The sequence below is a fragment of the Streptomyces sp. PTY087I2 genome, from assembly GCF_001687325.1.
Lineage (GTDB): Bacteria > Actinomycetota > Actinomycetes > Streptomycetales > Streptomycetaceae > Streptomyces.
The window spans coordinates 111,830-164,260 of the sequence record NZ_LZRD01000005.1; the positions used below are offsets into that span (position 1 = coordinate 111,830).

32 protein-coding genes (1 of these 32 running past the window's edge) are annotated in these 52,431 nt (G+C 71.7%); 18 read left to right on the plus strand and 14 right to left on the minus strand.

Annotated elements, in window-relative coordinates; all coding sequences use genetic code 11:
* The 3 genes from A3Q37_RS06820 to A3Q37_RS06830 all read right to left on the minus strand — a co-directional run.
* On the minus strand, positions 1-1,440 hold the 5' portion of the coding sequence (locus A3Q37_RS06820) for a Gfo/Idh/MocA family protein (RefSeq protein ID WP_065479062.1). It extends 45 nt beyond the left edge of the window; 1,440 of the gene's 1,485 nt are visible here — the first part of the coding sequence; the start codon lies at positions 1,438-1,440; its stop codon lies off the left edge, out of view.
* Between the two features lie 265 nt (positions 1,441-1,705).
* Positions 1,706-4,660 (minus strand): FAD-binding and (Fe-S)-binding domain-containing protein, encoded by a 2,955-nt coding sequence (locus A3Q37_RS06825; RefSeq protein WP_065479065.1) that lies wholly within the window; start codon positions 4,658-4,660, stop codon positions 1,706-1,708.
* 51 nt (positions 4,661-4,711) lie between these two features.
* A complete protein-coding gene (locus A3Q37_RS06830) occupies positions 4,712-5,212 on the minus strand; it encodes a MarR family winged helix-turn-helix transcriptional regulator (protein WP_065479068.1) in 501 nt (166 codons plus the stop codon).
* 113 nt (positions 5,213-5,325) lie between these two features.
* Between A3Q37_RS06830 and A3Q37_RS06835 the strand changes: the two genes are divergently transcribed.
* The 3 genes from A3Q37_RS06835 (at position 5,326) to mltG (ending at position 9,076) form a co-directional block, all read left to right on the plus strand.
* Positions 5,326-7,143, plus strand: a complete 1,818-nt coding sequence (locus A3Q37_RS06835) for an ABC transporter ATP-binding protein (RefSeq protein ID WP_065479071.1) — start codon at positions 5,326-5,328, stop codon at positions 7,141-7,143.
* 39 nt (positions 7,144-7,182) lie between these two features.
* Positions 7,183-7,794, plus strand: a complete 612-nt coding sequence (locus A3Q37_RS06840) for a hypothetical protein (RefSeq protein WP_065479074.1) — start codon at positions 7,183-7,185, stop codon at positions 7,792-7,794.
* 421 nt (positions 7,795-8,215) lie between these two features.
* On the plus strand, positions 8,216-9,076 hold the full coding sequence (gene mltG / locus A3Q37_RS06845) for an endolytic transglycosylase MltG (RefSeq protein ID WP_065479077.1): 861 nt from the start codon (positions 8,216-8,218) through the stop codon (positions 9,074-9,076).
* Between the two features lie 67 nt (positions 9,077-9,143).
* On the opposite strand, the gene A3Q37_RS06850 is transcribed toward mltG, so the two are convergent.
* From A3Q37_RS06850 to A3Q37_RS38295, 6 genes are all read right to left on the minus strand, one after another.
* Positions 9,144-10,274, minus strand: a complete 1,131-nt coding sequence (locus A3Q37_RS06850) for an NAD(P)/FAD-dependent oxidoreductase (RefSeq protein ID WP_255311754.1) — start codon at positions 10,272-10,274, stop codon at positions 9,144-9,146.
* Positions 10,275-10,406: 132 nt separating this feature from the next.
* Positions 10,407-11,615 (minus strand): LLM class flavin-dependent oxidoreductase, encoded by a 1,209-nt coding sequence (locus A3Q37_RS06855; protein ID WP_065479087.1) that lies wholly within the window; start codon positions 11,613-11,615, stop codon positions 10,407-10,409.
* Positions 11,612-12,640, minus strand: coding sequence for an ABC transporter substrate-binding protein (locus A3Q37_RS06860; protein WP_065479090.1), 1,029 nt, complete (start codon positions 12,638-12,640; stop codon positions 11,612-11,614). Before A3Q37_RS06860 ends, A3Q37_RS06855 begins: the two co-directional genes overlap by 4 nt.
* Complete coding sequence (locus A3Q37_RS06865; protein ID WP_065479093.1) at positions 12,637-13,506, minus strand: ABC transporter ATP-binding protein; 870 nt, start codon at positions 13,504-13,506, stop codon at positions 12,637-12,639. Before A3Q37_RS06865 ends, A3Q37_RS06860 begins: the two co-directional genes overlap by 4 nt.
* Positions 13,479-14,366, minus strand: a complete 888-nt coding sequence (locus A3Q37_RS06870) for an ABC transporter permease (protein WP_079137682.1) — start codon at positions 14,364-14,366, stop codon at positions 13,479-13,481. Before A3Q37_RS06870 ends, A3Q37_RS06865 begins: the two co-directional genes overlap by 28 nt.
* Before the next feature lie 272 nt (positions 14,367-14,638).
* A complete protein-coding gene (locus A3Q37_RS38295; protein ID WP_350772794.1) occupies positions 14,639-14,740 on the minus strand; it encodes a putative leader peptide in 102 nt (33 codons plus the stop codon).
* Between the two features lie 74 nt (positions 14,741-14,814).
* On the opposite strand from A3Q37_RS38295, the gene A3Q37_RS06875 reads away from it, so the two are divergent.
* Positions 14,815-15,237: a YjbQ family protein gene (locus A3Q37_RS06875; RefSeq protein WP_065479102.1), complete on the plus strand. Its 423-nt coding sequence runs from the start codon at positions 14,815-14,817 to the stop codon at positions 15,235-15,237.
* 83 nt (positions 15,238-15,320) lie between these two features.
* Here A3Q37_RS06875 and A3Q37_RS06880 read toward each other — a convergent pair whose 3' ends face one another.
* The 3 genes from A3Q37_RS06880 to A3Q37_RS38300 all read right to left on the minus strand — a co-directional run bounded on the left by A3Q37_RS06880 (position 15,321) and on the right by A3Q37_RS38300 (position 18,218).
* On the minus strand, positions 15,321-17,138 hold the full coding sequence (locus A3Q37_RS06880) for a tetratricopeptide repeat protein (RefSeq protein WP_065479105.1): 1,818 nt from the start codon (positions 17,136-17,138) through the stop codon (positions 15,321-15,323).
* A gap of 304 nt (positions 17,139-17,442) precedes the next feature.
* Positions 17,443-17,904, minus strand: a complete 462-nt coding sequence (locus tag A3Q37_RS06885; RefSeq protein ID WP_079137683.1) for a hypothetical protein — start codon at positions 17,902-17,904, stop codon at positions 17,443-17,445.
* Complete coding sequence (locus A3Q37_RS38300) at positions 17,832-18,218, minus strand: transposase (protein ID WP_369691443.1); 387 nt, start codon at positions 18,216-18,218, stop codon at positions 17,832-17,834. The genes A3Q37_RS06885 and A3Q37_RS38300 overlap by 73 nt, the downstream gene beginning before the upstream one ends.
* 210 nt (positions 18,219-18,428) lie before the next feature.
* Between A3Q37_RS38300 and A3Q37_RS06890 the strand changes: the two genes are divergently transcribed.
* Positions 18,429-18,728 carry a hypothetical protein gene (locus A3Q37_RS06890; RefSeq protein ID WP_255311755.1) on the plus strand — a complete coding sequence of 100 codons (300 nt, stop codon included), beginning with the start codon at positions 18,429-18,431 and terminating at the stop codon, positions 18,726-18,728.
* Between the two features lie 494 nt (positions 18,729-19,222).
* Here the strand turns inward: A3Q37_RS06890 and A3Q37_RS06895 are convergent, their stop codons facing one another.
* Positions 19,223-20,344: a mannose-binding protein gene (locus A3Q37_RS06895; protein WP_065479111.1), complete on the minus strand. Its 1,122-nt coding sequence runs from the start codon at positions 20,342-20,344 to the stop codon at positions 19,223-19,225.
* A gap of 251 nt (positions 20,345-20,595) precedes the next feature.
* Between A3Q37_RS06895 and A3Q37_RS06900 the strand changes: the two genes are divergently transcribed.
* From A3Q37_RS06900 to A3Q37_RS06915, 4 genes are all read left to right on the plus strand, one after another.
* On the plus strand, positions 20,596-21,222 hold the full coding sequence (locus A3Q37_RS06900; RefSeq protein ID WP_065479116.1) for a type VII secretion system-associated protein: 627 nt from the start codon (positions 20,596-20,598) through the stop codon (positions 21,220-21,222).
* Positions 21,219-22,517, plus strand: a complete 1,299-nt coding sequence (locus A3Q37_RS06905) for a ricin-type beta-trefoil lectin domain protein (RefSeq protein WP_065479119.1) — start codon at positions 21,219-21,221, stop codon at positions 22,515-22,517. Before A3Q37_RS06900 ends, A3Q37_RS06905 begins: the two co-directional genes overlap by 4 nt.
* Positions 22,518-22,623: 106 nt before the next feature.
* Complete coding sequence (locus tag A3Q37_RS06910; protein ID WP_065479122.1) at positions 22,624-25,935, plus strand: right-handed parallel beta-helix repeat-containing protein; 3,312 nt, start codon at positions 22,624-22,626, stop codon at positions 25,933-25,935.
* Complete coding sequence (locus tag A3Q37_RS06915) at positions 25,932-27,221, plus strand: S8 family serine peptidase (protein WP_065479125.1); 1,290 nt, start codon at positions 25,932-25,934, stop codon at positions 27,219-27,221. The genes A3Q37_RS06910 and A3Q37_RS06915 overlap by 4 nt, the downstream gene beginning before the upstream one ends.
* Before the next feature lie 34 nt (positions 27,222-27,255).
* Here A3Q37_RS06915 and eccCa read toward each other — a convergent pair whose 3' ends face one another.
* Positions 27,256-31,269, minus strand: coding sequence for a type VII secretion protein EccCa (gene eccCa, locus A3Q37_RS06920; RefSeq protein WP_218064544.1), 4,014 nt, complete (start codon positions 31,267-31,269; stop codon positions 27,256-27,258).
* Between the two features lie 404 nt (positions 31,270-31,673).
* Between eccCa and eccD the strand changes: the two genes are divergently transcribed.
* The 9 genes from eccD to A3Q37_RS06965 all read left to right on the plus strand — a co-directional run.
* Entirely contained in the window at positions 31,674-33,095 is a 1,422-nt protein-coding gene (gene eccD, locus A3Q37_RS06925) for a type VII secretion integral membrane protein EccD (protein WP_065479135.1), read from the plus strand.
* A gap of 45 nt (positions 33,096-33,140) precedes the next feature.
* Complete coding sequence (gene eccB, locus A3Q37_RS06930; protein WP_065479138.1) at positions 33,141-34,682, plus strand: type VII secretion protein EccB; 1,542 nt, start codon at positions 33,141-33,143, stop codon at positions 34,680-34,682.
* Between the two features lie 400 nt (positions 34,683-35,082).
* Entirely contained in the window at positions 35,083-35,418 is a 336-nt protein-coding gene (locus tag A3Q37_RS06935) for a hypothetical protein (RefSeq protein WP_010069962.1), read from the plus strand.
* An 89-nt stretch (positions 35,419-35,507) separates the two neighbouring features.
* Complete coding sequence (locus tag A3Q37_RS06940; protein WP_030081478.1) at positions 35,508-35,816, plus strand: WXG100 family type VII secretion target; 309 nt, start codon at positions 35,508-35,510, stop codon at positions 35,814-35,816.
* 108 nt (positions 35,817-35,924) lie between these two features.
* Positions 35,925-36,398 carry a type VII secretion system-associated protein gene (locus A3Q37_RS06945; RefSeq protein ID WP_065479142.1) on the plus strand — a complete coding sequence of 158 codons (474 nt, stop codon included), beginning with the start codon at positions 35,925-35,927 and terminating at the stop codon, positions 36,396-36,398.
* Positions 36,399-36,448: 50 nt separating this feature from the next.
* On the plus strand, positions 36,449-39,949 hold the full coding sequence (locus A3Q37_RS06950; protein WP_065479145.1) for an AAWKG family protein: 3,501 nt from the start codon (positions 36,449-36,451) through the stop codon (positions 39,947-39,949).
* Positions 39,950-40,061: 112 nt separating this feature from the next.
* Positions 40,062-40,517, plus strand: a complete 456-nt coding sequence (locus tag A3Q37_RS06955) for a YbaB/EbfC family nucleoid-associated protein (RefSeq protein ID WP_065479148.1) — start codon at positions 40,062-40,064, stop codon at positions 40,515-40,517.
* Positions 40,518-40,521: 4 nt separating this feature from the next.
* Positions 40,522-40,890: a hypothetical protein gene (locus A3Q37_RS06960; protein WP_065479151.1), complete on the plus strand. Its 369-nt coding sequence runs from the start codon at positions 40,522-40,524 to the stop codon at positions 40,888-40,890.
* Between the two features lie 114 nt (positions 40,891-41,004).
* On the plus strand, positions 41,005-52,431 hold an 11,427-nt coding region (locus A3Q37_RS06965), incomplete at its 3' end, for a hypothetical protein (RefSeq protein WP_255311765.1).

The window sequence follows — 52,431 nt, forward strand, 5'->3', positions numbered from 1 at the left end:
CCACTCACCGCGAGTGAAGTCAGGTATCGGCAGGGGCGCGCCTTTGGCCTTGATGGACAGATGGCTCAGCGGCACGGGGGCCGTCCAGACCGCCGCGTCGTACACGTCGAAGTCGGGCACCAGACCGAGCCGCATGCACTGCATCAGGCGGAACACCATGATGTAGTCCATCCCGCCGTGGCCGCCCGGCGGGTTGGCGTGCTCCTTCCACAGCCAGTGGTCCCACTCGGCGTACTTCTTGAAGTCGTCCCACTGGTGGTTCGTGTTCGTGGGCTCCAGATAGATCCGCTCCGGGTAGTCCTCGAACACGCCCCGGGTCCCGCCGAGGCTGTTGATCCGCGAGTACGGGTGCGGCGACGACACATCGTGCTCCAGCCGGATCACCCGGCCCTTGGCGGTCTGCACGAGGCTGATCGTCCGGTCGGCCCCGATGTACGACTCCTTCCAGCTCGGGTCGCCCGGCTCCATGTGCTCCTCGCGGTACGCGGCGAGCCCCAGGGCGGTGGTGCCGACACTGCTGATGCTGACGACCCGGTCGCCCCGGTTGACGTCCATGTAGTTGGCGACCGGACCGAACCCGTGGTTGGGGTAGAGGTCACCGCGCAGCCGGGTGTGCCACAGCCGTCGCCACGGACCCTCGTAGTAGTCGGGGTCGAACATCAGCTCGCGCAGATCGTGGTTGTAGGCCCCCGCGCCGTGCTGGAGCTCGCCGAAGAGACCCGCATGCGCCATCCGCAGCACCCGCATCTCGTTCTTGCCGTAACAGCAGTTCTCCAGCTGCATGCAGTGCCGCCGGGTGCGCTCGGAGAGATCCACGAGCTGCCACAGCTCTTCCAGGCGCATCGCGATCGGGCACTCCACCCCGACGTGCTTGCCGTTCAGCATCGCCGTCTTCGCCATCGGGAAGTGCAACTCCCACGGCGTCGCCACGTACACGAAGTCGATGTCCCCGCGCTTGCAGAGGTTCTCGTAGTCGTGCTCGTCCTTGGCGTAGACCGCGGGGGCGGGCTGACCGGCGGCCGTCACCTTCTTGGCGGCCTTCTCCGCCTTGTCCCGGACCGGGTCGCACACCGCCTTGACCTGGACGCCCGGGACGGCGAGGAAGAGGTCGATCATGCTGTCGCCGCGGTTGCCGAGGCCGATGATGCCGACCCGGACCGCGGAGCGCCGCTCGAAGGGCACGCCCGCCATGGTGCGGCCCTGCCGGGGAGGGGCGGCGGCCACCGCTTCCGCGGCGGCGACGGCTTCGGGAGCACTCGCCCCGGCCGCCGACGCGGTCCCGCCGCCCAGTGCGCCGAGGCCGAGTCCGGCCCCGGCCACGCCCGCCGTGGTCCACAGCACCGAACGGCGGCTGGGATCCCGCCGGTTCGCCTCGTCGGCCGCGCCGCTGTGCGGGGGGATGTCGTGCGGTTCCGGTGCGGGCCGGGCGTCGTCGTTCATCGAGCCTCCAGGTGGGGTGTGGGGGTTCAGACGGTGCGCGAGCGCGCCCGGTCCCGCCGTACGGATACGGGCGGGCGGGACCGGGGCTCGGTAAGGACCCTGGAGGGTGAGGCTGATGGTGCGCAAGGGAAGTATTTGGACTCTTGTCCTCAAACCTTGGACTTTTCTCACGGCACGCCGAAGCCCCGACTGGTGCAACCAATCGGGGCCTTCACACGCTCATCTGTGCAGGCCGGCGGGGGTGTTGACGCCCGCCGTCAGCGACTCACGGGAGAGTCGGGCGGGTGGCGTGTTCCAGTTCGATCAGCGCCGAGCGGTACGGATGTCCGGTGGCGCGTTCCATGCCGATCTCGCACATCCGGTTCGCCGACAGGTAGGCGTCGTAAGGGCGGCGGTCGACCTCGGCCGCCTCCTTGGCCGTCGCCGAGTCGGTCAACTCCTTGTGCAGCATGCCCCGGTCGCCGGCGAACGCACAGCACCCCGCGTCGTCCGGGACCACGACCTCCCGGGCGCAGGCCTCGGCCAGCGCCCGCAACTGCCCCACATCACCCAGATGTTGCATCGAGCAGGTCGGATGCAGGACCGCCGAGCCGGCCGTCCGGAACACCGTCAGACGCGGCAGCAGCTCCTCGGACGCCCACACCAGCGAGTCCACGACGGTCAGTTCGCGGTGGAGCGCCCGGTTGTCCTCGGTGAGATAGGGCTCCACCTCCTCGGCGATGCCGAGCGTGCACGAGGAGGCGTCCACGACCAGCGGCAGCGTCCCGCCCGCCGTCCAGCCCCAGGCGGCCTCCACGATGCGGTTCGCCATGATCCGGTTGCCCGCGTCGTACCCCTTGGAGTGCCAGATCGTCGCGCAGCACGTCCCCGTGACGTCCTCGGGGATCCACACCGGCTTTCCGGCCCGCCCGGACACGGCGACCACCGCCTCGGCCAGGGAGAGCACCGGCCCCGCGTCGCCGTCGTCCGGCCCGGCGAAGATGCGGTTGACGCAGGCCGGGTAGTACACCGCGCTCGCCCCGACGCGTGCGGTGTCCGGCAGCCGCCGGGCCGCCGCACCGGGGATCTGCGGCAGCCACTCCGGTACGAGATCGGGGCGCACGGCCCTGCGCGCGAGCCGCGTCACGGCCTGGAGCGGGGCGTCTCCGACCCGGTCCCCGACGGTGTCGGCCGCTGCCACGGCCAGCCGCGCCGAGGCCTCCACCGCCCGGAAGTTCTTCGCGGTGAGCGCCGCGATCCGCTCCTCGCGCGGGGTGTGCCGGCGGTGCCGGAAGCCCTTCATCATCGCCCCGGTGTCGATGCCGACCGGGCAGGCGAGTTTGCAGGTGGAATCCCCGGCACAGGTGTCCACGGCGTCATAGCCGTACGCGTCCAGAAGGCCGGACTCCACCGGTGAGCCGTCACTCTGGCGCATCATCTCCCGGCGCAGCACGATCCGCTGGCGCGGAGTGGTCGTCAGATCCTCACTGGGACAGGTCGGTTCGCAGAAGCCGCACTCGATGCACGGGTCGGCGACCGCCTCCACCTTCGGAATGGTCTTCAGACCCCGCAGATGGGCTTGCGGATCCCGGTCCAGCACGATCCGCGGGGCGAGCACCCCGGCGGGGTCGATGACCTGCTTCGTCCGCCACATCAGCTCCGTGGCGCGCGGCCCCCACTCGCGCTCCAGGAACGGCGCGATATTGCGGCCGGTGGCGTGCTCCGCCTTGAGCGACCCGTCGAACCGGTCCACCACCAGCGCGCAGAACTCCTGCATGAACGCGTCGTACCGGGCCACGTCGGCCGGCTTCGACGCGTCGAACGCGAGCAGGAAGTGCAGATTGCCGTGCGCCGCGTGACCCGCCACGGCGGCGTCGAAGCCGTGGCGCGACTGGAGCTCCAGCAGCGCCGCGCAGGCGTCCGCCAGCCGGGCGGGCGGCACCGCGAAGTCCTCCGTGATCAGGGTCGTGCCGGAGGGCCGGGACCCGCCGACGGCGGTGACGAACGCCTTGCGGGCCTTCCAGTACCCGGCGATCGTCCCGGCGTCCCGGGTGAACGCGTTGGTCACGGACGCCGCCGGACGGACGAGATCCAGCCCGGCCACGACCGCGTCCGCCGCCCGCTCGAACGCCGCCTGGCCCGCCTCGTCGGCCGCCCGGAACTCCACCAGGAGCGCGGTCGTCTCCCGGGGCAGCGCCGCCCAGTCCGCCGGAACACCCGGCACGCTGACGGAGGCGCGCAGGGTGTTGCCGTCCATCAGCTCCACGGCGATCGCCCCCGCCTCGTTGAACCGGGGCACGGCGGCCGCGGCGGCGGTGAGGGAGGGAAAGAACAGCAGGGCGCTGGAGACCCGCCGGTCGAGCGGGAGGGTGTCGAAGACGACCTCGGAGATGAAGCCGAACGTGCCCTCGGAGCCGACCATCAGCCCCCGCAGGATCTGCACCGGCGTCGCCCCGTCGAGGAAGGCGTCCAGGCGATAACCGTTGGTGTTCTTGATCGTGTACTTGGCGCGGATCCGGGCGCTCAGCTCCGCGTCCGCCTCGATCTCCGCCTTCAGCTCCAGCAGCCCCGCGCACAGCTCCGGTTCCGCGTGGGCCAGCTCCTCGTCGGCTGCGGGGTCCGCGGTGTCGACGACGGTGCCGCTCGGCAGGACGAAGGTGAGCGAGGCGAGCGTCCGGTAGGAGTTGCGGGTGGTGCCGGCCGTCATGCCCGAGGCGTTGTTGGCGACGACCCCGCCGAGGGTGCAGGCGATGGCGCTGGCCGGATCGGGGCCCAGCAGCCTGCCGTACCGGGCGAGGGCGGCGTTGGCCCGCATGACGGTGGTGCCCGGCAGGATCCGGGCGCGCGCCCCGTCGTCCAGCACCTCCACGCCGGTCCAGTGGCGGCGTACGTCGACGAGGAGTTCCTCGCCCTGCGCCTGGCCGTTGAGGCTGGTGCCCGCGGCCCGGAAGACCACGGAACGGCCCTTGCCGTGGGCGTACGACAGGATCGCGGACACGTCGTCGAGATCCTCGGGGACCAGCACGACCCGGGGGAGGAAGCGGTAGGGGCTGGCGTCGGAGGCGTACCGCACGAGGTCGGAGATCTTCCAGAGCACCTTGTCCGCGCCGAGCAGGGCGGTCAGCTCGCTCCGCAGTGGCTCGGGCGTGCCGCCGGCGCTGCGGTCGGTGACCCGGTCGGGGGCGGGCTCCCGTGGCGTTCCGGGACGCAGGGCTTCCGGGTCGGGCTCCAGCAGCGGCATGTCGGCCTTCCCCTCGGCTCGGTGCTCGGCGGTGGCACGCGGCGACGGTGCTCAGCAGTGGCGCTCCGGCATTCCGTCGACCAGAGCGGACAGCAGCTCGCCGAACACCTCGCGCTGATCGGCGGTCAATGGAGCCAGGATCTCCTCTGCGGCGGCCCGGCGCGCGCTGCGCAGGGAGCGCAGCGTGGCGCGCCCCTCGTCGGTGATCTCGATGCGGACCACCCGGCGGCTGTCGGGATCCGGGGCGCGGCGCACCCGGCCGCTCGCCTCCAGGGCGTCGACCAGCGTGGTCACGGCGCGCGGGACGACGTCGAGCCGTCGGGCGAGATCCGCCATCCGGGGGGCCGCGTCGTAGCTCGCGACCGTCCGCAACAGCCGGAACTGGGCCGGAGTGATGTCGATCGGCTCCAGCTGGCGGCGCTGGATGCGGTGCAGCCGCCGGGTGAGCCGCAGCAGCTGCTCGGCGAGCAAGCCGTCACGGGCATCCCGGGAGTCACGCGAATCGCGGGAATCAGGGGAGTCGGAGGTGTCGGGGGAATCCGGTGCGTCCATACGGGAACAATATCAGGACCTTGTTCATTGTGAGTATAGGTAACAATGAGCTAGGCTCTCACTGCGCGAGGCCGGGACTGCCCGGCCGCGCCTCACGCCCGACGAAGGAGCCCATGAAACCCGACGAACCCACGTGGACGCCCCCGCCCGATGCCCGCACCGCCGCCGACCGGCCGCCCGCCGAGGTGCGCCGCATCCTCCGCCTCTTCCGCCCCTACCGCGGCCGCCTGGCCGTCGTCGGCCTGCTGGTCGGCGCATCCTCCCTGGTGGCGGTCGCCTCCCCGTTCCTGCTGCGCGAGATCCTCGACACCGCCATCCCGCAGGGACGCACGGGGCTGCTGACCCTGCTGGCGCTCGGCATGATCCTCACCGCCGTGATGACCAGCGTCTTCGGCGTGCTCCAGACCCTCATCTCGACCACCGTCGGCCAGCGCGTCATGCACGACCTGCGCACCGCCGTCTACACCCAGCTCCAGCGGATGCCGCTCGCCTTCTTCACCCGGACCCGCACGGGCGAGGTCCAGTCCCGCATCGCCAACGACATCGGCGGCATGCAGGCGACGGTCACCTCCACCGCGACCTCGCTGGTCTCCAACCTCACGGCCGTCATCGCGACCGTCGTCGCCATGCTCGCCCTCGACTGGCGGCTCACCGTCGTCTCGCTGCTCCTGCTGCCGGTCTTCGTCGCGATCAGCCGCCGCGTCGGCCGGGAACGCAAGAAGATCACCACCCAGCGCCAGAAACAGATGGCCGCGATGGCCGCCACCGTCACCGAGTCCCTCTCGGTCAGCGGCATCCTCCTCGGCCGCACGATGGGCCGCTCCGACTCCCTCACCCAGAGCTTCGCCGAGGAGTCCGAGCGCCTGGTCGACCTCGAAGTGCGCTCCAACATGGCCGGCCGCTGGCGGATGTCCGTGATCGGCATCGTGATGGCCGCCATGCCCGCCGTCATCTACTGGGCGGCCGGACTCACCTTCGCGTCCGGAGCCGCCACCGTCTCCATCGGCACGCTCGTCGCCTTCGTGACGCTTCAGCAGGGGCTGTTCCGCCCGGCGGTCAGCCTGCTCTCCACCGGCGTCCAGATGCAGACCTCCCTCGCCCTCTTCCAGCGCATCTTCGAATACCTCGACCTCACGGTGGACATCACCGAACCGGAGAATCCGGTCCGGCTGGAGAAGATCCGCGGCGAGATCGCCTTCGAGAACGTCGACTTCAGCTACGATGAGAAGAACGGCCCGACGCTCACCGGCATCGACGTGACCGTCCCCGCGGGCGACAGCCTCGCGGTCGTCGGATCCACCGGCTCCGGCAAGTCCACGCTCAGCTATCTGGTGCCCCGGCTGTACGACGTCACCGGCGGCCGGGTCACGCTCGACGGGACCGACGTCCGCGACCTGGACTTCGACACCCTCGCCCGGGCCGTCGGCGTCGTCTCCCAGGAGACGTATCTCTTCCACGCCTCGGTCGCCGAGAATCTGCGCTTCGCCAAGCCGGAGGCCACCGACGAGGAGATCGAGGCAGCGGCCCGCGCCGCGCAGATCCACGACCACATCGCCTCCCTGCCCGACGGCTACGACACGATGGTCGGCGAGCGCGGCTACCGCTTCTCGGGCGGTGAGAAACAGCGTCTCGCCATCGCCCGCACCATCCTGCGCGACCCTCCGGTGCTGATCCTCGACGAGGCGACCAGCGCGCTCGACACCCGTACGGAACAGGCCGTGCAGGAGGCGATCGACGCCCTGTCCGCCGGACGGACCACGCTCACCATCGCGCACCGGCTCTCCACCGTCCGCGACGCGGACCAGATCGTCGTCCTGGAGGACGGCCGGGTCGCCGAGCGCGGTACGCACGAGGAACTGCTCGACCGCGACGGCCGCTACGCCGCCCTGATCCGCCGCGACTCCCACCCGGTCCCGGTCCCCGCCCTCTGACGTCACCGCCATGGCCCGCATACGGCATGATCGCCGCGCATGAGAGCTCTCCTCGGGGTGGAACTCCCCGGCTACCGCACCGTCGACACCGACACCTGGCTGAACGACCACGGCGATGTGCTGTCGCTGCACTTCTTCGACCTGCCGCCGGACCTCCCGGCCGCGCTGGACGACGGCCCGACCCTGCGGCACGGCCTGACCCACTTCACCGCACAGGCGGGCGGCGGACTCATCGAGGCATCGGTGAAGCCACTGGGCGAACTGCCCGCCCTGCGGCAGATACTCAAACTGCCGCTGCCGAACCAGCCCAGCGGCCAGGCGTTCATCGGCAGCTTCACGGTGCCGCGCGCCGCGTGCAGCACCGTGGTGAAGATCCAGGCGGCGGAGCGCGGCATGACGGGCATGCGGGAAGCCGTGGTGATGGCCAAGCTCGGCCCCAACCAGTACTTCCGACCGCACCCCTACGCACCCGAGGTCCAGGGCGGGCTGCCCTTCCACGCGGCGGACCACGCCCAGTGGGACGCGGAGTTCCCGGACCACCCGCTTACCCGGGTCCGCCGGACGCTCGACACTCTCGCGGCGGCGGTGACGGTGGCACCCGAGTTCGCCGCACTGCCGCCCTTCGCGGGACCGGCCGCGCCGACCGGCTGAGCCGACCTGCTCCGTACACATGGCAGCACGGCACACACGACGGCGCCGCCGCTCCCGTGGGACGGGGAGCGACGGCGCCGGGCGGAGCAATGGTCAGACGAGCCAACCCACGAAGTGGACGACGCCGGCCAGCAGGTTGGTCAGGAAGTTCATCTGGTCTTTCTCCTTGTACGTGGTGCATCTGTGGGACTGCGCAGTAGCGGTCCGAAGCCCGTTGACTGCGCTCTGCAATCATCACGCCCCGGACGAGTGAAGAGCAACGAATCCCCTGACGATCACGCGTTCCAGCGAACACCCGATCCCTTGTTCGTGTGTTCCGGCCACGGGTGTTCTGTCCGCGCCGTACGGCGTTCGTGTCGCCGGAGCCGACGCCGAGGTCGGGCTACCGGCCGTGGCTCGCACCCCGGGTTAACGTGCCCGCATGGTGAACGAGTCCCCGGACGCCCGCCCCCGTCGCAGACTCCGCCCGACCCGCCGCGGGAAGATCGTCCTGGTCGTCGGCGCACTGCTCGTCGTGTCGGCCGCCGTGCTGATCCCCCTGTCCCTGACCGGATCGGACGAGCCGCCGAAGAAGCGGGAGAGCCCGCAGAACACTCTGATGATCCCCGAAGGCCGTCGCGTCTCGCAGGTGTACGAGGCGGTCGACAAGGCGCTCGACCTGAAGCCCGGCAGCACGCTGAAGGCCGCGTCGACGGTGGACCTGAAGCTGCCCGCCCAGGCCGAGGGCAACCCCGAGGGGTACCTCTTCCCGGCCACGTATCCGATCGACGACACGACCGAGCCCGCGGGCCTGCTGCGCTACATGGCCGACACCGCCCGCAAGCACTTCGCCGCGGACCATGTCACGGCGGGGGCCCAGCGCAACAACGTCTCCGTCTACGACACGGTCACCATCGCCAGCATCGTCCAGGCCGAGGCCGACACCCCGGCCGACATGGGCAAGGTGGCCCGGGTCGTCTACAACCGGCTGCTCAAGGACATGCCGCTCCAGATGGACTCCACCATCAACTACGCCCTGAAGCGCTCGACCCTGGACACGACGACCGCCGACACCCAGCTGGACAGCCCGTACAACAGCTACCGGATCAAGGGCCTCCCGCCGACGCCCATCGGCAACCCGGGCGAGGAGGCGCTGCGCGCCGCCGTCAGCCCGACGCCGGGCCCCTGGCTCTACTTCGTCACGGTGGGCCCCGGCGACACCCGGTTCACCGACAGCTACGACGAGCAGCAGAAGAACGTGGAGGAGTTCAACCGCGGCAGGGGCTCAGCGGCCGGGAGCTGACCGGCTCGGCTGCGACGGGCTGACCGAATCGGCCGACGGAGGGAAGGCGGCGGGAGGGCGGAGGGGATCAGACCCCGGGCACCGGCACGGCAACGGCCGCCCCGGCTTCCTGGTCCGCCCGCCTGTCGCCCGTCCCCTTCAGCAGCCGCATGACCGACCGGACCGCCGCGCGGCCCGCGCGGTTCGCGCCGATGGTGCTGGCGGAGGGCCCGTACCCGACGAGGTGGACGCGCCCGTCCCGTACGGCACGGGTGTTCTCGGCCCGGATGCCGCCACCCGGCTCACGCAGCTTCAGCGGGGCCAAGTGGTCCACGGCGGGCCGGAACCCGGTCGCCCAGAGGATCACATCGGTCTCGACGACACGGCCGTCGTCCCAGGCCACACCGGTCGGCGTGATCCGGTCGAACATCGGCAGCCGGTCCAGCACCCCCTGCTCCCGGGCGCGCCGCACGGCATCGTTCAGCGGCAGCCCCGTCACGCTGACCACGCTCTTCGGCGGCAGCCCGTTACGTACCCGCTCCTCCACCATCGCCACGGCCGCCCGCCCCCACTCCTCGGTGAACGGTCCCTCGCGGAAGACCGGTTCACTGCGGGTCACCCAGAAGGTGTCGGCGGCGAATTCGGCGATCTCCATCAGATGCTGCGTACCGGAAGCGCCACCTCCGACCACGAGGACGCGCTGCCCCGCGAACTCCTCGGGCCCCGGGTAGTTCGCCGTGTGCAACTGCCGCCCGCGGAAGGTCTCCTGGCCCGGATAGCGCGGCCAGAACGGCCGGTCCCAGGTGCCGGTCGCGTTGATCAGGGCCCGTGCGGCGTACGTCCCCTCGGACGTCTCCACCAGCAGCCGCCCGCCGCTTCCTTCCCGTACGGCGCTCACCTCCACGGGCCGGTGGACCCGCAGGCCGAAGCGGTCCTCGTACGCGGCGAAGTACGCGCCGATCACCTCCGAGGAGGGTCGGTCGGGGTCGGCCCCGGTCAGCTCCATGCCCGGCAGCGCGTGCATCCCGTGGACCTTGCCGTACGTCAGCGAGGGCCAGCGGAACTGCCACGCGCCGCCCGGCCGGGGCGCGTGGTCCAGCACGACGAAGTCGTCGTCCGGCTCCAGCCCGACGCGGCGCAGATGGTAGGCGGCGGACAGCCCCGCCTGACCCGCGCCGATGACGACCACGTCCAGCTCGCGCACCCCAGAAATGTTCACGCTTCTACTAACTCGTCGGGCGCCCGGGATCTTCCCGAGCGCCCGACGAGCATCGCCGCGAGGCCCGCAGGCCGTCACCGTGAGGCCCCCAAGGCAGCCACTGTGAGGCCCCCAAGGCCGTCACCGCACGGCTCAGCGGCCTCCGGCGAGCAGCAGGGGAGCCCCGCCCGGCGCCGGGACTGTCCGGCTCTCGGCACCGTTCACACCCAGCAGCGGCGAGGCGGGCCCGGTCGGCAGCAGCCCGCGGCGGGACAGCTCGGGGGTGACGCCCTCGCCGAACCAGTACGCCTCCTCCAGATGCGGATACCCGGAGAGCACGAAGTGCTCCACGCCCAGCGCGTGGTACTCCTCGATCCGGTCCGCGACCTCCGCATGGCTGCCCACCAGCGCGGTCCCGGCCCCGCCGCGTACGAGACCGACGCCCGCCCAGAGGTTCGGCGCGATCTCCAGCTTGTCCCGCGAACCGCCGTGCAGCGCCAGCATCCGCTGCTGCCCGACCGACTCGCTCTTCCCCAGCGCCTGCTGCGCCGCCGCGATCGTCTCCGGATCGAGGTCGCCCAGCAGCCGGTCGGCGGTCGCCCATGCCTCCCGCGATGAATCCCGCGAAATGGTGTGCAGCCGGATGCCGAACCGGACCTTGCGCCCCTGCTCCTCCGCCAAGCCGCGAATCCAGTCGATCTTCTCCTTCACGGCGGCCGGCGGCTCGCCCCAGGTGAGATAGACATCGGCGTGCGCGGCGGCGACCGGCCCGGCCGCCGCCGACGACCCGCCGAAGAAGATCTCCGGCAGCGGGTCCGGCGGCAGCGCGGTGAGCCCGCCCTCCACCTGGTAGTGCTCTCCGTCGAAGTCGTACGGCTGCCCGCTCCAGGCGCCCCGCACCACCGACAGGAACTCGGCGGTGCGCGCGTACCTCCGGTCATGGTCCAAGTGGTCCCCGAAACGCCGCTGTTCGGTCGAGTCGCCGCCGGTGACGACGTTGAGCAGCAGCCGCCCGCGGGTGATCCGCTGATAGGTGGCGGCCATCTGCGCGGCCAGCACGGGCGAGATGACCCCCGGCCGGAACGCCACCAGGAACTTCAGCCGCTCGGTGTGCTGGGCGAGGGCCACCGTGGTCAGCCAGGCGTCCTCGCACCAGGTACCGGTCGGCGTCAGTACGGCTTCAAAGCCCAACTGCTCCGCCGCTTTGGCGATCTGGGCCAGGTACTCGATGTCCGGGGCGCGCACGCCGCTCACGGGGGTGATCCGGTCGCGCTTGATGCCGCCGTCGGTGTACGCGTGCCGGTCCACGAGCGTCCGGCCGTCGCCGCCGGTGGGCAGGAACCAGTGCAGATGGACGTTCATGAGGAGGCCTTTCCGTAGGAGCGCGGCGCGGTGGAGGAAGGGGGAAGGTCGCGGTTGAAGCGGGTGTCGACGTAGTCCTCGAAGTCGAACCGCCGTGGAATCAGCTTGAGTTCGGCAAAGGTGTCGGCGATCTCCTGCTCGGAGGCGATGGCGGCGGCGTCGATCGCCACCGGGACGCGGGTGCCGTAGGAGCGCTTCACGGCGTCCAGCGCCACTTCGTACGGAAGCCCGGTCTCCTTCGCCCAGACCTTCGCCCACTCCTCCGGGTGCTCGAAGACCCACTTCTGGGCCCGCTCCAGCCGTACGAGCAGATCGCCGATGGCCTGGGACTTCTTCGTGTCCTTGAGCGAGGCGGGCGAAGCCACTTGGAATCCGAGGCCGTTGACGACACCTTCGCCGGTCGTGAGGACCCGGGCGTCCGAGGTGCGCAGGACCTGCGAGGTGTACGGGTCCCAGATCGCCCAGGCGTCGACCTTGCCCCGGCTGAACGCGGCGAGCGCGTCGGCGGGCTGGAGGTAATTCAGCTCTACGTCCCCGATCCCGAGCCCGGCCTTCTTGAGCGAGGCGACCAGCTGGAAGTGGGCCGAACTGCCCTGGGCGACGGCGATGGACCTGCCCTTGAGCTGGGCGGGCTTCTTCAGCGGGGAGTCCTCGGGCACGACGATGACCTCACCGGCCGGCGAGCCGTGCGTGGCGCCGACGACAGCGATGTTCGAGTCGGCCCCGGCCGCGAAGACGGGCGGCGTGTTGCCGACGCCGCCGATGTCGACGGCCCCGGCGCTCACGGCCTCCAGCAGGGGTGGCCCCGAGGTGAAGGTGGACCACTTGATGCGGTAGTCGAGGTTGTCGAGCTCTCCGGAGGCCCGCAGGATGGCCTCGTAACCTCCCTTCTGGTCACCGACGTTGAGCGTGAGGCTGCCCTTGCCGTCGGTGTTGTCACCCGAGTTCGCGGACGAGGCGCCGCCGCACGCGGAGAGAAGGAGGGCGAGGGGGAGGAGCAGGGCGGGCAGGGTGCGACGTTTCATGACAGCTCTCCGTGATGAGGGTGGGGGTGTACGGGCGATACGTCGGGGCTCTCCGCGCTCTCCGTACGGGCCTGGGGGCGGCCGACGCCTTCGACACCCGGCTCGTTGGCGCGGCCCGCGTCCTCGACGCCCAGTTCGGTGAGCAGCCGGGAGCGCAGGTCGGTGAAGCCGGGGGAGCCGACCGTGCGCGGCCGGTCCAGCGCGACGGCCGTGTCGTACGCGATCCGGCCGTCCCGCATCACCAGCACCCGGTCGGCCAGCAGCAGGGCCTCGTCCACGTCATGGGTGACCAGGAGCACCGCGCAGCCGCGCCGCTGCCAGAGCTCGGCCACGAGCTGCTGGGCCTTGATCCGGGTCAGGGCGTCCAGCGCGCCGAACGGCTCGTCGAGCAGCAGCAGATCGGGCTCGCGCACCAGGGCCCGGGCCAGCGAAGCGCGCTGGGCCTCTCCGCCGGACAGCGTCTTGGGCCACGCCCCGGCCCGCTCCGCGAGACCGACCTCCGCCAACGCCTGCTCGGCGACGGCGCGTTCGGGCTTGCCCGGCAGCCCGAGCAGCACGTTGCGCCAGACCCGCTTCCAGGGCATCAGGCGCGGGGCCTGGAACGCGACCGCGCGGCGGCGGGGCACCAGGACGGTGCCGGAGATCTCCCGGTCGAGCCCGGCGAGCACTCGCAGCAGGGTCGACTTGCCGCACCCGCTGCGTCCGAGCAGCACGGTGAACTCGCCCGCGTTCAGGGTGAGATCGAGGTCGTCGATGACGGAACGCCCGTCGAAGGAGCGGGTGAGCCCTTCGACGCGTACGGCGGCTTCGGAGGCGGGAGGGGGTTCGAGGTGGGTCTTCACTGGCCGGTGAAGGTCGGTCGCCATTGCAGCAGCAGCCTTTCGAGGATCCGGACGATGACGTCGGCGGTGAGGCCGAGGAAGGCGTACACGACGAGACAGACGACGATCACGTCGGTCCGGAAGAACTCGCGGGCCTGGTTCATCAGGAACCCGATCCCGGCGTCGGCGTTGATCGACTCACCGAAGACGAGCGCGAGCCAGGCGGTCGCCAGCGAGTAGCGCAGACCGGTCATGGCCCCGGGCAGCGCCCCCGGCAGCACGACATGCCGAACCAGCCCCCATCGCCCGAGCCCCAACGACGTACCGGCTTCAATGAGTTGGGCATCGACTCCCCGAATGCCCGCGTACACGTTCAGATACAGATGAAAGGCCACCCCGAGGGCGATGAGGGCCACCTTGGGCGCCTCGCCGATCCCGAGCCAGATGATGAAGAGGGGGATGAGCCCGACCCAGGGCACGGTGCGCAGCATCTGTACGGTCGCGTCGACGAGATCCTCCCCGAGCCGCGAGAGCCCCGACACGAGCGCGAGCGCCGTCCCGACGACCCCGCCGAGCAGGAGCCCCACGACCACCCGCTGGAGTGAGACCCCCATCGCGGCGGGAAGCGTCCCGTCGGCCATCAGATCGGCGCCGGCGCGGGCGATGGTCCCGGGCGAGGCGAGCACATCGGGATCGAGTACCCCGGTGGCACTGAACACCTGCCACAACCCGAGCAACAGCAGGGGCCCCACCGCACGCCGCACCCACCGAGGCGCGGCCCGCAACCGCGACCGCCGGACGGAGGCCGGGACGACGGCCTCCAACTCGGGCGCCGTACGCGTCGGCGCGGAGGGTTTCTCGAGGGGTACGGGTTTCACGGACGGTGGTGCATGGCTGACGGTCATGACAGCTCCAGGGAGGGACGCACGGATGCGCAGGCAGGCGGGCAGAGGGGCAGGGGGCACGGACATGCCGGAGCAACCCCGTAACCACGCACGCACGAGGACCGACCGACGGCCGGCAAAGGCGAATGCGGGAGAGGGGGCAGGAAGCTCAGCGGATGCTGGTGCGGCTGGTGCGGATGTGCGGCGGCACGGAGCCGGACGCGACTACACCAGAACGAGCGACGGAATACCGCAGACAGCGCAGGGGCGGCCCGGAAGTCGCTGAGAGAACGTCAGCAGCCGCGACAACACGCGGCGGAAGCCACTCGCAGCAGGTCGATGTGACCGCGCGAAGTGAGCAGAGCTGATCGGAACATGGCGCTGAACGTAGTCATCCGGTCGGGACACGGTCAATGGCGTCTCGGAGCGTGGACGCGTCATCTCACCTCGGTGAGGTGATGATGGAGGCATGTCCGATTCCTTCACCACCACGGTCCTGAACATCACCACGGGTACGGCCGAGACCGTCACGGACCTGACGCGCGCCTGCGAGGAGTTCCTCACCCGCACCGCCCCCGGCCGCGACGGCCTGCTCAACGTCTTCGTCCCGCACGCCACGGCCGGCATCGCCGTACTGGAGACCGGCGCAGGCAGCGACGACGACCTCCTGGCCGCCCTCCACCACCTGCTCCCCGCCGACGACCGCTGGCAACACCGCCACGGCAGCCCGGGCCACGGCCGCGACCACGTACTCCCGGCCCTGGTCCCGCCCCACGCCACCCTGCCGGTGATCGGCGGCCGACTGGAGCTGGGGACCTGGCAGTCGGTCTGCCTGGTGGATACGAACCGGGATAATCCGGAGCGGCAGGTGCGGTTGAGCTTCCTCGGCTGACCAAGGTCGTTGAGCTGGGGGCGTGCCGCTGATTCTCCCGGTCCTCGCGCAGGACAGTTCTTGATCCTTCACGGCCTCGTTTCTCACTCGTTCTTTTCAGCGGCTTTTCGAGCTTGGGTGAGCCTTTCGAGTGAAGCCGTCTCGGCGTAGGTGTTTTCGAATTCGCGGAAGATTTCTACGGCTCGTGTGTACGCGATGACGGCCTCTCCGTGAAGGCCTGCGCTCTCAAGTGTTCTGCCAAGGCTGTCGAGTGCTTCGGCCTCGCGGTGGAAGTCGCCGTACTTCCTATAGGAATTGGCGGCTTGCGATAGTTTTTCGATGGCCTCACGGTATTGATGCAAGTGGTGGAGTGAATTGCCGATATTGTTGAGGGCCTGGGCTTCGTCGTGGCCGCTTCCGTTAGTGCGGTGAATTTTGATGGCCTGGCGGAATGCTGTGACGGCTTCTCCGTGACGGCCTGCAAGTTGGAGCGCAGTGCCGATATTGTTGAGTGTCTGGCCTTCGCCGTAGCTGTGATCAAATTTTCGATATATGGCGATCGCTTTCTTGGATATTTCGATCGATTCGGCGTAGCACCCCAGAAGAGTGAGTGTGGCACCGATGTTCATAAGTGCCTGGGCTTCGGGAATTGATTTTCCGAGATCGTGGTAGATCTCTATTGATTGGAGGTGAGTGTCAAGAGATTCCTTGTGGCGGCCCAATTTATGGAACGCGTTGCCGAGATTATTAAGTGCGTGGGCCTCGCTGAGGCGATCCTTGAGTTCCCGGGATATGGCCAAGGCGAAAGCGTTGATTTCGCGCATCTCTCGAAAGCGATTTCGATAATCCAGGTAGAGGCTTAACGAGTTCGCGATGGTCAGAATTGGGTGGGGGTACAGGGGGGCGGCGCAGAAGATGAGGGAGATAAGGTTCTGCGATTCGGAGTCCAGCCACTTCATTGCGGCAGTGTGGTGAGGGAAAGCAGTGAGTTCGGGCTGTAGGGGTTGGGCGATCAGGCATGTGTTGGCTTGTGAGCAATTGATGGTGTAGTAGGTCACGAACCGCCCCTGTGCTTCCTCCTCACCCTCGCCGGGCGGCAGCTCGTAGGCGAACAGATGGATCAGGTCGTGCATCCGCCAGCGATCCGAGCCGATGGGTTGCTCACTCAGCAGGCCGGCACGGGTAAGGGAGGCCAAGCTCTTGCGGGTTTCGCGCGGTGTCCGGTCGCTCAGAGCGGCAGCGGCCTCGGTGGAGAGATCCGGACCCGGATTGTGGGCAAGCAAGCGAAACATCTTCGCATCCTGCTTTTTCAAGCGTTGGTGAGACAACTTGAATGCGGCGCGTAGCCCGAGGGTGTGACCGTCGGCGTCTTCGTGTTCCAGCGTCGTTAACCGGGTGCGGGCGTCGGCGAGTTCATTCACCAGGACAGCGGCGGGAAGTCCGGGGTCATCGACAAGCAGGGCGGCGGCGATGGTCAAGGCCAGTGGCAGCCGACCGCAGTAATTCGCCACTTGCCTCAGCGCCGATGAAGATGCTTCGGCGCGAGGATCGTCGGGGCGCACTTCGGCAAGAGCGGTAGAGATCAGAGCGGTGGCCGATTCGGTGCTGAGCTCGTCGAGGGAAATGAGGCGGGATGGGAGATCGGGGGCGGCCAGGGCTTCGCGGGAGGTCGAGAGAAGACGGTGGCAGGTATGTGCCGGGATGAGGGAGCGGAGCTGACCAGGGCCAGAGGCGTCATCTGCGACGATCAGGACCGCTCCGTGGTCTTTGGCCCGGCGAGTCAACTCCGACTGGTAGAGAGCGGCCTGCTCCTCGCCCGTCGGCGGCAGGTCCGTGTCTCGTACTCCCAGCGCCCGTAACAGAATCTCCAGTACCTGTTCAGGTTTGAGCGCGCCTGTCGGAGCGTAGCCGCGCAAGTGCACGAATAAAACTCCTCCTGGGAAGAGGCCCAGGGATACCGCCTGGTGGGCAGCATGTAGTACCAGAGCAGTCTTTCCAACGCCCGGGAGGCCTGTCACGACCGTGGTGGTCGGTCCTTCCGGTCCCAAGGCATCCAATACTGCGGCGGTCGGTTTCTCCCGGCCGATCAGCCGTCGCGCGGCCGGGAGAGAGGCCAAGGACTGAGGGGCGGCAGAGTTCGATTGCGTGAAGTATTGGTTCCCGGCAGCCAGGTAGTTCTGACCGTTGCCGGAGGCTCGAGCGTACTGTTTGTTGCTCCGCAACAAGTCAAGCCCCTTCGGCGGTCCGCTCGCAGCCGCTCTGCTCGATGCGGCTATACCCGGACGCCTCCGCGCGCTGCTCGATCCGCTCAGGCCCGGTGCGCAGGCCTCGCAGGCCCCGGCCGCCGGACTGGAAAACGCGTGCCTCGTCCGATGCCTCCGCGTGCTGCTCGACCTGTGCCGCGCCGCCGCCGGTCTGCTTGACCGTGCTGCTGCCGGCGGCGGTGGCCGTCTGGACCAGGGTGCGCGTCCGAGGCGGGGGTGTGAGTGTCGGCGCCTGCTGTTCGCGTGTGGCCCACCAACTGAGGCCCGCGAGAACCGCCGTGGCTGCGATGGCGGCGAAAGCGAGGGCCGTGTCGAGCCGTGCCCCGTCCTCCGTCGGTAGCCAGCTCCACGTCAGCGCCCGTACGACCGCGACGCATACCCCGAACGTGACGATCGTCGCGCCCCCGGCAATAGTCCATCGCACCGCGCGAACCATGCCCGCCCCCTTGTGAAGTTCCGGCCTGAACAGCCCCACATACCAAGCACCCCATGGTGCCGAACGGTGACGTCCCTGTCGCACCGGATCACCGAATCGGCTGAGGACTGTCCTGAACTCTGCTCCTGGGGAAGGCGTTCCCACTGAATGCCGGTGTGCAGCACGTACAGGATTCCGCCAGGATCTGACAGTCCGGGGCCGGAAGGCGACCGGGATACCGGGACCGTTGTCCCCTTCTTCGGAAGCAGCAGCTCGATCCGCTCCCACAGGTCATCCGGCACGATCCACGGTGAAGTCCCCACGACTCGGACAACGCCCAACTCGTCTACGAATCAAATCTCCGCAGGCCATCGCATGGCCAGGTCGGCCTCCTCGTCCAGCTGAGCGTGAAGAAACGTCACAAGACAGGGCTGGGGAGCGGGAGGCCCCTCCTGGACGCTGCGGAACCGCGCTCTTGGTCCGCGTCGCAAACGGACAGTTTGAGTTGCCTTCTCGCGCGGGCGATGTGGGACATGCGTCTGACATGGCGTGCTCGCGGGATCCTGGCGGAACTCGCCGTCGGCTATGCACCTGGGCAGGAACCCACGATCAGTGAGCTGGTCGCCCTCACTCGGGACGAGCGTCTGGCTGCCGAGGGCCGCGAGGCTTTCCGTACAGCGGTCGGTGAGCTGCGTGGCCTCGGCTATCTCTCTCCGGACGCCTCCACGGCCTCCGGTGTGGGGGAGCGCCTGGTCGTCGATCTCGCCCCGGCTGCGGAAGCCTGGCTGATCCCGCAGCATCGTGGCCTCGGCCTGTACCCGGACGGGAGCTGACCATCGGCCGGGCCGGCAGAACGTCTGACCTGGTGTGACGGGAACGGCCCGCCTGTCCTGCGGGCATGACCCAGCCCATTGAACTCGTCATGTTCGACTGCGACGGCGTGCTCGTCGGCAGCGAACGCGTCGCGGTGCGTGGATGCGCTCGTTCTGGCCAAGCTGGGATGGAAACTCACCGAAGCCGAGATCATCGACCGGTTCATGGGGCTTTCCAGCCGGTCGATGACGCGGTAGATAGAGGACCACCTCGGGCGCCGTCCGCCGGCCGACCGGGAGGAAGAGTTCAAGCCTCTCTAGCATGATGCGCTCGCCGCCGAACTCACCACCCCCGTCGACGCCTTCGACGCGCTCACGCAGGTCGAGCACGGCAAACCGGCCCCGGATCCTTCCTTCACGCCGCGCGGACTATGGGGGTCGCATCTGAGGCATGCGCCGTGGTCGAGGACAGCCCGGCCTCCTCGCGGGTCAGTGACCCCACATGGTCACGCCCGTCACGTCGACCAGACCACCTTGCCGTTGTGCACGATGACCACCTTCGCGTCGGGCCTCAGGACCAGCTGGGCGCCGCCGAAGTCATGCGTCTTGGACGCCCAGATGGGGCGGTCGTCGCCGTTGTGGATGACCAGGTTGCCGTCGGGCTGGAAGATCGCCCGGTGGTTCTCGCCGAAGGTCATGGCGGCCCAGATCGGTTTGTTCCGCTCGTTGTAGACGACGAGGTTGCCGTCCTGCTGCATCGTCATGCGGATGCGGTTGGTGGCCCAGGACTGGCCGACCCCGATGGAACTGGTCGCGGAGACCGTCTGGGTGCCCCAGTCCGGCTTCGGGGCCGCCTTTGGCTTCGGTTCCGGCGAGGCCTTCGGCTTCTCGGCGGGGGCGGTCGTACGGGGAGCCGGCGACGGCGCCACAGGTGCGGGAGCGGCCTTTGGCGCGGTGGTCCTCTTCTGTTCCGTCGGGGACGGCTTGGGCTTCACCGCCACGTAGTCGTCCAGCGCCGCCGGGGCCGACTCCGGGTTGAGAACCGTGTCGGCGCTCCCCGCGACCGGCGTGGTGGCGGGGCGCCGCGGCTCGTCGTCGTTCGCGCTGCCCATCAGCAGCACGGGTATCGCGACCAGGGCGGCGCCGACGAACGCCGCCCCCGCCAGGACCGGGGTGCGGGGGCGGCCCTTGTCGGCGGCGGTGAGGGTCCTGGTGTCCGGCTTCGCGGCGACGGCCGCTGCCAGGGCGATGGCCTCCGTGCGGCCTTCGGAGGCTTCGGTGGTCTGTGCCGTGGACGAGGGGTCGGAGGGGGTGGCGGGGGCGGCCTTCGGGGATTCCTCGGTCGGGGCTTTGGTGGTGGTCGTGGCTTCGGCTTCGGCCCGTGTTGGGGGTTCCTCGGGCGGGGCTGGAGCCCGGCTCTTTTCGGTGCCGGCCCTTGCGGCGGGCTCGGTCGGGATCTCCTCGGTGCCGGTCGTCGCGGCGGCCTCGCTCCGGGGCTCCCGCGCCTCGGTCGCGGCGGCGGACGACGGGGACGCGGGGCCGGACTCCTCCGTGGTGGGCGGCGGGGAAGCGGCGCCGGACTTCTTCTCGGCTGCTGCCGCGGACTCGTTGCCGGGGGCGGGGGGCTCGGGGGGCATGCGCTGACTCCTCCTCGTGGGCGAGCCCAACGTAGCCCCTCGGGGGAGCGGGAGAGGCCACTCGCCTCGATGCGCCTCCGTCGCTTTGTCATCCCACGCCTTTCCTGTCCCGGAACGTTCCCCGCTCGGGCAGCAAACGGGCAGGCAGACGGTCGATACGGGCCCGCTGTCGGACCCCGTCAACGGGGCGCGTATGACATCCTGTTGAGGCCGTTCGGCACTCAAAGATTCGTACGGAGCCAAGAGTTCAGGTGGATGCCTCCCTCGTGCCGGAAGCCGTGAAGGACGCCGCACGTCGCGCGCCCGGCCACTGGATCGGAATCGTCGATCCGGAGTGGACGCAGGCGCGGACGCCGCCGGAGTGGGCCGTGCTGGGGGAGTGGCAGTCGGACGCGAGCGGGAGTGTCGGCGAGTACCGCGCCAACCCCGCCTACCGTCCCTCGGCCCGGCTCCTCGGCTGGCCGGAGCCCACCGATCCGGTGGACGCTGCCGCCCAGCGGGCCGCCACCGGGTACGGCACGGCGGACGAGGCGCTCGCCGCACTCGCGGAGGCGGACGTCACCGTCGTACGCGGGCCGGACGGCGGGCCACTCATGGCCGCAGGGCGGGACGGGGCGCCGGTGGTGCTCCTGTTCACCTCGCCCACCCACGCGTTCATGTCCGCGGCACTTCACCATGACACCGTGTCCGCCCGGGAGTTGGCCGGGTCGCTGGCGGGCACCGGCGCGCTGCTGATGGTCAACTCCGGTGCCGCTGCTCCGCTGCTCGTTCCCGCCGACAGCCTTCCCGGTGCCGTGAGTTCCGGGCCTGTGGCCCCGGCCGTCGGCGGCCTCGATCCGACCGAACCCTGGCCCCACACCACAGGGAGGACCCCGTGACGCGTTCGCCGTCCCCGCAGAGCCCCGCCTCCGCTCCCGCCCGGGCGGGAGCGGAGACCGAAGCCGAGGCCGCTGAGGCGGAGAAGGTCCCTGAGGCAGAGACGACCCCGCAGGTCGCGAAGGTCCTCGAGACCGAGAACGCCAAGGGGGCTGAGGAGGGCGAGAAGACCGAGAAGGCCGAGGAGGCTGAGGAGGGTCAGCAGGGCAAGCGCCCCGAGGTCCAGGCCTCGCAAGCCCAGGCCCCCGAGGCCCAAACCCCCGAGGCCCAGGCCTCCGAGGCGCCGACTCCTCAGGCCTCCCACGCCCCCGACGCCCCAGCCACAACGCCCGGCGCCACCACCTCCGACCCCGAGGCCGACCCCAGCGCCTCCGCCGCCGCCCAGAGCCGGCTTCCCGCTCTCGTACGGACCATGACCGCCACTGCCACCGCCATCGGCCGGCCGCAGCAGGAGGCCGGGCCCGTCGGGCGGCCCGGCAAGGCCGCGCTCGCGGGGGCGGCGGTTGTCGGCGCGCTGCTCGTGTCGGTGCCCTTCCTCGTGCTTGCCGGGAACAACGACGACGGGCCCGAGCGGACGAAGGCCGCGGGGGCCGGGACCGTCCTCGACGGGAGCGGGCCCGAGGCGCCGGGCGAGTTCGCCGTCACCGCGCCCGGCACCAGCGCGCCCGCGGATACGGATGGGGAGAGGGGTGAGGAGAAGCGGGAGAAAAGCGGTAACCCCGTGCCCGCCATCCCTCCGGCGGACGGCAGCAAGGCCGAGGCGAAGAAGGATGACGGACCCGAAGACCCGCCGAAGAAGGCCGATCCTGCCAAGGAGAAGTCCAGCGAGAAGGCCGAGGAGAAGGGCAAGACCGAGAGCGGCGGTAGCAAGAACCAGCCCGCCAAGGCTCAGCCCGCCGTCACCTTCAGCGGGCCCGTCTCCTTCCGCAGCCACCTCTCCGGGCGCTGCCTCGACGTCCCCGGTCACAACTTCAACGACGGCCAGCCGCTGTTCATGTGGGACTGCAACGGCGCCGACGCCCAGAAGTGGCGCTTCGGCTCCGACGGCACGATCCGGGCCAGGGACAAGTGCCTGGACGTGGCCAACGCGAACTTCGCCAACGGCTCCCGTATCCAGCTCGCCTGGTGCAACGGCTCCGCCGCCCAGAAGTTCACCCTGAACGGCGCCCACGACCTGGTCAACACCGTCGTCGGCAAGTGCGTCGACATCCCGAACCACAGCAAGGGCCGGGGCCCGGAGACCTATCTGATCCTGTGGGAGTGCACCGGGCTCGACAACCAGAAGTGGAGCACCTGACCCGGGCGCACGCAGCGAGACATGATGGCATCGCCGGACCGCCGAAACGCGTCCCGGCGAACAGGGGCGTCCGGCCAGGACGCCGCCGGAGCAAGGAGGTTGGTGCGTGTCGCGCCAGGTACTGACGGTCGGCCCCGCGGACCGTTTTTCCACGATCGGTGAGGCGCTCGCCGCCGCCCGTACCGGGGCGCTCATCAGCGTCCGGCCCGGGACGTACGCGGAGAACCTGGTGATCCACACCCGGGTGACCCTCACCGCCGCCGAGGGACGGGGCACGGTGGAGATCCGGCCGCGTTCGGGCAGCGTCATCGCGCTGCGCGCCGACGCCGTCATGCTCTCCGAACTCACCCTGCGCGGCGGGGACTCCGAGCTGCCCGCCGTCGATGTGCGGCGCGGGCAGGCCGCGCTCGACGGGTGCGAGATCGTGGGCGCCGCCTGGACCGCGATGCTGGCCGGCGGGACCGGCTCCCTCGCGCTGCGGGACTGCCGCGTGAGCAACCCGCAGGGCGCCGGGATCGTCGTCACCTCCACCACCCCCACCACCGTCGAGTCCTGCACGCTCGAACACCTCGGCACCAGCGGCATCGTCCTCGCCGAACAGGGCGAGGCCCGCGTCCGCGACTGTACGGTCCGGGGCGCCCGCGGCAACGGGCTGCTGGCCAACGGCGATACCCGGGGCACCGTCGAGGACTGCGACATCTCCTCTACCGACAAGCCCTCCATCGCCCTGGAGGCCAACTCCGCCGTCTCCGTCGTCCGGACCGTGGTGCACGACACCAGCACCGGCGTGCACCTGAGTACGGCCGGCCGCACCACCCTGGAGGACGTCCGCGTCACCGGCGCCTCCGGCAACGGGATCGTCCTCGCCGTGGGCACCGACCCCGTACTGCGCCGCTGTCGCGTCTCGCGCGCCCGTGGGCACGGCCTGTTCGTCACCGACCGGGCCCGCGGCACCTTCGAGGACTGCTGGGTCGACGGTGCCCAGGGCGCGGCCCTGCGTGTGGCCGGGGCGTCCTCCCCGGCGCTGACGGGGCTGACCGTCCGCGACTGCGAAGGGGCCGGGCTGCTCCTGGAGGAGGACGCGGCACCCGAGCTGGACCGCCTGGAGGTCATCGGTTCCTCGCCCGCCGTCGCCCTCCAGGGCGGCGCCAACCCGCTGCTGCGCCGGGCCAGGCTGGTCGAGCCCGCCGGTGACGGCATCGCGGCCACCAAGGACGCCCGGGGCCGTGTCGAGGACTGCGAGATCGTCCGGCCCCAGGGCGCCGGGGTACGGGTGGCCTCCGGCTCCACCCTCTACCTGGCCGGTGGCGGGGTCTCCGACACCGCCACCACCGGACTGGTCGTGGAGGACGGCGGCAACGTCACCGTCCGCGACTTCCGCGTCGAGATATCCGGCGAGGAAGGTGTGGTCGTCGACGCCGGTGGTGAACTGACCGCCAACCGCACCACCGTCCACGCCGCCAAGGGCCATGGCTTCCTCCTCCGCGAGGGCGCTCTCGCCTCGCTCAGCGGCTGCGAGGCCAACGGCGGTACCCAGGACGGTTTCCGGGTGGAGTCCACCGCCCCCGTCTCGCTCGTCAACTGCACCGCCCGGGAGAACGAGGGCGGTGGCCTGGTGCAGACCGCGCCCGGCGAACGGCTCGCCGTGGACGGCCTGAACAGCGTCTCCAACGGCAAGCGCGACGCCTGGGGCAGCGGCAGCGCGGAGAACACCGACCCGGCCGGATCCGGCGCCGCCGACGCGCCCCCGCCGGACCGTGCGGACGGCCCGCTCGGCGCTCTCAACGCGCTGATCGGCCTGGAGAACGTCAAGCAGCAGGTACGCACCCTGGTCAACCTCACTCAGCTCGCCCAGCGCCGCGAGCAACTCGGCATGCCCGCACCGCCGATGAGCAGACACCTGATCTTCGCGGGCCCGCCCGGCACCGGTAAGACCACCGTCGCCCGGCTCTACGGGGCGATCCTCGCCGAGCTGGGTTCGCTGCGCAGCGGCCACCTGGTCGAGGTCTCCCGCGCCGACCTGGTCGCCCAGGTCGTCGGCGGCACCGCCATCAAGACTTCCGAGACCTTCCAACGGGCCCTGGGCGGCGTCCTGTTCATCGACGAGGCGTACACCCTCACCGCCGACAGCGGCAACGGTGGCGCCGACTTCGGTCGCGAGGCCGTCGACACCCTGCTGAAGCTCATGGAGGACCACCGCGACGACGTAGTGGTGGTCGCCGCCGGATACTCCCGCGAGATGGACTCCTTCCTCAGCTCCAACCCGGGCCTCGCGTCCCGCTTCTCGCGGACCGTCGAGTTCGAGAACTACTCCGTGGACGACCTGGTCGCGATCATGGAGAGCATGTGCACCCAGCACCAGTACGAGCTGGGGGAGGGCACGGCCCAGGCGCTCGCCGCCCACTTCGGGGCCATGGACCGGGACGCCGGATTCGGCAACGGCCGTGCCGCGCGCGGGGTGTTCGAGGAGATGGTGGACCGGCAGGCGATCCGGCTCTCCGCCCAGGCGCAGGTCAGCGAGAGCGATCTGCGGCTGCTGCTCCCCGAGGACGTCTCCGCCACCGCCGCCGCGTCGGCCGCCGAGACCGCCGTACCGGCCGACGACCCGCTCACCCGCCTCGGCGACATGATCGGACTGGCCGAGGTGAAGCGCGAGGTCGCGGATCTGGTCAACCTCATCACCACCGCCCGCCACCGTGCCGCCGCCGGGCTGCCCGTCCCCACCCTCAGCAACCACCTGGTCTTCACCGGACCGCCCGGCACCGGTAAGACCACCGTCGCCCGCCTCTACGGCGAAGTGCTCACCCAGCTCGGCGTGCTGGAGCGCGGTCAGCTGGTCGAGGCCGCCCGCGCCGACCTCGTCGGCCGCTACATCGGCCACACCGCCCAGTTGACCCGCGAGGTCTTCGAAAAGGCCCGCGGTGGCGTCCTGTTCATCGACGAGGCCTACACCCTCACCCCGCGCGGCGGCGGCGCCGACTTCGGCCAGGAGGCGGTGGACACCTTGCTGAAACTGATGGAGGACCACCGCGACGAGGTCGTCGTCATCGTCGCCGGATACACCGACGAGATGGAACGCTTCCTCGCCTCCAACCCCGGCCTCTCCTCCCGCTTCCCGCGCCGGATCGCCTTCGCCGACTACTCCTCCGAGGAGCTGGTCACCATCGTGCGCGCGCAGGCCGCCGCCATGGGGTACGAGTGCGGACCGGGCACCGGACCGCTGCTCAAGGAGCACTTCGACGCGGTACCCCGCGACCGGTCCTTCGGCAACGCCCGCCTGGCCCGCCAGGTCGTCGAGTCGATGGTCACCCGCCAGGCGGGCCGGATCAGTTCGCTGGCCGCGCCCACCCTGGACGACCTGCGCATCCTCCTCCCGGCCGACGTCACGGCCGCGACCCCGAAGGCGGTGCCGCAGTGAGGCCGCCCGAGCGACGGACGACCGGGAGGCCCCGGACGGGCAGGACGACCCGACTGCTGTACGGAGCCGGGCTCGCCGCCGCCCTGGTGGTGCCCCTGGCCGCACCCGCCCAGGCCGGACCCCACCCCCGTACACCGATGGCACTCCCCGCCGCCGACGGGCCCAAGGGGCAGGAGCTGCCCGGCATGCCCACCGCGCTCGACGCCCGGGCCGAGGCCGTCGCCTGCACGCCCGCCTCCAAGGAGCAGGCGAAGAAGCAGGACTGGTCGCGCCAGCGCCTCGACCTGAACCGGCTGCACCGGCACACCACCGGCGCGGGCGTGACCGTCGCGCTGATCTCCACCGGCGTCGACCCCGGGGCCGAAGGACTCGACGGCCGCGTCACCGCCCGGGGCGAGGCCGCCGACGACTGCGTCGGCCAGGGGACGTTCCTGGCCGGGCTGATCGCCGGGACCGGCGGCCCCGCCCCGCGCCTCGCCGGGGTCGCCCCGGGCGCGGAGATCCTAGCCCTGCGCGGTACCGACCGGCGCGGGCAGCCGGACCCCGCGCTCGTCACGGCGGCGGTGCGAGCCGCGACCACCGCCGAGGCCGACGTCATCGCGGTCGCCGTTGCCCTTCCACGTAAAGACACCGCACTCACCCGAGCCGTCGCCGAGGCCCGCAAGGCCGGGGCGGTGGTGGTCGCGGCGGCCGCCCCGGAGCCGCCGTCGCGCGGCTCGGCCGACGAGATCCCCTCCCGTACCTACTGGCCCGCCAGAGAGCCCGGCGTCCTCGCGGTCGCCGACATGCTGCCCGCCGGAGCCCGGCCGGACGGCGCACTGCCCACCGAGGGCATCGATCTGGCAGCCCCGGGCGCCGGAGTGGTCTCCGGCGGGCCGCGCGGGAAGGGGCACTACCTCGGCGGCGGTGTCGCGGTGGCTACCGCCTACGCGGCCGGGGCCGCCGCGGCCGTCCGCGCCGCCCACCCCGAGGAGCCGGCCGACGCGGTGACCCGAAGGCTGACCGCCACCGCGTACCCGGCCGACATCCCCCAGCTGGACGCCTACGCAGCCGTCACCACGGTCCTCGGCGACGCCGCCCCGCCCGCCGCCGGTGCGGAGCGAGCCACCAAGGCCGTGGCCGTACGCGACACCTCCGACACCGACCGCGCCACCGGCCGGGCCGTCCTCTTCGTCCTCCTCGGATCGGCTGGCGTCCTCTCCGTCCTCTGGGCGGGCTTCGCCCTCACCCGGGCCCGCGCCCGGGGCTGGCGTCCGGCGGGGGCGGGCACCCCGGACCAGGGCTGAAGGCTGGAGGGGACCCTTCCACGCTTGCTCGGCCCTACTCCACCAGGGCCGTCTGCACCAGCCGCGGCTTCCGGCGCTGGATGTGCAGGGCCCGGCCCGGCGGCAGGTTCAGCGGCTTCGCGTTGCCGAAGAGGCGGCCCTCCGTGGGCGGGCAGGACAGCAGGACCGCCGGGTTGTTGGCCTCGTCCAGACGGCGGATCAGCCCGTCGCTCAGGCCCCGGCCCGCGCCCATCGCGCTCCGGGCGACGACCAGATGCAGGCCCATCTCGTAGCCCAGGGTCAGATGCTCGAAGAGCGGCTCGAAGGGGCTCTGGAAGGAGTTGCCGGAGACCATGTCGTAGTCGTCGACCAGGATGAACAGGCGCGGGCCCGTCCACCAGTCGCACCGGCGCATCCGGGCGGGCGAGATGTCGGCACCGGGCACCCGGGTCTTCATCGCGCGGGCCGCGCCCTCGATGGTCTCGTTGAGATTGTCGAGGGAGATGACATGCCCGATGCGGTACTCCTCGGGGATGGCGTCGACCAGGGTGCGGCGGTAGTCCACCGCGATGATCTTCGCCTCCTCGGGGGCGTACCGGGCGGTGATGCCCTGCGTGACGAGGCGCAGCAGGTTGGTCTTGCCGCTCTCGGTGTCGCCGACCGCGATCAGGTGCGGGGTCCGGCTGAAGTCGTGCCAGACCGGCTCCAGCGCGTCCTGGTCGAGACCGAGCGCGAGGCGCATGCCACCGCCCTCCGTGGTCTCGGGGGAGGGGAGTTCGGCGACCGGCAGCCGGTGCGGGAGCATCCGTACCTGCGGGGCGGAGGGGCCGGACCAGTGCCGGGCGATCTCCCCGACCAGATGGGCCACGCCCTCACCGAGGTCGTCCAGGGAACCGCTGCCGTCCAGCCGGGGCAGGCCCGCGAGGAAGTGCATCTTGCTGTCGGCGGTGATGCCCCGGCCGCCGGTGCGCGGCACCGAGCGGGCCTTGCGGGTGTCGATCTCGGAGTCCATCGGATCACCCATCCGCAGCTCAAGGCGGGTGGCGGCCTGATCGCGGACCTGCGCGGACAGCTCCACCCAGCGGGTCGTGGTGATGAGCAGATGGATGCCGTAGTTGAGTCCCCGGGCGGCGAGTTCGTTGAACTTCGGGATCAGGTCGTCGTAGTCCTGGCGGACCGTGGACCAGCCGTCGACCACCATGAAGACATCGCCGAACGGCTCGTCGGGGAACTCGCCTGCGGCACGGCGCCGCCGGTAGGACTGCATGGAGTCCAGCGTGTGGTCCACGAAGAACTGCTCGCGGCGGGCCAGGAGCGCCATCACCTCGGCCACCGCCCGGTGCACCCGCTCCGGGTTGAGCCGCGCCGCGACCCCGCCGACATGGGGGAGCGCGGCGAGCTGGGAGAGTCCGCCGCCGCCGAAGTCCAGGCAGTAGAACTGGACTTCGGCCGGGGTGTGGGTGAGCGCCAGGGCGGCGATGAGCGTCCGGGCGAGCGTGGACTTGCCGCTCTGCGAACCGCCCGCGACGGCGACATGGCCGCCCGCCCCGGAGAGGTCCACGATCAGCGGGTCGCGCCGCTGCTCGAACGGCTTGTCCACCAGCCCGACCGGGACCCGCAGCTTCCCCGTGCCCGGCCAGCCCGCCGCCGTCAGCCCCCGCTCCTTGTCCGGCGCGATCCCGGGCAGCAGTGCGTCCAGCGGCGACGGCTCGTCCAGCGGCGGCAGCCACACCTGATGGGCGGCAGGCCCGGAGTCGCGCAGCCGGTCCAGTGCCACGTCGAGCAGCGCCTCCTCGTCCTCCTCGCTCGAAGGCTGCGGCTCGGGCGCCGCCTCCAACGTGCGCGGCACCACCCACCCACTGGTCCACGGCACCACCTGACTCGCCACCCGGGCCTGCACGACGGCCCCCGTACGACGTCGGTACGTCCCCGAGGAGTACGCGGCACGGAACCGGGTCAGCGCCTCCACCCCGGACTTCAGATAGCCGCTGCCGGGCGCGGCGGGCAGCTCGTAGGCATCCGGTACGCCGAGCACGCCACGGCTCTCCATCGCGGAGAAGGTCCGCAGCCCGATGCGGTACGAGAGATGGCTCTCCAACTGGTGCATACGCCCCTCGTCCAGGCGCTGCGAGGCGAGCAGCAGATGCACGCCCAGCGAACGGCCGAGGCGGCCGATCATCACGAACAGCTCCATGAACTCCCGGTGTGTGGAGAGCAGTTCGCTGAACTCGTCGACCACCACGAAGAGGCTGGGCAGCGGGGCCAGATCGGCTCCGGCGGCGCGGGCCCGCTCGTACTCCAGCGCCGAGGTGTAGTTGCCCGCCGCGCGCAGCAGCTCCTGGCGGCGGATGAGTTCGCCGTGCAGGGCGTCCTGCATGCGTTCCACCAGGGCGACTTCGTCGGCCAGGTTGGTGATCACGGCGGAGGTGTGCGGCAGTTCCTCCAGGCCGAGGAAGGTGGCGCCGCCCTTGAAGTCGACCAGGACGAAGTTGAGCGTCTCGGAGGAGTTGGTGAGGGCGAGGCCGAGGACCAGGGTGCGCAGCAGCTCGCTCTTGCCGGAGCCGGTGGCGCCGATGAGCATGCCGTGCGGGCCCATGCCGCCCTGCGCCGACTCCTTGATGTCCAGCTCGACCGGACGGCCGTCCACCCCGACCGCGATCGGCACCCGCAGCCGGCCGGAGCCGGAGTGCCGGGCGAACAGGGTCCCCGGGTCGTGCCGGTGCAGATCCGGAATGCCGAGCAGGGTTGTCAGCTCGACGTCGGTGTCCAGCGGCTGCGCGATATCGGTGCCGAGGCTCATCCGGCGCGGGGTGAGCAGCCGGGCCAGCGACTCCGCGCCGAGCGGCCCGAGCCGGTCGGGGCGGCCGAGCGGCACCGAACGCTCCTTGCGGCTGCGGTCGGTGCGCACCAGGCTCACCTGGTCGGACCCCACGGTCAGGCGCAGCGTGTTGCGGCCGGGCCGCCAGCGCAGCGCCCCCGACACATCCAGGATCAGGGCGTTGCGGTAGCCGTGGCCCTCCCAGCGGTGGCCCTCCGGGACGCTGACGCCGTCCAGCACGACGACGGTGTACGGCTCGTCGCGGCCGGGCCGGGCGTCCGGGTCGAAACCGGGGCGCTCGGCGAACTCGGCGCCGAGCAGATCGTCCAGCTCGGTCAGGTCGGCGGTGATCCGGCGGGCCTGCCCCGCCCCGTCCTCCTCGTGCGGATCCAGCACGTGCGGCAGCCACTTGACCCACTCCCAGTCGGCCCGCCGCTCGTCGCTGACGCAGAACGCGATCCACAGCTCCTCGGGCGCGTGGAACACCGCCAGCTGCCCGAGCATCGCCCGCACCAGGGCCCGTACGGCATCCTGCTCCGGGGCCTGAGCGTCGGGCGACGCCCCGTCCGGCCCCCCGTCCGGCTCCTCCTCCGGGCGCAGCAGGATCCGGGCCGAGGAACGCAGATAGAGCCCGAGCGGCTGCTCCGGGATGGTGGAGTAGGCCCGGATGAAGCGGCGCAGGGCGTGCGCGCAGAGGGGTTCGAGATCCTCCACCGGCCGGGTGGAGACGGGGCTGAGGGTGAGGGCCAGCTGCTGTTCGCCGACCGCGAGCCGGACCTCGCCGAAGTCCTCGTCGGCCGGGCGGCGTTCCCACAGCCGTGAGGTGCGGGCCAGCGAGCGGAGCGACGCGGGCTCCGGGTGACGCCAGGCGAGCGCCCGCTGCTGCTCCGCGATGGTGGTCCGCACCCGCTTGCGGGTCTGGGCCAAGTAGCGCAGATAGTCCCGCCGTTCACCCTTCAGCCGCTGCTTGCGCTCGCTGGAGCGGCGCATCAGCTGCCCCAGCAGCATGGCGCCGGCGGAGAGCGCCATGACGCCCATCGCCAGATACATGAAGACGCCGTTCCCGCCGCCGGGGCGCAGGAACATCAGCATCATCGACACCGACATCAGCGCCATCGGCAGATACGTCCACACCGCCGAGGTGTCCGGCACCGTCTCCGCGAGGACGGGCGGCTCCTGGAGGGTCAACTGCCCCTCGGGCATCTCCGGTCCGCGCCGGCGGGCCGGGCGGCGAAACAGCACGACACTCAAGGAACAGAACCTCCGGTTCACTGGCATTCCCGGCCCGCCGAATACCGGTGCGCCCGGCAGCGGGAAAGACCGCACCAGGCTGATGCATTCGGGGCGGCACATGCTCCGATGAACGCCGGGTGAATGTCTTGAGCGGATAGCGCGGAGCGGCCGACTTCCCTGACGGCCGACCCGCATACCGGATGCGAAGTCCGGTCCGCGGCACGGCCGGTGGCCGCAGGCAGTAGTCTGCATTCACGGAACGCGCCCTGTCCACGCGGGAGGGGCCCTCACCGGTGTGCGGGCACAATTTCCCTGCCGGGCCCCCGGCTTCACGGCCGCGCGGACTTTCCGTACTGTTCGCACATTCCCTCTCCCGGGGAAGTCCTCTGTCAAAGCCTGCACGGAAGACGAGAGTTCTGCTGATGACCGACAGTGCGGTGGCCGAAACGTGCCGCCTGACCGTACGTGCGCCGAGCGTCACCATCGATCTGGCCGTGCCCGCCGACGTACCGGTCGCCGACCTGCTCCCCACCCTCCTGCGGTACGTCGGTGAGGAGGCCGAGGAGGCCGGGCTCGACCACGCCGGCTGGGTGCTCCAGCGGCTCGGCGACGCCCCGCTCGACGAGGAGACCACCCTGGCCCGGGCCGGTCTCGCCGACGGCACCGTGCTCCACCTGCGGCCGCACACCGAGGCGCTTCCCGAGGCCCGGCTCGACGACCTGGTCGACGGGATGGCCGAGACGGTCGGCCGCCGACTGCACACCTGGCACGCCGGGGCGGCCCGCGGCCTGCTGGTGGGCACCGCCGTGGCGACCGTGGCAACCGCGTTGGTGATGGTGTTCCGGCCCGGCGTGGCCGACTCCACCGCCACCCGCGCCGCCTGCGCGGCCGTCGCCGGAGTGCTGCTCCTAGCGGGCGCCGGCTCCGCCAGCCGCGCGGTCGGGGACCGCCTCGGGGGCGACCGCCTCTCCGCGACCGCCCTCGGCCTGCTGGTCGCCCCGTGCTTCGCCCTGGTCGGCTGGGTGCTGCCCGGCGGCGACCTGACCGGCCCCGACGCGGCGCGGGTCGCGGGCGCACGGCTGCTGGCGGCCGGGGCAGCGGCGGCGGGCGGCGCGGTCCTCGCCCTCGCCGCGACCGCCGTCGGCGCCCCCGCCCTGCTGGCCACCGCCGTCGTCGCCGTCGCCGCCGCGGTCTCCGGGGCCCTGATGGGCTACACGAGCCTGGACACGGCGGCCGCCGCGGCACTGGTGGCGACGGTCGTCACGCTCGCCGCCGGGGCCGTGGCGCCCTTCGCCTTCAAGTTGGCCGGAATGCGTATGCCCGCCCTGCCGTCCTCCGCCGGACAGCTCCAGGAAGGCATCGACCCGTACGCGGGCGACGAGGTCGCCGAGCGCACCGAACTCGCCGGACGCTGGGTCACCGCGCTCTTCGCCGCCACCGGCACCATCGCCGCCGCAGCCCTGGCCGTCCTCACCCACACCCCGGACCTCCCCGAGACGCTGACCGCGCTCGCCCTGACCCTGCTGCTGCTCCTGCACTCCCGGGGCCTGGTCCACATCGGCCAGCGGCTGACCCTGGCCGTGCCCGGGATCCTGGGGCTGCTGCTCCTGGCCCGCGCCTGGGCGGTGGACAGCGACGCCGACGGCCGCGTGGTTGTCTTCGCGGTGCTGCTCGCCGCCGCTGCCGCCCTGGTGACCGCGTCCTGGATCGTGCCCGGCCGCCGGATGCTGCCGTACTGGGGCCGGGCGGCGGAGCTGGCCCACTCCGGCTTCGCGGTCGCCCTGCTGCCGTTCGCCCTGTGGGTGGCCGGCCTCTTCGGGTGGCTGCGCGGCCTGTTCGGCTGAGCACCCGCGTACACCGGTCGACCAGAGACGAGTTGAGGAGAGGCTGTGCAGTCCAAGCGCGACCAGGTCCAGGCCCACGGATTCATGATGGGCAGGCTCAGCTCGGGCCTGCTGACGGCCGACCCGGATGCCCCCGAGAGCCCGCTGGGACGCACCACCCGGGGCGTCGTCTTCGGCCTGCTGGTGACCGTCCTGATCGGCGCGGGCACCACCGTCTACGGACTGCTGCGCCCCGGCGGCAACGACACCTGGCGCAAGGGCGAGCACCTGGTGGTCAACCGCGACACCGGCGCCCGCTATCTGTGGACCGGCACCGACGGCGTCCTGCACCCGGTGCGCAACTACGCCTCGGCCCGGCTGATCGGCGGGTCCGACCTCAAGGCCGTGGACGTCTCCACCGCCTCGCTGCGGGACGTACCCGTGGGGACCCCGGCGGGCATCCCCGGCGCCCCGGACACCCTGCCCGACCCGGGCCGGCTCGACGCCGGGGCCTGGCACATGTGCGTCACCGGACCGGACGGCGCCCTGCCCAGCACCTCCGGCGGCGTCGCGGACGCCGGGGTGGACCGGCCCGGGGCCACCACCGTGGTCGCGGGGGCGCCGCTGGACTCCCAGGACGTCGGCGCCGGCCGCGGGGTGCTCGTACGCGGCCCGGACCGCACCGAGTACCTGGTGTGGCGGGGCAGCCGGCTCGCGCTGGACCGTGAATCCGACGCCCGTAACGCCCTCGGATACGGCTCCGAACAGGCCATGCCGGTCTCGGCGGCCTTCCTCGACGCACTCGCCCCCGGCCCCGCCCTGAAACCGCCGGAGGTCCCGGGGCGCGGCGAGAAGGGCCCGGTCATCGGCGGTGGACCGAGCACGGTCGGCCAGCTCTTCCAGGTGAGCGTGCCCGGCGGCGGCAGCACGTACCACCTGCTGCGCAAGGACGGCCTCGTGCCGCTCTCCGGGCTTGAGGCCGCCCTCGTGCTGGGCGACCCGGCCACCCAGAAGGACGCCTACCAGGGGCGTTCGCCCGAGGCCCGCGCGGTCGGCGCCGACGTGCTGCGTACCCACCGGGCGAAGGAGACGGCCGCCGGATCCACGGCCGCCGAGCTGCCCCGTACACCGCCCGCCCCGCAGTCCGCACCGCGCGGAACGGCGCTCTGTGCCCAGGTGGACGGCGGCGACGGCGGCGCCCGGATCCGGTCGGTGCTGGTCCCGCTGACCGCTCTCGCCCCCGTCGCGGTCTCGCAGGGAACCGCCCAGCCGCTGGCCGCGGCCTGCGTCCGGACCGACGCCACCGTCGTACGCCCGGGGCGCGGCGCCCTGGTCCGGGCCCTGCACGCGAGCGGCGCCGCACACGCCGGAACCACCTATCTGGTCGCGGACAACGGCGTGAAGTACCGGTTCCCGGCCAAGGACTCCCTGACCGCGCTCGGGTACGGCGAAGGGGACATCGGCTCGGTCCCGGCCCCGCTGCTCGCCGCTCTGCCGACCGGCGCGGACCTCGACCCGGCCGCCGCCTCCGGCGCCGCGGAGCCCCGGGTCACCGCCCCGAAGTGCGGCGCCCCCGCCACGGCCGGGGCAGACGACTCCCGGCCATGATCCAGACGAAACCCCCATACAGTGCCGAAGAAAGGGAAATGGGCTCTCCCGGGCTTGGGCCGGGCGCGAAGAGAAACCTCAGAAAAAGCTCAGAAATTCACCACCCGCCCCTCCGTGAATGCCGTGAAAGAGCCGTACCGCACGGCAATCGGGCCGCCGCGATGCCCGTTCGGATTCTCCCGCTGCCCGTTTCCCGTCCGCATCGACCGGTACGCGCGGACGGCGGGTGGTCCGCGTTCATTTCGCGGAAACCTTCGGACAACTCCGTTGGCATGCAAGGAATCCGACTCACAGAACTATGCTCAAATCTTCCCCGAACGCATTGCGGCGGACGGCGAGTTCTCTTTAGCCTCGGCGGGCAACGCTGCGACGAGAAGTCACTCAACGAAGGGAGCGCGACATGGCGGACAGTGGCCAGAGGCGGGCGGACTATGCCAAGGGCTTGGGCGGTGTCTCCTCGCTGGAGTCGGCCCGGGCCGCGGTCGAGAAGATCCAGAACAACGTCGGTGAGATCGCCGCGCGTTCGGGCGTCGGAGGCGACGAGGGCCAGGCCCTGCTGAAGCTGTTCCGCAGCTGGAACGGCGAGGCGCAGAAGGTCGTCGTGCAGATCAGCAAGATGATCGACGCGCTCCAGGAGAACGTCACGTCGGCCGACCGGCTGGCCAAGGAGAACCAGGACCTCACCGAGGTGCTCAACAGCAAGACCAGCCAGGGCGTCTTCGAGGCGCTGCGCTGACCCGACCCCGGCGGCGCCGGCCCCCGCGCGGAGGCCGGAACCTGTGAGCGTCCCCGGGCCCGAGGCCCGGCCACCCGAGAGGAGATGTCATGGCCGACGGCATCATCGATGTGCAGTACTCCACGGTCCGCAACGCGATCGAGGAGCTGAAGCAGCAGACCCAGCAGATCATCACCACCCTCAACAACCTGGAGGACGAGCTCAAGCCGCTCGTCACCTCCTGGGAGGGTGATGACCAGGCGATGTACCGCGGCGTCCAGGCCGAGTGGGACCAGGCGACCAAGAACATGGCCCTGCTCCTCGGCGACAGCGGCGAGCTGGTCCAGAGCATCCACGACAACCACTCCCGCGACGAGCGCCGCAGCGCCGACAACTGGGGCAGTGTGCGGGCCCGTTAGCCCTCCGGCCGGGGCCGCCTTCCTTCCGTACGCGGTGGAGGCGGGCCCCGGCCTCCCGCAGTCCCGTTCCAGTGACCCCGTCCGGGCCCGACCGCAGGAGGACGTCCCATGGCCGGTGAGCAGGCCGACGTCAAGCATTTCGATCTCAAGCAGATGGAGAACTTCCGCGACAACGAGGTGCACCCGGTCTACACGAAGGCCAAGAAGCACAAGGAGGACGGCGAGGGTGAGGGCGAGAGCCGCATCCGCCCCCTCGGCGAGCTGATCGGCGGGTACACCACGGCCGACAACCTCGACCAGGACGCCCAGCTCCTGCGCCTCGGCCTGATGAACCGGGAGAAGCTGATCTCCGGTCCGACGCTCGTCGAGAGCGTGAAAACCGTCGCGACGTCCCTCGACAAGCTGCTCGGCGACCAGATGGAACTCTTCAAGGAGCTCAAGGAAGCCCTCACCGACACCATCGAAGAGGCCAACAAGACGAAGAACAAGAACCTGGACGCGATCGACGCACAGACGCTGCTCCAGACCTTCGAAGAGGTCGACACGCTCACCAGCGGATCCTCGGGCACGGAAGAGAAGTAGCCGGCCCCCGCCCGCACCGGGGCGGACGGCGAGACGAGAAAGGGCGCGCGGTGGCCGACCGGTACGACGCATCATCCGTGGACAACGTCGACAAGTACGAGGACAGGGACGCGGCATCCACCGACAACTGGGCCGACCTCGTCACGCACATCACCGGTTACCCCGTGCCCAAGCGCGGTGAGATCTTCGACACGCTCCGCTCCGACCACGGCGGCAAGCTCTTCCGGATGGACATCAAGGAGCGCAGCCTCGGCCTCCTCGTCAAGGACTCCGGCTTCCTGCGGGACAAGGGCCAGGACTACGACATCTGGTTCTTCGACAGCGGAAAGAAGCGCTCCATCATGCAGGCCCGCATCGTCTTCGAGGGCCGCGTGAAGTCCGGCGACGAGATCATCTTCGCCGGCACCGACTCCACCGACGTCGAGAACGTGTCCGTCCGTGAGGGCAACGAGTTCACGGACTACAACAAGGACAAGTTCAGCACTATCCCGCTCGCCCGGTACATGAACGGGCCACGGGCGGCGCTGCTGGCCCTGCTGAAGGGCAACAGCGGCGACGGCCGCTTCAGCGGGCTGGTCGCCAAGGAGAACGACGTCGTCGACCTGGAATCCTTCACCAGGACAGGCCACTCCTTCGACTACGCGGCCAAGTTCTTCAAGGACCACGCACCGCTGCTGAAGGACTGGGAGGACCGCTTCGGCCGCGACGACGCGAGCTGGAAGGGCGAGGCGGCGGAGGTCTTCCGCAGCCTCATCAAGAAGATCCGCGAGAACTACGACAGTTACGTGGAGACCTTCAACGAGACGGCGGGCAGCGGGGACGCCACCGGCACCGGCGGCACCGTCTACTCCCGCGCGCTCTCCCTGGGCCGCTCCCACCTGGAGCAGGCGGCCCGGGACCTGCTGGGCCACTGGCTGACCTGGGCCCAGTCCGACTACTACGACCCGCACCGGGTGCTGCGCTACGTCCTGGACGACCTCGCCCAGTGGGTGGACACGGAGAACGTGGCCAAGACCGACATCAAGTCGTACACCACCCGCTACTCCACGACCGTCAGCCACAGCCCGCAGGCCGGCTTCTCCCAGGTACACCCCGAGTACGGAGACCTCACCGACATCGCCAACTGGGCGAAGGTCGGCGACAAGGCGGTGGACATCTGGAGCCGGGCCGTCGACGACATGCTCGTGGAGCCCGCCCGAGAAGTGCAGTCGAGGCTCAACAACCAGTTCCTGACGCTCTCCAAGGACTTCTCCGAGAACGTACCCGAGCCCAAGTCGACCGGCACGGCGAGCGAGGAGTACGAGAAGAAGAAGCTGGAGGAGGAGAAGGAGAAGATCAACGAGGAGAACGAGGAGAACCGCCGCTACCAGGAGGAGCTGCGCGAGGAGCAGCGCAAGCAGCGGGAAGAGGACAAGAAGCTCCAGGACGAGCTGCGCAAGGAGCAGGAGGAGCAGCGCGAAGAGGACAAGCGATACCAGGACGAGCTGCGTGAGGAGCAGCGCCTCCAGCGCGAGGAGGACAAGAAGCTCCAGGACGAGCTGCGCAAGGAACAGAACGAGCAGCGCGAAGAGGACAAGCGATACCAGGACGAGCTGCGCGAGGAGCAGCGGCGAGAGCAGGAGGAGGCCAAGCGGGAGGCCGAGGAACAGGCCAAGCAGATGGAGGAGAGCCTCGGCAACATCAACGGGCCGGGCGGAGGCGAGAACCTCGGCAACCTCGACGATCTGCTCAACCTCAAGCAGGACGTCCCGGTGACGGAGAGCCTGGGCGACCTCGGCGGCATCAACAACCCCGGAGGGCCCGGCGGTTCGAACGCTCCGAGCCTCGACGACGTGAACAACGCGGTCTCCGAGAACCTCGGCAGCCTCGGTGATGTGAACAACCCGGGCGGCGGCCCGCTCCCCGTGGGCCAGAACCTCGGCAACCTCGGCGGGATCAACGGCGGCCCCGGCTCCACGCGGAACACCGACGACGCGGCCAACCGGGCGATCAACGAGAACCTGGGCAGCCTCGGCGACCTCAACAGCGGTACGGGCGGCTCCCTCGACACCCCGACCGGCGGCCGGACCCAGCTCGACGGCAACCAGCTCACCACCGGCTTCCCGGACGGCAGCAGCACCTCCTTCGACCCGGACAGCGGACTGCTCACGACCACCCACCCGGACGGCAGCGTCACCACGCAGGACCTGGGCGACGGAGCCCGGGTGACCAACCCGGACGGTTCGGTCACCTCCCTCGGTGACGACGGCAAGCTGACGACGACGTTCCCCGACGGAACGACGCAGGTGGTGGACCCGAAGACCGGTCAGGCCACCTCCACGGCCCCCGACGGCACCGTCACCACGGAGAACCTGGGCAATCTCGGAGGTCTGAACGGCCGGAACGGAACGGGGGACTTGGGCAGCATCGGCGACCTGGGAGACCTGGGTGACTTGAGAGACCTGGGTGACCCGGGCAACATCAACGCCGACCTGCCGACCGAGTCACGCGGCGACCTCGGTGACCTCGGCGATCTCGGCGACCGGGAGACCATCGGCGACCTGGGTGATCTGGGGAACCTCAACACCGGCGACGCGGGCCTGAAGTCCTCGACCGGCAGTCTCACCGGGCTGGAGAACGGTGACTTCGCCACCACGTTCCCGGACGGCGGCAAGACCGTCTTCGACCCGGACACGGGGCAGCTCACCAGCATCGCCCCGGACGGCTCCAAGGTCACCACCGACCTCACCCACGGGGCCGAGGTGACCAACCCGGACGGTTCCGTCTCCTCCCTGGACAACGGCCGGTTCCTCAACTCCTTCCCGGACGGGTCCAGCCACTCCATCGACCCGGACACCGGCATCGCCACCGTCACCGACCCCCAGGGCAGGACCGAGACGGTCACCCTCGACGAGCTCAACTCGCGGGGGAGCGACGGCAGGCCGGACTTCCTGGACGACCTGCGGGACCTCGGCAGCAGCGGGGGCAGCGGCACCGGCGGCGGCATCGGTGGGGGAGGCGGGGGAGGCGACGGGACCAGCGCCCGGGACGTCTCCCTCTCGGAGCTGGGCCTGAGCGCCCAGACGGGAGCGGGCGGCTCCGGCGGCGGCCTCCCCGGGGCGAACCTCCCGTCCTCGGAGACCCTCGGCCAGGTCTCCCCGCTCTCCGACAGCGCCACGAACAACGCGACGGCCCCCGGCATCGGCGGCGGCCCCGGAGCCCCCGGCGCCCCGGGCATGCCCGGCACCCCCGGTATGCCGATGGGCGGCGGCATGGGCGGGATGGGCGCGGGCGGCGAGAAGGGCAACGGCGAGCGGGTGCGAGCCGTCCTGGTCGACGCGGCGGAGGAGAGCGAACGCCGCAACCGCCGCAGGCGCAGCCCCTGGAACCGCCAGGAGGACAGCGACACCTTCCTCACCCCCGCATCCCGGGTGGCCACCACCGGCGGCGACTCCCCGGAGGAGGAGCAGGAGCAGGGGCGCAGGCCCATGACCTCCGCCGACTACCTGGAGGAGGACGCGGACGTATGGGGCACGGAGGAGGGCGGCACCCCGGCGGTGATCGGCAGGTGATGGCCGGTCAATTCCGAGTGGCAGGGCCGGAGATACGGGAACGGCGAGGTGAACGTACGGTCATGCGTACGGACAACGGAACGATCACCAGGACGGAACGAGGGGCGCACGCGTGACGGAACCACTGGAGAAGCGCCTGGAGAAGGCCATGGCCGAACTGCATGCCGCCCAGGAGGCGGTGGCACGTACGGAGCGCGAACTGCGGTCGGCTTCCTTCTCCGTGCTCTCCTCCGACCGGGCGGTACGGGCCACGGCGGGCCCGCAGGGGGAGCTGACCGGGATCGAGTTCCTGTCGGACAAGTACCGCGACATGTCCCCGCAGGAGCTGGCCGCCAGCGTCCTGGAGGCGGCGAGCGCAGCCCGGCTGAAGATGAATCGGCATGTGATGAAGGCGATGGCTCCCTTCGCCGAACCGAGCAGCGACGTACCGGAGTTGAAGGGCTTCGAGCTGGACTGGGAGCGCATCTTCGGCCCCGAGGTCCTGCGGGAGGACGACGAGAGCACCTCGCGCGGCGGCCCGGCGACGCCTGCCTGGCGGGACGCGCTCGGCGACGAGGGAGAGGACTGACGGGATGGGGCAGCGGTACTACGTCGACCCGGAGCGTATCGAGGCGCTGGCACGGCAGTTGGAGGAGATCGGGACGCTCACCCGGTCCATGACCGAGGAGTTCCTCGACGAGCTGGCACCGACGGTCGGCTGGCCCGGAACCAACAGCGAGTTCTCGGAGAAGGCCAAGCCGCAGGAGCAGAAGGAGCGGCAGACCACCAAGGACACCATGCTCTCCATCCGGGACGCGCTGGTGGGCATCACCGACGCCACGATCGGCAACGTCCGGATGATGAAGGACACCCGCGACCGCAACATCGACGAGATCGAGCACGGCAACAGCCGCCTCGAAGCCGATGGATTCGACGGCCCGGGCGGGCATGGCCGGCGCTGACCTCCGCACCGCAGGCCGCTCCCGTACGCGACCGGGAGCGGCCGCTCCGTCCTGCCCGCGCGGACCCCGGGGCGGCCGTCGGTGAGCATCCAGGTATCGCCCGAGGTCAACGCCATGATCTTCATCCTCACCGGGGAGAAGCTCATGGACGCCGACGAGGATCTCGCCTTCGAGAGCCGTCGGCCCTACTCCGGCCTCGGGCGCAAACTGGACCGGCTGTCCTCGCTGATCGACAAGTCGATCCACGACATCGGCGAGTCCATGCCGGACGACCTCGCCTCGTCGTACGCCAAGGCGATGGGCATGCTCATCGACGACGGCGGCAAGAACTATCTGCGCGAGTTCTCCGAGCAACTCGACAGGATCGCCGAGGGCCGCCGCAAGACCTCCATGGACATCATGGAGTCCAAGTGGCAGGTCATCGCCGAGGTCATCCGGCTGCTCATCGAGATCGCCATCTATCTGGCGATGTCCTTCTTCACCGGGGGCGCCTCGGCCAGCCAGATCATGATGGCCAAGCTGCGCAGCCGGTTCTTCATCCTCACCACCCTCAGCCACCTCCTCCAGCGGCTGCACCTGGCCCCCTCGCTGACCGAGGCGTTCGCCGAGGCGTTCACCACGTTCGCCGTCCGGCTCGCGATGATGAACTTCGCCCCGGACGGCCGCCGCCCCGACTCCATCGACTGGGGCGACATCGGCAAGGCCGCCGCGTTCGGCGCGGCGGCGGGGTTCTTCACCAGCGTCTTCGAGAAGTTCGCCAAGGACATCGTCCGCAGCTTCGACGGCTCCTTCCTCAAGGGAGGCCGGGATCTCGACTTCAAGAACCCCGACTGGCGGGACAAGCCGAACGTCGACATCAAGACCAGCGGCCCGAACCCGAGCCCGAACCCCCATCCCAAGCCGGACCCCGACCTTCCCGACCCTCCGAAGGACCGCCCCGACCCGAATCCGTACGGCAACGGCAACGGCAACGGCCCCACCTCCTCGCCCGGCCCGGTGCCCGTCACCTTCCGGGACGGCCCGTTCTCCTTCCGCAACAACCCCGAGCTGTGGCGCAACAGCCAGATCCTGCGGCTCAACCTCGACCGGCCGGGCGCGCTGGCCGCGCACTACGGCCTGAAGGGGACGGCGGACTTCCTCGCCGCAGGTGCGGGCGAGGTGGTCGCGGAGATCTTGATCAAGGGGGCGTTCGACGGCGACTGGTCCTCCAGCTGGACCACGTTCGTCGGCGCGGGGGTGAGCAGCCGCGTCGAGTCCACCCTCATGGGGGCCGCGCTGAACAGCGGTGCCGAACTCCGCCACGTCATCGACAAGTTGCGCAACCAGCCGCCGCCGACCGTCTCCGGCGGCAACGGCTCGGATACGGGCGGCTCCGACCGTGCCGAGGGCACCTCCCGTGCGGACGCCACCGGCGGCGACGGCCCCGGCGCCGGGCTCTCCTCGCCGCCGCCTCCGGTCGTGCAACAGACCGCGAGTCAGGGCGATGTGAGTGGCAGTCAGTCGCCGCCGCCGTACGTGTCGCAGGACCCGCCGCCGCCCTACGTCTCGGCCGACCCGCCGCCGTACACGCCGGGACCCCTGCCGGTGACAGCGGCCGAGAACGCGCTGTGGCAGCAGGTCCACCAGGGTCCTGCCGAGGTCCGGGAACAGGCGCTGCGGGACCTGGCCGCCCTCCGGGGTTCCCAGCCGCCGGGCCCCGCCGAGATCGGCGTACACGACGGGGTGCACGACCGGCTGTCGCAGCTGCCCGAGGTACGCGTGGTGCCCACGGGGAACGGCCCGGCCGGCCAGGTGGACACCGACGAGGTGCGCCGGGCCCTGGAGAGCTTCGGCACGCCGGTGACGGTGGATGCGCCGGTGGTGGGGGAGGGGTCTCCGGGAGGCTCGTTCGGCGCAGGTGCCGGTACGCCCGGTGGGGCGGGGAGCCCGGAGGGATCGCCCGGCACCAGTACCACCGGTGCGCCTCCGCTGACCGTCGTCGTCTCCGAGGGCCCGCCGCCGCTCGCCGCGTCGCCGGAGGCGGCCGAGCTGCTGGACGGTGCCGGGGTGGACCGGGCCGTGGTGCTCGGTCCGCCGACCGGATCCGACGCGACCGGACAGCCGGTGCGCGAGGCGGTCGAGCTGACCCGGGAGGGCCCCGGTGCGCCGGTGCAGGTCCGTCCGCTCGCCGGTCCCGAGTTCGCCGGGGTGCCCGACGGCGGCCCGAACACGGCGTTCCCCGGCGCGAACGTGCTGCTTCCGATCGCCGATGCTCTCGGCGTGCCGCCCGTGATGGCAGCCGCTCCGCCGTCCGCCGCATCGGCCAGCCCGGCCCCCACGTCGGCGGCCTCACCGCCGCGTACCCTCGCGCAGGGCGGCCCGTCCGGCGACACCGGCACGGTCGAGGCCCCGCCGGGCGACCAGGCGTCGCAGACGTCCACGGAGATGCCCGAGCCGTCCACCGATACGCCGGAGCCGTCCACCGACACCGAGTCCGGTCCGGCCGACTCCGATACCGACACCGCCGGCACGCCTCGCCGTACCGAGTCCGAGCAGTACGACATCGACCCGTCCTCCGTGAAGGTCGTCTCGGGCGAGCCGACTCCCGCCGGCGACCTGCCCGGCCCGGACGTCAAGGCTCCGCCCGGCAACACCGCCCCCGAAGCCGCCCCGGACATCAAGCCCGCAGCTGTCCCGACCTCCTCCGCGACTCCCCCCGCCCCCACCGACGTACCCACCCCCTCCAAGCAGGCCGCCGACGCCCGCCCCTGGACCGAGACCGCCACCGACCTGCACCTGGAGTCGCGGCCGGACAGTGCCACGGACGCGAGCAACACCCCGGTCACCCCGATCGTCACCAGCACCACCAGCAGCAGCACACCGCCGCCCCCCACGGCCGGCCCCTCCGTCACCACGCTCGACCGGAAGACGGTGCCCTTCAGCGAGCTGCGGCGCTTCGTGCCGCAGGCGGCGTTCGCCCCGCAACCCGGCGTGGCCGTAAGGACGGTGACCATCTCGCAGAGCCCGGCCGAGGACGGTACGCCACGGAGCGCGGGCCGGGAGGCGCTGCTCGGGCAGGACAGCTTTCGCGGGGTACGCACCACCTCGGCCGAGCCCCCGACGCCGCCCGGGACTTCCGAGGCGCCGCCCGCCCCCCGTACGGTCTTCACCGGCCCGCCGGCCGCGCTCCCCGGCTCCGGCACCGAGCGGGGCGCCGACTACTTCGTGGGCCACGGCACGCCCCGTGCCGTCACGCTCGGCACGGACAATGCCGCGTACCCGACCGTCAAGGTCAGTGGGGTGCAGCTCGGCGAAGTCCTCAAGTCCTGGGCGCAGGAAGGCGACCAGGACCGGCCGCTCGTGCTGTTCTCCTGCGAGACCGGGCAGCAGCCGAAGATCGCGGGGCTGCCGGTCGCCCAGCACGTGGCGAACCGGACCGGACGCCCCGTGTACGCGCCGACCACCGAGGCCGGCACGGCGAAGGACCGGGACGGCAACGTCCGCGCGGTCCTCGGCGAAGGCCCCGACGGGCCGGGCCGGTGGCGGCTGTTCACCCCGGAGCCCGCCGGGGCCGACCTGGACGGCCTGGCGCGCGACGCCGGACTGCACGCTGGCCCGGACCCGGCCGACGCCTTCGCCCGTGCCCGTACCCTCCAGCAGGTCCGCACCCTGCGCGAGGCACTCGGCCCGGACGCCGAAAAGCAGCCGGGCAACCGGGAGCTGGTGGCGGCGCTCGCCTACGTGGACGGGCTGCGCTGGCTCGATCCGGGCACCGCCGCCCGGTACGGCGACGGCCGGATGACCCCGGACCTGCTGGACCGGATGGTCACCGACTGGCACACCGCCACCCACGGCACGAACGTCGACCCGGCCACCGGCCCCACCCCGGGGCAGTACCGGGCGTTCCTCGAAGCCGCCGCGGACCTGCGGGCGGGCGCGACCCGCGAGACGACGCTCGATGCCCTGCTGCCGCCCCCGCCGCCCGAACTGCCCCCGGACACCCTGGTTTCCCGGCCCGATGTGCTCGGCCTGTCCTACGCGCGCTCCGCGCAGATCACCTGGTCGCTGTCCGACGCCCCGCTGCCGCTGTCCGAACTGGGCCTCGGCCCCGACGACACCGCCGAGCTGGCGCGCCGCCTGGACCTTGCGGCCCCGCCCACCCGCCCGGAGAGCATCGCCGAGGACGTACAGCTGTCCGGCAAGGACACAGGGACGCCGGGCATCACGGACACCGTCCACGCGGACGGCCAGGCCTTCCGCAGAATGCCCGCCCGGGGCGACGGGGACTGCCTGTTCCGGTCGATCCTCGACACCGCGCGCAGCCACGCCGTCCCGCCCCCGTGGGCCGCACGGAACGTCGCCGGACTCCGTAGCCTGCTCCGCGACCGGCTCACCGGCTCCGAACTGCTCGCCCCGGACGTCGAGGCCACCCCCGACCCGGTGCTCGCCGTCGTCGACGACCTGCGGATGACCGCCCTGGCCGGGGTACGGGACCCGGAGGCGCGGGAGCGGATCGGGCAGCGCTGGGACCGGATCGAGCAGGCGGTCGTCAAGGACGGCGACGGACGTCGGTGGCGGCGCATCCTCCACGACAGCGGCTACCCGCACCTCGCTGACGTGGCGCCCACCCCCGCCGACGCACGGCGGCTCGGCACCGACGGGCTGATCCTCGCGGCGGCCGAACTGCCGGGCCTGTGGTCATCGCCCTTCGCCGACGCGCTCCCGCTCGCCCTGGCGCACACCCTCGACATCGAGCTGCGGCTCGTCCGGCCCGACGCGTCGGCCCCGGCGGGCACCTCCGTCACCCCGCTCAACCCGGGCGGCCGGAGCGGCACCCTGCACGTGGCGTACAACGGCGCCGACCACTACGACGCCCTGGTCCCGGCCACCGCCCTGCCCGCCGCCCCCACCTCGGCCCCGGCCCCCGCTCCCACGCCCGCCCCGGCCACCGAGACCCCGGCCGGCTCCGACGTGTTCGGGGAGTGGCTGCGGAGCATGGGCGGCGTCACCGACCTGGACGCGCCCACCGAGGAGAGCCCGGACCGGGGCGATCCCGTACCGCTGGAGACCCAGCTGGACCGGCACCGCCCGGCACGGCTGCTGACCGGCGAGGACGCCCGGCCGCCGGGCCCCGCCCCGCGCACGGTCACCTTCGACGACGGCAGCCGCCTGCCCACCGTCCTGATCAGCCCGGACGCCGACCCGAACGCCGACCCGGGCGACGGTTCCACCGGCCCGGGCGCGCGGACCACCGCCGGGGCGCCGAGGACCGGGCTCCTCAACGGCCCGGGCGTCCTCACCCTGCGCTCGCCCGAGCAGGTGGCGAAGGAGGTCTTCGACCAGCTGCCCAAGAAGCTCCGCGCCCAGTTCGACGAGGCGGAGCTGCTGCGGCTGCTGAAGGACCAGCCCGGCGCGTTCACCGCCCCGCGCGGCGCCCGCTTCGTGGGCCGGGAGAAGTCCGGGGTCGGCCACGAGATGATCGTCGAGGCCGTCCCGTACCACCGCTGGGAGCGTTTCGCCGAGGTGGGCGGCGGCACCGTCCGGCTGGACACCATGCGGCGCGGCCAGGCCGGTACGGGCGGCGGGCGCGGCGTCGGTGTCGGCCGCCGGATCGCCGGGGCGCTGGGCATGGGCCCGCCGCTCAACTGGATGCTGAAGATCGGCGTCTCGCTGGGCTGGACCCGCAGGACCGACTACACCCAGGGCACCCAGGCGTACCACCAGAGCGAGTACCGGGCCGTCGACGGGTCCCACCTGCACCTGGACGACGTCCACTACCGGGTGCGCGTCGAACGCGTCACCGAGGCCCCGAAGACCCCTGGGCCGACGCCTCCCGGGCCGGGCACTCCGCCCGCCGCCGCTCCCCGCTGGCAGCGCAGCCAGGTGCACTCCGCCGCCTTCGCCCTGCGGGACGGGCTGAGCTGGCGGCTTCCGGACGACCTCACCGTGCCGTTCAAGGGGCCGAAGCGCGCCCCGGAGACGCTCACCTTCCCGGACGGGGTCGAACCGCGGATCACCGACACGACCGCCCTCCACCTCACGGACCCGCCGGAGGATGTGGCGCTCGCCATCTCCGGTGCGCGCCCCGGCAGTTCGGCACACCGGACGCTGATCTCGTACGTACGGCCCGGGCGGCTCCTCGGACTCTTCGGGCGGCTCTCCGGACCCGTCAGCGGACCCGAGCTGACCCGGGGCAGCGGGCAGCACCCGCTGGGCCATCTGATCGTCGAGCGGTCGATCCCGCACCGGGCCACCCTCGTCACGGAGTCGGTCAAGGCCGAGGTCCGCGACCTGACCCAGACGACGTACCAGAACCAGCGCGCCCACGTCCGCGACACCCGCCTCGGCGTCCAGGTCACCGCCGGGCCGAACTACACCCTTGTCGGCCCCGAGACCGATGTGCGCCTCCAGGGCGGCCCCCTGGTCCGCACCGATCTCAGCGCGGGCCGTGGCCACTACCTCGGCGCGGACGCCGCCCGCAAGGTGACCGGCCGCGTCCGCAACCACCCGTTGGCGCTGTACCGGGTGGAGCGCACCCTGATGGTGCGCAAGGCCGGCCAGCCCGCCTCCGCCGCCCGGCCGGTCCGGGTGGTAAGCCTCGACTGGTACTCCACGCAGGACGCGCGCCGCCTCGCGGGCTGGGACAGCCGGACGCCGGGAGCGGCCGGCCCGAACCCGGACGCCGAGCCGCCGGTGCCGTGGTACCTCACCCGGGAGGACCCGGTGCACCTGGGCGGTCAGGTCCGCGCCGAGGGCTTCGTACCGGATCGGCGGCCCCCGGCCCCGGCCACCACCACGGCCGCCCCGGCGACCACGGCGACGACCACCCCCGCACCCGCTCCGGTCACGGCTGCCCCCGCCCCCACCCCTCCGGACCCTCTGAAGGCCTTCACCGACACGGTCCTGGACACGCTGCACCGCGCGTACCCGTCGCTTTTCGTCCCGCCGTTGATGCTGCGCCACCCCCATCTGGCCAAGCTCTGGTACGGGGACGGGCGCATGCGGACCGCCCTGCACAACGAGCGCCAGGTGCGCGAGGCGCTGAACCGGCCGACGCTCGCGCAGAGCCTCGACGACCTCACGACCACCGGGGTGCCGGTCACCCTCACCGAGGACGGCAAGGTCCGCCGGGGCCACCACACGCTCATCCTGCGCGCCCGCCTCACCGACCGGCGGTTCGAGACCACCCTCAGCGAACGCTCCCTGCGCAACGCCGTCATCGGCACCGAGATCTCCGGCCAGGGGCAGCAGGAGTCCACCACCCTCTCCGCCGGGGTCGAGCTGGGCATCTCGCCGCGCGACCACGCCAAGGACCCCGGCACCGGGCTGCCCCGCCAGGCCGGCAACGTCGCCCTGGGCGCCCGCTACGCCCATACGCGCACCCGCGCCACCAAGAACACCGTCGCGGTCGCCCACGATCAGCTGGCCTTCCAGAGCGGCGCCGATCTCTACAGCTACCAGGTGGAGTTGGGCGCCACCTTCGAGGGCCACCGCCGCCCGCGCGGCTGGACCCGGCTCGTCTCGGTGGGGCTGCTGGGCGCGGGCGTCTTCGTCAGCAAGGTCGCCGAGCGCCCGCTGTTCGCCCGGGGGACCGAGACCGTCGGCCGGGTGGAGCTGGCCGTCCCCGCCGCCCACGGCTCCGACCGCCACGCCCCCGCCGACCCTCCCGCCACCGGCCCCGCGCCGACGCCCGCACCCACCCCCGTACCGCGTCCCCTCTCCTCCACCGAGGCGGACCAACTCCTCGACGGAACACGGCCCTTGCCCCGGACGTCCTCGTCCGACCGGCAGCTCGTGAACAATCTGCTCAGCGCCCCGCACGTCGTCCTCAGCACCGAGGGCGGGGAGCAGCGCCAGCGGCTCGTCCAGGACACCGCCGACCGCGCCACCGGCACCTCCTGGCACGTCAGCGCGCCCGGAACCCCGATCCGCACCGCCCTGCGCCGGGCCATGGCCAACCTCGGTGTCGCCGGGCAACTCGGCCAGTACCTGGGCCCGTTCGGCTCCCGCATCACCGGGCTCACCGGCGCAGGCCCCTTCTCTACGCACTACCTCAAGGCGGCGGTCCGGGGCGAGCTGGAGAACGTACGCGTCAAGAGCGATCCGAAGCCGGGCAGCCTCGAAGCCACGATCGGCAACGAACACCGCGTCGCCGGAACCTCCGGCAGCGGATCCCGGACCACTCTCGGACTCCAGGGCGCGGTGACGCCTGTGCAGCAGGCGCCCGGTCAACAAGCCCTGGTGGGGGCGTACTCGTCCGCGCTCCAGTACGCCTGGGGCAAGGGCCGCAGCGTCTCCCAGACCCTCACCCGGGGCCGCAACACCACCCTCAGCTACGCCGGCCGGATGTATCTGGTGGTCGCCGACGCCGCCGAGACCGTGGCCGTACGGGACCGGTGGACGGCCGCGATGGGGACGGTCGGCACCCGCGCCGGGGGCCGGATCAGCTCCGCCGCCGGGCGGATCTCCGACCGGCTGGGGCGCGGCCTCTCCCCGCGCCGGGCCGCCGCCACGCTCCAGCGCATCCGCGACGCGGTGATGTTCCACCTGCCGATGCAGGACGCGATCGAGGCCGGGCTCGCCCCGGACGGACTCGGGACGGGCACACCGGACAACCTCGGCGGCGGCTACCGGCTGCCCCCGTTCCTGCGCCGCCACTTCCCCTCCCACCCCAGCGGGCAGCTCGACGCGAGCCGGGCGGCGCAGCAGCTGATGGGGCAGCTGAAGAGGCTGGGCGTGCCCTCGCACGACCGGGAGCAGGCGCTCCAGCGCGTGTCGCCGGACTTCCTCCGCTCCCATGTGCACGAGCTGACCACCGACGGAATGGCCCTGCCGGTCCACTACCGCACCTGGTCCAGCCCGCACCACCTGCCGGTCGGCGGCAGCCCCGGGCAGCTGAAGCTGACCCTGACGCCGGTGACCACCACCGTGGAACGGCTGCGTACGGGCTATGAGTTGGAGGACTACCGCACCACCGCCCGCGACGACGTCGACGGCCGGTCCCAGGACCGCGGCGCCGATGGAACGCTCAGCGCGAGCGAACGCGCCGCGGGCGGCGGGGTGTTGGCAGCGAACCCGGCGCTCCAGGGAACGGCGGCCAAGCAGCGGTCCAGCAACGTGACCGAGGCAGCCGGCAGTACCGCGATGCCCAACATCGCCACCACCCAGGCGCACGCCGAGATCGTGACCACGTACACCCTGACGGCGACCCTCGTCGACGCGTCCGGCAAGCCGCTCGGCCCCACGGTCACCGCTCCCGTCGGCAGCCTCAACGAGATCCTTCCGGCGAGCCTGCTCACCCCGGACGGCGACGGCGCCGACGGTGCGCTCACCGAGCAGGACGTGCCGGAACCCCCGCGCGCGGTCAAGATGCTGACAGCTGATCAGGCGCGGCCGGAGGCCATCGCCCGGTGGCGGACCACGGACGGGGAGACCGGCGAGAGGGACCCGGACATCCTGCCCTTCGACGATGTGATCGGCTCCGGGATCCTCGCCGTGGACATCCTCGGCTCGGCCAATGTGCAGGACGCCCTGACCCTCGCCACCGCCCGCGCCGACGGCTTCCCCGGTGACGCGGACCTCGGGAAGCGGCACACGGGCACCTCACTCACCGAACGCGTACGGATGGCCCGCCACACCCCGCTCACCGGCCTCGGCACCGCCCCGGCCCAGGCCCAGCAGGAGGCCACCTCCCAGGTCGGTCTGACCGCGGGCTTCCGCGAGGCGCTCGGAGCCGACGGCTCACCGCTGCCCACCCAGTCCTCCGCACGCCTCCTCGGCCAGTCCCACACCGCCGACTCGCGCCTCTACGCCAAGATGCACCGCAGCGGGGCCCGGCTGCTGGCCGTGGAGAACAAGCCGCGCATGGAGGCCATGCAGCGGCGCAAGACCGGCGACGCGCTGGACGCGGGCATCACCGACAACGTCGAGGGCGCGGTCAGTACGTCGCCGCTGGCGGGCAACAGCAACGCGGGCGTGACCAACCCGGGTGCCACGGTCCCGATCGGCGGTGCCAACGACGCGACCGCGCTGAGGAGCGCCACCGACACCACCCTCGGCACGCACCTCAAGGTCGTCACCGACCGCAGCATGCTCTTCGCGGTCCCCGTCAGCTGGCTCTCGGTGGCCGAGGTGGACCACCGGGTCACCGACAGCCGCCCGATGCAGGCTCTTGGTAAGCCCCAGCGCGGCCCGCGCGCCGTCGAGGCCGAAACCACCGCCCTGGTCTGGCTCCGCGAGGACATCGCCCGTGACTACGGCCTCCTGGACGACACCACCTTCCCCGACGAGGCCCGCACCGCCTGGGACGACCAGGCGAAGGCGGCGGCCGACCTCGCCACCGCCGAGAAGAACTACTACGACGCCCGCGCGAAGACCCGGGAGACCTGGCTCGACCTGAGCCCCGAGGAGCGGACCGCGCTCGGGGACGACGATCGGGCCACGGTCCTGCCGAAGGCCGTCGCCGAATCCCCGGCCGTCACCGCCTGGCAGGCAGCCCGCGACGAGGTACGCCGCTGGCAGCAGCGCCTGGACGCCGCAGCGAAGGACCACCACCGCCTCCACCTCGCCGCCACCCGTCTCACCGCCCACCACCAGGGCTCGGGCTCGGTGCCGGTGAAGGACGCGCCGCAGGAGTACGCCGCGCCGGACTGGCGCTCCGAGGCGCCGGAGCCGTACACGGTCACCGCCGCCACCGACTCCGCGCCGCGCACCCTCACCTCGCCCGACGGGCGGACGGTGCACCAGGTGCACGAAGTGCCGCACGACGGGGCCTCGTTCTTCCACGCGCTGCTCGCGACGGCCCAAGACCGGGGCCAACTGCCGTCCCTGCTGGGCCCCGGCCTCGCCGGCCGGTTCACGGCAACGCCCGGTGATCCGGCGGTCACCGCCGAGGCCGTCGACGCCGTACGCGACCGGCTCGCGTGGGCGCTGGGCGACGACAGCAACGCGGACCTGCTGGACGGTCTGGCCCTGGACGCGGGGGACACCTTCACCCAGGCCGAACTGGACTACGCGGAAATCGATCTGACGGATGCTCAGCAGGCGGAGTTCGACGCGTTCGGCCGGCTCCCGCAGACCGTCTGGCCGAGCCCGGAGCAGCGGGTGGCGCTGGCCACGGCGGCCCTGTACCGCCCGTTCGCGGCCGAGCCCACGCCCGTGGACCCGGCCGGCGGAGACCCGGCCCCGCCCGAGCGCCGGGCGGGCGACCACGGCGGCGCCGACGTGCTGCCCGCGCTCGCGGCCCGGGTCCTGGGCACACCGGTGACGGTGGTGACGGGGGAGGGGCGGCAGCAGATGTTCCTGCCGCACGGCGCCGACCCGGCGACGGCCGACGCGGCCACCGGCCCGATACTCTTCGCCGCCGATGGCTTCTTCTCCGCCGCGCTGACTCCCGGCACGACGCCGCCTGCCGCCACGGCGCTGCCGACGCCGCCGGCCACCGGCACGGGGACGGTTCCGGGCACGACAACCACCGCGACGGCCGCCGCTACGAGCCCGGGCACCGGCACGACCACCGGCGGCCGTACGGCGACCACCCCCGAGCCGCCCGTCCACCGCAGC

What these genes read in the sequence shown, in the direction of transcription:
- A3Q37_RS06940 (WP_030081478.1), top strand. Translation starts at nt 35,508, where the DNA reads ATGGCCGACGGCATCATCGATGTGCAGTACTCCACGGTCCGCAACGCG.
- mltG (WP_065479077.1), top strand. Translation starts at nt 8,216, where the DNA reads ATGGTGAACGAGTCCCCGGACGCCCGCCCCCGTCGCAGACTCCGCCCG.
- A3Q37_RS06830 (WP_065479068.1), bottom strand. Translation starts at nt 5,212, where the DNA reads ATGGACGCACCGGATTCCCCCGACACCTCCGACTCCCCTGATTCCCGC.
- A3Q37_RS06870 (WP_079137682.1), bottom strand. Translation starts at nt 14,366, where the DNA reads ATGACCGTCAGCCATGCACCACCGTCCGTGAAACCCGTACCCCTCGAG.
- A3Q37_RS06960 (WP_065479151.1), top strand. Translation starts at nt 40,522, where the DNA reads ATGGGGCAGCGGTACTACGTCGACCCGGAGCGTATCGAGGCGCTGGCA.
- A3Q37_RS06835 (WP_065479071.1), top strand. Translation starts at nt 5,326, where the DNA reads ATGAAACCCGACGAACCCACGTGGACGCCCCCGCCCGATGCCCGCACC.
- A3Q37_RS06840 (WP_065479074.1), top strand. Translation starts at nt 7,183, where the DNA reads ATGAGAGCTCTCCTCGGGGTGGAACTCCCCGGCTACCGCACCGTCGAC.
- A3Q37_RS06890 (WP_255311755.1), top strand. Translation starts at nt 18,429, where the DNA reads ATGCGTCTGACATGGCGTGCTCGCGGGATCCTGGCGGAACTCGCCGTC.
- A3Q37_RS06935 (WP_010069962.1), top strand. Translation starts at nt 35,083, where the DNA reads ATGGCGGACAGTGGCCAGAGGCGGGCGGACTATGCCAAGGGCTTGGGC.
- A3Q37_RS06855 (WP_065479087.1), bottom strand. Translation starts at nt 11,615, where the DNA reads ATGAACGTCCATCTGCACTGGTTCCTGCCCACCGGCGGCGACGGCCGG.
- A3Q37_RS06865 (WP_065479093.1), bottom strand. Translation starts at nt 13,506, where the DNA reads ATGGCGACCGACCTTCACCGGCCAGTGAAGACCCACCTCGAACCCCCT.
- A3Q37_RS06825 (WP_065479065.1), bottom strand. Translation starts at nt 4,660, where the DNA reads ATGCCGCTGCTGGAGCCCGACCCGGAAGCCCTGCGTCCCGGAACGCCA.
- A3Q37_RS06860 (WP_065479090.1), bottom strand. Translation starts at nt 12,640, where the DNA reads ATGAAACGTCGCACCCTGCCCGCCCTGCTCCTCCCCCTCGCCCTCCTT.
- A3Q37_RS06945 (WP_065479142.1), top strand. Translation starts at nt 35,925, where the DNA reads ATGGCCGGTGAGCAGGCCGACGTCAAGCATTTCGATCTCAAGCAGATG.
- A3Q37_RS06895 (WP_065479111.1), bottom strand. Translation starts at nt 20,344, where the DNA reads ATGCCCCCCGAGCCCCCCGCCCCCGGCAACGAGTCCGCGGCAGCAGCC.
- A3Q37_RS06875 (WP_065479102.1), top strand. Translation starts at nt 14,815, where the DNA reads ATGTCCGATTCCTTCACCACCACGGTCCTGAACATCACCACGGGTACG.
- A3Q37_RS38295 (WP_350772794.1), bottom strand. Translation starts at nt 14,740, where the DNA reads ATGACTACGTTCAGCGCCATGTTCCGATCAGCTCTGCTCACTTCGCGC.
- eccD (WP_065479135.1), top strand. Translation starts at nt 31,674, where the DNA reads ATGACCGACAGTGCGGTGGCCGAAACGTGCCGCCTGACCGTACGTGCG.